At 43.5% G+C, this 57,671-nt stretch carries 42 protein-coding genes and 2 pseudogenes (1 of these 44 only partly in view); 17 read left to right on the top strand and 27 right to left on the bottom strand.

Going from position 1 to position 57,671, the window contains the following annotated elements; genetic code table 11:
* Positions 1-25 precede the first annotated feature (25 nt).
* Positions 26-1,162, top strand: a complete 1,137-nt coding sequence (locus KJS57_RS08160) for a DUF4261 domain-containing protein (RefSeq protein WP_213654368.1) — start codon at positions 26-28, stop codon at positions 1,160-1,162.
* Positions 1,163-1,300: 138 nt separating this feature from the next.
* Here the strand turns inward: KJS57_RS08160 and KJS57_RS08155 are convergent.
* A pseudogene (locus KJS57_RS08155) lies at positions 1,301-1,765 on the bottom strand (two-component sensor histidine kinase); the annotation flags it as partial.
* Positions 1,766-2,018: 253 nt separating this feature from the next.
* Here KJS57_RS08155 and KJS57_RS08150 point away from each other — a divergent pair.
* Positions 2,019-6,443, top strand: a complete 4,425-nt coding sequence (locus tag KJS57_RS08150) for an endo-1,4-beta-xylanase (RefSeq protein ID WP_213654366.1) — start codon at positions 2,019-2,021, stop codon at positions 6,441-6,443.
* Between the two features lie 72 nt (positions 6,444-6,515).
* On the opposite strand, the gene KJS57_RS08145 is transcribed toward KJS57_RS08150, so the two are convergent.
* Both KJS57_RS08145 and hemH read right to left on the bottom strand, forming a co-directional pair.
* Complete coding sequence (locus KJS57_RS08145) at positions 6,516-6,737, bottom strand: hypothetical protein (RefSeq protein WP_213654364.1); 222 nt, start codon at positions 6,735-6,737, stop codon at positions 6,516-6,518.
* A 147-nt stretch (positions 6,738-6,884) separates the two neighbouring features.
* A pseudogene (gene hemH / locus KJS57_RS08140) lies at positions 6,885-7,898 on the bottom strand (ferrochelatase).
* 232 nt (positions 7,899-8,130) lie between these two features.
* Between hemH and KJS57_RS08130 the strand changes: the two are divergent.
* Entirely contained in the window at positions 8,131-8,703 is a 573-nt protein-coding gene (locus KJS57_RS08130) for a TetR/AcrR family transcriptional regulator (protein ID WP_213654361.1), read from the top strand.
* 32 nt (positions 8,704-8,735) lie between these two features.
* Positions 8,736-10,187: a DHA2 family efflux MFS transporter permease subunit gene (locus KJS57_RS08125; protein WP_213654521.1), complete on the top strand. Its 1,452-nt coding sequence runs from the start codon at positions 8,736-8,738 to the stop codon at positions 10,185-10,187.
* Positions 10,188-10,307: 120 nt separating this feature from the next.
* Here the strand turns inward: KJS57_RS08125 and KJS57_RS08120 are convergent, their stop codons facing one another.
* Positions 10,308-13,001 carry a hypothetical protein gene (locus tag KJS57_RS08120; RefSeq protein ID WP_213654359.1) on the bottom strand — a complete coding sequence of 898 codons (2,694 nt, stop codon included), beginning with the start codon at positions 12,999-13,001 and terminating at the stop codon, positions 10,308-10,310.
* 101 nt (positions 13,002-13,102) lie between these two features.
* The gene (locus KJS57_RS08115) at positions 13,103-13,987 is read right to left on the bottom strand and encodes a copper amine oxidase N-terminal domain-containing protein (protein ID WP_213654358.1); all 885 of its coding nucleotides are present in this window, start codon (positions 13,985-13,987) and stop codon (positions 13,103-13,105) included.
* A 205-nt stretch (positions 13,988-14,192) separates the two neighbouring features.
* On the opposite strand from KJS57_RS08115, the gene KJS57_RS08110 reads away from it, so the two are divergent.
* From KJS57_RS08110 to KJS57_RS08090, 5 genes are all read left to right on the top strand, one after another.
* Positions 14,193-16,196: a polymorphic toxin type 30 domain-containing protein gene (locus tag KJS57_RS08110; protein WP_213654356.1), complete on the top strand. Its 2,004-nt coding sequence runs from the start codon at positions 14,193-14,195 to the stop codon at positions 16,194-16,196.
* A gap of 9 nt (positions 16,197-16,205) precedes the next feature.
* Positions 16,206-16,643 carry a hypothetical protein gene (locus KJS57_RS08105; RefSeq protein ID WP_213654355.1) on the top strand — a complete coding sequence of 146 codons (438 nt, stop codon included), beginning with the start codon at positions 16,206-16,208 and terminating at the stop codon, positions 16,641-16,643.
* A 162-nt stretch (positions 16,644-16,805) separates the two neighbouring features.
* Positions 16,806-17,162, top strand: a complete 357-nt coding sequence (locus KJS57_RS08100; protein ID WP_213654353.1) for a hypothetical protein — start codon at positions 16,806-16,808, stop codon at positions 17,160-17,162.
* 235 nt (positions 17,163-17,397) lie between these two features.
* The gene (locus KJS57_RS08095; protein ID WP_213654352.1) at positions 17,398-17,910 is read left to right on the top strand and encodes a DNA polymerase III; all 513 of its coding nucleotides are present in this window, start codon (positions 17,398-17,400) and stop codon (positions 17,908-17,910) included.
* Positions 17,911-17,972: 62 nt separating this feature from the next.
* Positions 17,973-18,353 carry a hypothetical protein gene (locus tag KJS57_RS08090; protein WP_213654351.1) on the top strand — a complete coding sequence of 127 codons (381 nt, stop codon included), beginning with the start codon at positions 17,973-17,975 and terminating at the stop codon, positions 18,351-18,353.
* Positions 18,354-18,620: 267 nt separating this feature from the next.
* Here KJS57_RS08090 and KJS57_RS08085 read toward each other — a convergent pair whose 3' ends face one another.
* The 12 genes from KJS57_RS08085 to KJS57_RS08030 form a co-directional block, all read right to left on the bottom strand.
* On the bottom strand, positions 18,621-22,334 hold the full coding sequence (locus KJS57_RS08085) for a cellulase family glycosylhydrolase (RefSeq protein ID WP_213654350.1): 3,714 nt from the start codon (positions 22,332-22,334) through the stop codon (positions 18,621-18,623).
* Between the two features lie 623 nt (positions 22,335-22,957).
* Entirely contained in the window at positions 22,958-24,085 is a 1,128-nt protein-coding gene (locus KJS57_RS08080; protein WP_213654349.1) for a response regulator, read from the bottom strand.
* Positions 24,086-24,335: 250 nt separating this feature from the next.
* Complete coding sequence (locus KJS57_RS08075) at positions 24,336-24,917, bottom strand: hypothetical protein (protein WP_213654348.1); 582 nt, start codon at positions 24,915-24,917, stop codon at positions 24,336-24,338.
* Between the two features lie 103 nt (positions 24,918-25,020).
* Complete coding sequence (locus KJS57_RS08070) at positions 25,021-25,230, bottom strand: helix-turn-helix domain-containing protein (protein ID WP_213654347.1); 210 nt, start codon at positions 25,228-25,230, stop codon at positions 25,021-25,023.
* Between the two features lie 10 nt (positions 25,231-25,240).
* Complete coding sequence (locus KJS57_RS08065) at positions 25,241-25,759, bottom strand: DUF2975 domain-containing protein (RefSeq protein ID WP_213654346.1); 519 nt, start codon at positions 25,757-25,759, stop codon at positions 25,241-25,243.
* Between the two features lie 134 nt (positions 25,760-25,893).
* On the bottom strand, positions 25,894-26,313 hold the full coding sequence (locus KJS57_RS08060) for a Na+/H+ antiporter subunit G (RefSeq protein WP_211022435.1): 420 nt from the start codon (positions 26,311-26,313) through the stop codon (positions 25,894-25,896).
* Positions 26,297-26,578: a Na(+)/H(+) antiporter subunit F1 gene (locus tag KJS57_RS08055; protein WP_211022436.1), complete on the bottom strand. Its 282-nt coding sequence runs from the start codon at positions 26,576-26,578 to the stop codon at positions 26,297-26,299. Before KJS57_RS08055 ends, KJS57_RS08060 begins: the two co-directional genes overlap by 17 nt.
* Positions 26,575-27,054 carry a Na+/H+ antiporter subunit E gene (locus KJS57_RS08050; RefSeq protein ID WP_213654345.1) on the bottom strand — a complete coding sequence of 160 codons (480 nt, stop codon included), beginning with the start codon at positions 27,052-27,054 and terminating at the stop codon, positions 26,575-26,577. The genes KJS57_RS08055 and KJS57_RS08050 overlap by 4 nt, the downstream gene beginning before the upstream one ends.
* A gap of 14 nt (positions 27,055-27,068) precedes the next feature.
* Positions 27,069-28,544, bottom strand: coding sequence for a Na+/H+ antiporter subunit D (locus tag KJS57_RS08045; RefSeq protein ID WP_213654344.1), 1,476 nt, complete (start codon positions 28,542-28,544; stop codon positions 27,069-27,071).
* The gene (locus KJS57_RS08040) at positions 28,537-28,875 is read right to left on the bottom strand and encodes a Na(+)/H(+) antiporter subunit C (protein ID WP_211022439.1); all 339 of its coding nucleotides are present in this window, start codon (positions 28,873-28,875) and stop codon (positions 28,537-28,539) included. Before KJS57_RS08040 ends, KJS57_RS08045 begins: the two co-directional genes overlap by 8 nt.
* Position 28,876: 1 nt before the next feature.
* Entirely contained in the window at positions 28,877-29,299 is a 423-nt protein-coding gene (locus tag KJS57_RS08035; protein ID WP_211022440.1) for a Na(+)/H(+) antiporter subunit B, read from the bottom strand.
* On the bottom strand, positions 29,286-31,697 hold the full coding sequence (locus tag KJS57_RS08030; protein WP_213654343.1) for a Na+/H+ antiporter subunit A: 2,412 nt from the start codon (positions 31,695-31,697) through the stop codon (positions 29,286-29,288). Before KJS57_RS08030 ends, KJS57_RS08035 begins: the two co-directional genes overlap by 14 nt.
* Positions 31,698-31,821: 124 nt before the next feature.
* On the opposite strand from KJS57_RS08030, the gene KJS57_RS08025 reads away from it, so the two are divergent.
* A complete protein-coding gene (locus tag KJS57_RS08025) occupies positions 31,822-32,505 on the top strand; it encodes a universal stress protein (RefSeq protein WP_211022442.1) in 684 nt (227 codons plus the stop codon).
* A 98-nt stretch (positions 32,506-32,603) separates the two neighbouring features.
* Here the strand turns inward: KJS57_RS08025 and KJS57_RS08020 are convergent, their stop codons facing one another.
* From KJS57_RS08020 to KJS57_RS08010, 3 genes are all read right to left on the bottom strand, one after another.
* Positions 32,604-33,167 (bottom strand): tyrosine-type recombinase/integrase, encoded by a 564-nt coding sequence (locus tag KJS57_RS08020; RefSeq protein WP_211022443.1) that lies wholly within the window; start codon positions 33,165-33,167, stop codon positions 32,604-32,606.
* Between the two features lie 37 nt (positions 33,168-33,204).
* A complete protein-coding gene (locus KJS57_RS08015) occupies positions 33,205-34,437 on the bottom strand; it encodes a response regulator (protein WP_213654342.1) in 1,233 nt (410 codons plus the stop codon).
* A 275-nt stretch (positions 34,438-34,712) separates the two neighbouring features.
* Positions 34,713-37,829 carry an S-layer homology domain-containing protein gene (locus KJS57_RS08010; protein WP_213654341.1) on the bottom strand — a complete coding sequence of 1,039 codons (3,117 nt, stop codon included), beginning with the start codon at positions 37,827-37,829 and terminating at the stop codon, positions 34,713-34,715.
* Between the two features lie 292 nt (positions 37,830-38,121).
* On the opposite strand from KJS57_RS08010, the gene KJS57_RS08005 reads away from it, so the two are divergent.
* Positions 38,122-38,520 (top strand): hypothetical protein, encoded by a 399-nt coding sequence (locus KJS57_RS08005; protein ID WP_213654340.1) that lies wholly within the window; start codon positions 38,122-38,124, stop codon positions 38,518-38,520.
* Positions 38,521-38,595: 75 nt separating this feature from the next.
* Here the strand turns inward: KJS57_RS08005 and KJS57_RS08000 are convergent, their stop codons facing one another.
* Together KJS57_RS08000 and KJS57_RS07995 are read right to left on the bottom strand one after the other, a co-directional pair.
* Complete coding sequence (locus KJS57_RS08000; RefSeq protein ID WP_213654339.1) at positions 38,596-40,404, bottom strand: sugar-binding protein; 1,809 nt, start codon at positions 40,402-40,404, stop codon at positions 38,596-38,598.
* Positions 40,405-40,593: 189 nt separating this feature from the next.
* Positions 40,594-40,881 (bottom strand): DUF6809 family protein, encoded by a 288-nt coding sequence (locus tag KJS57_RS07995; RefSeq protein ID WP_213654338.1) that lies wholly within the window; start codon positions 40,879-40,881, stop codon positions 40,594-40,596.
* Between the two features lie 106 nt (positions 40,882-40,987).
* Here KJS57_RS07995 and KJS57_RS07990 point away from each other — a divergent pair, with 106 nt between their 5' ends.
* The 6 genes from KJS57_RS07990 (at position 40,988) to KJS57_RS07965 (ending at position 47,524) form a co-directional block, all read left to right on the top strand.
* Complete coding sequence (locus tag KJS57_RS07990; protein ID WP_213654337.1) at positions 40,988-41,209, top strand: helix-turn-helix domain-containing protein; 222 nt, start codon at positions 40,988-40,990, stop codon at positions 41,207-41,209.
* Positions 41,210-41,386: 177 nt separating this feature from the next.
* Positions 41,387-42,481 (top strand): DNA sulfur modification protein DndB, encoded by a 1,095-nt coding sequence (gene dndB, locus KJS57_RS07985; protein ID WP_213654336.1) that lies wholly within the window; start codon positions 41,387-41,389, stop codon positions 42,479-42,481.
* Positions 42,471-43,976 carry a DNA phosphorothioation system sulfurtransferase DndC gene (gene dndC, locus KJS57_RS07980; RefSeq protein WP_244861448.1) on the top strand — a complete coding sequence of 502 codons (1,506 nt, stop codon included), beginning with the start codon at positions 42,471-42,473 and terminating at the stop codon, positions 43,974-43,976. Before dndB ends, dndC begins: the two co-directional genes overlap by 11 nt.
* Before the next feature lie 18 nt (positions 43,977-43,994).
* A complete protein-coding gene (gene dndD, locus KJS57_RS07975) occupies positions 43,995-45,998 on the top strand; it encodes a DNA sulfur modification protein DndD (protein ID WP_213654335.1) in 2,004 nt (667 codons plus the stop codon).
* On the top strand, positions 45,995-46,375 hold the full coding sequence (locus KJS57_RS07970; RefSeq protein ID WP_213654334.1) for a DndE family protein: 381 nt from the start codon (positions 45,995-45,997) through the stop codon (positions 46,373-46,375). The genes dndD and KJS57_RS07970 overlap by 4 nt, the downstream gene beginning before the upstream one ends.
* A gap of 15 nt (positions 46,376-46,390) precedes the next feature.
* Positions 46,391-47,524, top strand: a complete 1,134-nt coding sequence (locus KJS57_RS07965; protein WP_213654333.1) for a cysteine desulfurase family protein — start codon at positions 46,391-46,393, stop codon at positions 47,522-47,524.
* A gap of 78 nt (positions 47,525-47,602) precedes the next feature.
* Here KJS57_RS07965 and KJS57_RS07960 read toward each other — a convergent pair whose 3' ends face one another.
* The 5 genes from KJS57_RS07960 to dptF form a co-directional block, all read right to left on the bottom strand.
* A complete protein-coding gene (locus KJS57_RS07960) occupies positions 47,603-48,880 on the bottom strand; it encodes a hypothetical protein (RefSeq protein ID WP_213654332.1) in 1,278 nt (425 codons plus the stop codon).
* 57 nt (positions 48,881-48,937) lie between these two features.
* Positions 48,938-50,290: a DGQHR domain-containing protein gene (locus KJS57_RS07955; RefSeq protein ID WP_213654331.1), complete on the bottom strand. Its 1,353-nt coding sequence runs from the start codon at positions 50,288-50,290 to the stop codon at positions 48,938-48,940.
* Between the two features lie 82 nt (positions 50,291-50,372).
* The gene (gene dptH / locus KJS57_RS07950) at positions 50,373-55,553 is read right to left on the bottom strand and encodes a DNA phosphorothioation-dependent restriction protein DptH (protein WP_213654330.1); all 5,181 of its coding nucleotides are present in this window, start codon (positions 55,551-55,553) and stop codon (positions 50,373-50,375) included.
* Positions 55,534-56,925 (bottom strand): DNA phosphorothioation-dependent restriction protein DptG, encoded by a 1,392-nt coding sequence (dptG, locus tag KJS57_RS07945; protein WP_213654329.1) that lies wholly within the window; start codon positions 56,923-56,925, stop codon positions 55,534-55,536. The genes dptH and dptG overlap by 20 nt, the downstream gene beginning before the upstream one ends.
* A gap of 6 nt (positions 56,926-56,931) precedes the next feature.
* Positions 56,932-57,671, bottom strand: the 3' end of a protein-coding gene (gene dptF / locus KJS57_RS07940) for a DNA phosphorothioation-dependent restriction protein DptF (protein ID WP_213654328.1). It continues 1,054 nt past the right edge of the window; the window shows 740 of its 1,794 coding nt (coding positions 1,055-1,794); the start codon falls outside the window, past its right edge; its stop codon occupies positions 56,932-56,934.

Raw genomic sequence — 57,671 nt, 5'->3', positions numbered from 1 at the left:
ACTTCTATCTAAGGGAGAGAGAACAATGACAGCCCAACGGCAAGCGGCAATGGAGTCCATGATCGACTGGCTGGCGGATGAGCACGAACTCGGCCGGAAGCCCAGCAAGATCGAAATTGCAGGCGAATTTGATTTGCACAACATGCACTATTACATATTCAAGTATAAGAAAAACATGCTGGGAAAATGGCTTCTCGGCGTTTGCGGCGGTTATGAGCAGCCCTCCGACACCGAGCATTGCGGCCATGTGTTCAGCGAGATGCGGCTCTATGATCCGGCAACAGCGGAGCAGCAATCGATTGCGATGGTAGAAATGATCCGTGAATACTGGATGAAGCAGGCGGCGGCCATCGAGGCCGAGCAAAGCCAAAGCGATGAGAGCGAGCCGCAGAGCGAATCGTCCGGTATTTTCAACGGATTCGTGCTGCTGAACTCGGCTGAATGCGATCTGGAACAAATCAAGAATAACCTGCTTCAGGACTGGAACATATCCTATCCGGCAGGAGAGGACGGCCGCGAGTCCAGGGAGCAGGAAGGGATTCTGGTCTTTGACGTAGACGGCTTCACTCTGGCCGTCAGCTTTGTTGATGCGCCCGTCCCGGACGGTGAGGCCGAACATTACGCGCAGGGCAACTATCTCTGGCCCGGAGGCGCGGACGTGGTTAAAACCCATGTCGCCCAAATCATCCTCGCAGTCTTTACCCGCTGGGGTTCCCCGCTCGACAGCGGCAAAATGTACGTCAAGCTGGCCGCCAGCTGCCTGAAGCTTCCTAATGCCATAGGACTCTATTCATCCGGCACTGTGTTTGAACCCGACATGTACTTGAAAATGGCGGATATCATGAAATCCGAGGGCGAAGAAGAGGAAGAGTTCCCTCTCCTCAATCTGGTCCATTTTGGCTTGGTTCGCACGGAATCCGGCACGAACGGATACACGAACGGTCTGAAACCGTTTGGCAAGGAGGAAATCGAAATTGTCGATAGTCAGGCCGATCCGGCCGATCTTCGCGAATTCCTGATTGATATTTCAAATTATGTCATACAATACAACGTCACTTTAAGACATGGGGAAACGATCGGCTTCAGTGAGGAACAGAAACTGCCGATTACGCGTTCGGAAGGCGTGTATGTTGATGGAGAAAGTCTAAAGATAGGTTTTTGACGGAGAAAAAAAGGATAGAGCGCCCATGATCAGGGTCTGCTCTATCCTTTTTCGAATTACTATTTTCCGCCCGCGGCGGTCAAAGCCTCCGCCATTTCATTATAGCCACGGCTTATAGCATGCTGCAGCGGCGTTACGCCCCTTGGCGCCGTCCGAATAGCGGAAGTCGAATTTCGCGTAAGCGTAGAACCGCTCACCGATATTGAAGGTATTGCGAATCTGGTTGTTATTTAAGTCATATGGCGGCAAATGCTGCTCTAATGCCGGTTGGTTAATCGTAAACGACTCGAACACTTGATTGCTTTCCCGACGGACGAAGAGTCCGGCCCGCACCGTCCTGAGCTTGAAATCGTACTCTTTCAGAAGCTCCTTGTCCTGCAGCTGGTCCGGCTCATTTTTGGCGAGATATTTCAGTTCCAGGAAAATGGACTCCTCTTCTTCGGTCAAAGGAATAAGCTGATAATGCACCTTATAGAAATCCTGGATGCCGTGGATGTCGCCCGTTGCCGCGATCGTAAACAGACCTGCGGTCACGACGACTACCAGCAGGCTGATGATAAGCATGCCCGTGTATGACAGCAATAATTTTACCCTGATGGACAAGCCGCTCACCTCACTGCGATCGATAATAAAAAATGTAACCCTAGTATGACACATCCCCTCTTTAAAGGAAATCCGGAAAGGAATATGCCTCATTTCGAGATTTATATAAGAAAAGTACGGAACATTCTTTAATTTCGAGTAAGACGGTGCTTCCCTGCCGATGGTATCATTTGGGACTGAAAGGAGGACTTCACGCAATTAAATGTAAGCGCTTAACCTACTTAACCAAACTTTTACAGGGGGAGTGCAATGAATGCGTAAAATCATCAAACAAGCCATCTCAATTTCCATCGCAGCGGCTCTGCTGATCCCGTCAGGCTGGTTCGCCCAAGGCGGCGGAGCAGCTGCAAACGCAGCAGAAGATACGGTAACGGTTTACCACGAAACCTTTGCGGACGGCGCGGGTATTGCCGGTCAGTCCGGCGGCGCGAAACTTACGCCTGTCACCGGCAAAGTGTTTGAAGGTAATGAAGACGGAACTGCATTATATGTAAGCAATAGATCAAACAACTGGGACGCTGTGGATTTCAAATTCGCCGACATGAACCTGGAAAACGGAAAGACGTACACGATTAAGGTATCCCTGTATGTTGACGAGAACGAGACGGTACCTGCCGGTGCTCAAGCCTATCTTCAAATTCCTACGGAGCCAGACTATCCTTTGCTGGCCAACGTAAATTATGAAGCCGGCAAGGCGATCACGCTAACTAAAGAATTTACGGTGGATACGACCAAATATTCCACTGTGCGCGTACAATCCAACGATGACGGGAAGAAGGTGCCCTTTTATATCGGGGATATCCTCATTACATCAAAATCAACATCGGAAACCGTCGATAAGGAAATCTATCATGAAACCTTTGAAAGTAGCATAGGGAAGGCTGAGCAATCAGGTAACGCTAAGCTTGAAAAGGTCGCAGGTAAGGTCTTTGACGGGAACGCCGATGGAGGAGCCTTATCCGTCACTGAAAGAACTCAAGGGCATGATGCCGCAGATTTCAAATACTCCAATATCGGTCTGGAAAACGGAAAAACTTACACAGTAACCACTGCTGTTTATGTGGATCCTGATGTGGTTGTACCGAACGGAGCACAAGTTTTCCTTCAGACGGCAGATATAAAATATGGCTTTTTGGCGAGCGCAGACTTTGTTCCCGGAAAAGCCGTCACTTTAACAAAGGAATTTACGGTAGATACGAGCACAGATAACCGCCTGCGTATTCAATCCAATGATAAAGGAGCTACGGTTCCGTTCTATATCGGATACGTGCGTATCACCGAGAAAGTAGCCTCCGGCGGTGAAGAAGAACCGCCTAGAGAACCAGCTCTACCTTTTGAAACCGTCACATTTGAGGATCAAACAGCAGGCGGCTTTGTTCCTCGGGGAGGCGTCGAGAAGCTGACCGTTACCGATGAAGCCAACCATACGGAAGGCGGTTTATATGCCCTGAAGGTAGAAGGCAGACAAGAGAATTGGCAAGGGCCGTCGCTCCGCGTGGAGAAATATGTGGACAAGGGCAGCGAATATAAAGTTACGGCCTGGGTTAAGCTGATTAGCCCTGCGAGCTCGGAGATCTCATTGTCTTCCCAGATTGGCGAAAGCAGTCCGAATTACCCTGAACTTGCCAAGAAAACAATCAGTGTCGGCGACGGATGGGTACAGTTGGAAGGAACCTATCGCTATAACAGCGTGGGAGGCGAGTATTTAACGATCTACTTGCAAAGCTCTAATGTACAAACCACCTTCTATATCGACGACATCAGCTTTGAAAAATTAGCATCAGAACCGATCGAAATACAGAAGGATCTGATTCCGATCAAAGATGCCTATCAAAGTGATTTTCTGATCGGCAACGCTATTTCAGGCGAGGATCTGGAAGGATTAAGACTTGACTTGTTGAAAATGCACCACAATGTCGCTACCGCAGGCAACGCCATGAAACCGGATGCGTTGCAGCCGAGGGAGGGTGAATTCTCCTTTACCGGCGCGGATGCCATGGTTAATAAGGTTCTCGCGGAAGGCATGCAAATGCACGGACACGTGCTTGTATGGCATCAACAGTCTCCGGCATGGATGAATACGACCACGGAGCAAGGAAACACGGTGCCTTTAAGCCGTGATGAGGCCCTTACGAATTTACGCACTCATATCAAGACCGTCGTAGAGCATTTTGGCGACCGAGTGATTTCATGGGACGTTGTCAACGAAGCGATGAGCGACAATCCGAGCAATCCCACCGATTGGGAAAACGCGCTGCGGACGGCTCCTTGGAAAACCGCCATCGGACCGGACTACGTAGAGCAAGCGTTCCTGGCAGCCAGAGAAGTTCTCGATGAACACCCCGAGTGGGATATCAAGCTTTACTACAACGACTACAACGAAGACAACCAGAATAAGGCTACGGCCATCTATAGCATGGTTAAAGAAATTAATGATAGATATGCGGAGACGCATCCCGGCAAACTGCTCATCGACGGCGTCGGCATGCAAGCGCATTACAATGTAAACACCAATCCGGAAAACGTCAGACTTTCCCTGGAGAAGTTCATTTCTTTGGGCGTAGAGATTAGTGTTACCGAACTCGACATCATGGCCGGTGAGAAGTATCAGCTTTCCGATAAGCTGGCTAGTGCACAAGGCTATTTGTACGCACAATTATTCAACCTGTATAAAGAAAACGCCGAGCATATCAAACGCGTAACCTTCTGGGGTCTGGACGATGGCTCCAGCTGGAGAGCGGAGAACAATCCACTCTTGTTCGATAAGCAGCTTCAGGCCAAACCGGCTTATTACGGCGTCATCGATCCAGATAAATTCATTGAAGAACATGAGCCGGATTCATCGAATGCTAACCAGTCCACTGCGAATTATGCTACTCCTGTCATTGACGGAACCATCGACACGGTATGGAACCAGGCTCCAGCCATGTCTCTGAACCGGTATCAAACGGCTTGGCAGGGTGCAAACGGCGTAGCTAAAGCCCTGTGGGACGATCAAAACTTGTACGTTCTGATCCAGGTGAATGACGCGCAGCTCGACAAGAGCAATGTAAATGCTTGGGAACAGGATTCCGTCGAGATTTTCCTGGACGAGAATAACGCCAAGAGCACGTTCTATCAGGACGATGACGGACAATTCCGCATTAATTTTGATAACGAGACTTCATTTAGTCCGGAAAAAATCGGCGAGGGCTTTGTTTCAGCCACCCAGGTTTCCGGAACGAACTATACGGTTGAAGTGAAGATTCCGTTCAAAAAGATTACCCCAAGCAACAACGTGAAGGTCGGCTTTGACGCGCAAATTAATGACGCCAAAGACGGCTCCCGTCAAAGCGTTGCCGCCTGGAATGATACCACCGGCAACGGTTATCAGGACACATCCGTATATGGTGTGCTTACCCTTACGGGCAAACCTGGCAAACCGGGCGATAACGGAAACGGCAACACTGGCGGTAACAGCGGCGGCAGCGGGGGAACTAGCGGAGGTTCGGCGACTCAACCGAAACCAGTTGAACCGGCTGGCGGCGTAATCAAACCGGAGGTAAAAGTTACAGGAGGAGTCGCCACGGCGACGGTTTCCGGCGACAACCTGAAGAAGGCCCTTGAGCAAGCAGCTCCAACGGCTAACGGTAAGAAACAAATCTCCATCGAAGTTCCTCAGCAGGCAAACGCGACATCTTACGAAGTGCAATTACCGACTCAAAGCCTGAATGGTCAAGAAAACTTCGTGATTCTATTGAAAACGGAGCACGGCACAATCGAGATTCCGAGCAACATGCTGTCCAATGTGACAGAGAATGCAGGGCAAGTCTCCATCCGCATCGCGAAGGCTTCGTTGGATGAGTTGGATGCAGCTTCCCGGGAAGCAATCGGCAACCGTCCGGCGCTTGATCTGAGCATTGCTGTTGATGGCAAGGCCATTGCCTGGAACAACCCGAAGGCGCCTATCACGGTAGCTATTCCTTACAAGCCAACCGCCATGGAACTTAGCAATCCGAATTCCATCGTAGTTTGGTACATTGAGGATAACGGCAGCGTGACCCCGGTTCCAAACGGCCGATATGATGCTGTAAGCGGAAGTGTCGTTTTCCAAACGACCCACTTCAGCAACTATGCTGTTGCTTACGTGTCCAAAACTTTCGGCGACCTGCAGAACGTGCCATGGGCGAAGCAAGCCATTGACGCCATGGCCGCGCGCGACGTGATTCGCGGAACGGCGGAGAATGCCTTCTCCCCTGCCTCTTCCATTAAACGTGCCGACTTCATTGCTCTTCTTGTCAACGGCCTTGAATTGAAAGGCTCCGGCAAGGGTCAACCAGCGGCATTCAGCGATGTTCAGCCAAACGCTTCCTATAGCGATGCGCTGGCGATCGCGAAGGAGCTTGGGATCGTGACCGGGTACGCGGACAACACGTTCAAACCGAACAGCCCGATCTCCCGTCAGGAGATGATGGTGCTGACATCCCGCGCATTGACGGCCGCGGGCAAGCAAGCCGCAGGCAGCGCTACTTTAGATGCTTATACGGATGCGGCGCAAATTGCCGACTTCGCTAAAGCCAGCGCAGCTACCCTTGTGCAAGCCGGCATTGTCAACGGCAAAGACGGCAAGATCGCACCGGCCGAAGCGCTCACCCGCGCCGAGGCGGCGGTGATTTTGTACCGGATTTGGAAGCTGTAGTTGACGACAAAGAACTAAGCTATGAACAAAGAACCCGCTCAAATGAGCGGGTTCTTACTTTTTTTCAAATGATCAGGATTCTACTTCTTCATTAAGGCTCTCAACTGCCGTAAAGAATACGTCCAGAAGCTCCATGGAGAAGTTGTCTTTTACATAACCGGCCATTTGATTCAGTTCTTCCTTGCTCTTATATTCCAGGCAGGCGCGGCCTTCGCACCATAACACCGAACAATTAAATTTTTGTCTCAAATGCTCGATGACGTAATCCTGATCCACCCATTCACGAACACCCATTATGCTTCTTGCCGTCTCCTCTCTTCTACTCTATTTCCTGTTCTTTTATCCGAAGCCTATCTTATCTCTATTATTCAAATTTTAATTATTTTTTCGGTGAGATTTATCACACATAAACTTCGTGGAAGTCTATCCGCAAACAGATTATCACCAGCCTCCGACATTCCGCTCAACCAACCCCGTTAGGAAATCAAGCCACTCCGGCTGGTCATTCAAGCATGGTGCATATTGATATTGATCGGCTTTTCCGCCGGAGGCACCAAAGTGGCCCCGTCCTTCAATATCCAGCTCATACAGTGTCTCCAGGCAATCTGTCACGAAGCCGGGGGCAAATACCAGGGGATTTGCGATTCCTCGTTCCGGCAGGCTCCCGATCACTTTTTCCGTGGAAGGCCCAATCCATTCCTCCGGTCCAAAACGGGACTGGAATGCAATCTGCCAACTGTCTTGACGCCAGCCCATCGCCTCAGCGAGCAGCCGCCCCGTTTCTTTGCACTGTTCCGGATAAGGGTCCCCTGTATCCGCATATCGCTTGGGAATGCCGTGAAAAGACAACACGATCTGATCCGGCTCCCTGTCCAGCTGTTTCATGTAGCGGTGCAAATGCGCCTTCATTACGGAAATGTACCCCTGATCGCAATAATAAGGCTCAACGAACCGCAGCGCCGGAACATACCGCTTGAGCGCCGGACTTCTGGAGCTGTTGCGGCCCAGCGCCGCAAAACAAGCTTGATCATATACGGAAGCCGTTGTCGTTGAAGAGTACTGAGGGAATAACGGAACGATGAGAACACGGCCGATTCCCGCTTGTTCAAACTGCCGCATGGCCCGCATGATGCTATTTTCACTGTACGCAAGTCCCAGTTCTACTTGGAACTTCGGCCCCAACCTCTCCTGCTACCCGGATTGTTGACGCTGACTGTTTACCAAGAGTGGAGAGCCCTCCTGGCTCCAGATTTGCCTGTATAATTGGGCCGACTTCCGGGGCCTCGTCCGGAGGATGATCCCCCGAAGTACCGGCTGCCAGACCAATGGATTCGTATCCACGATCCGCCGGTCGGACAAGAACCGCCGCAAATAAGAGCGCACCGGCTTCGCCTCCGGTCGTTCCGGCGTTCCGATCTGGGCCAGAATGACACCGATTTTGGAATTGGATCTCAAAGGCAACAACTCCGTTTCAATGGTTTTCGGTATAAGTAAACTACTGGAGATATAGGCGATTGATGCTGTATTTATAGCAATTTTACGGCAATCCTTCTCCTTTTTCAGCGACATAATCCGCTTCGCTCAAGTGGGCAAATCTTATAAGTGCCTAACTTCACAATTGACACCCATTAAAATTTAAAATAATATACTCTAGACCGGTCGTTATAATTTTAAGGGGATCATCTGTATGAAGAAGAAACAGGATACCAAGGAGATCATTTTGCAGTGCGCAACCCGCTTGTTTCAACGGCAAGGCTATAACGGAACAGGGCTTAATCAGATTATTGAAGAAAGCGGTGCTCCTAAAGGTTCCATCTATTATCACTTTCCAAACGGGAAGGAAGAGATTGCGGTCGAGTCCATCGCGATGATGAGAAAGATGTTGATGGAAGGAGCCGAAAAGGATTTAGCGGAAAAAAATTCGGCGCTCGAAGCATTCCGGTATTATATCCATAATATTGCCGCCGTTTTTGATAATCAGGGGAGTTGTGCGGAGGGGCTGTCCGTCGGACTGATCGCATTCGAAACTGCCTCGACGCATGAGAAGCTACGCAATGCCTGCGAAATGGTGTTTAAAGATTGTCAGTCTTTATACGCTCATAGGCTTGAACAGTGGGGATTCAAACAAGAAAGAGCCGAAGAATTAGGGGTTACGATTACGGCCATGATCGAAGGGGCTTGTCTTCTGTCGATCACCTATAAATGTGGAGATCCGCTGCGAATGATCGCAAAGCAGCTGGAATTTTTATTAGACAAATAAACAGAGAGAACGTGGGAGGAACCAGAATGGATATGAGCAGTACGCAAGCGAAGACGGGAGAAGTGGCAATCGGCAATTTACGTACCGTTCCGATCATCATTTCCTTCGTTGTTGCGGGATTTATCGGCTTGTTTAGTGAAACGGCTTTAAATATGGCATTGACAAATTTGATCGAAAATTTCGGTATTCATGAAACGACAGCACAGTGGTTGACCACCGGATACTTACTTACACTCGGCATTTTGGTCCCGGTATCAGGGCTGATTATGCAGTGGTTTACGACAAGACAATTATTTATTACGTCGATTATGGCTTCCATCATCGGCACGCTCATCGCAGCGGTCGCTCCAGGCTTCGCAGTATTAATGATCGCACGCGTCGTCCAGGCTATAGGGACAGCGTTATTGCTTCCGTTGATGTTCAACACGATTTTGTTAATCATTCCGCCGCATAAACGCGGAAGCATTATGGGGATCATCGGTCTGGTCATTATGTTTGCGCCTGCCGTGGGACCGACCATTTCAGGACTTATTCTGAACAATTTGACCTGGCACTGGATTTTCTGGATTTCGTTGCCGTTGCTGGTCGGGGCACTTATTTTCGGCTGGTTCTTTATGCAAAATGTAACGACTCCAACAAAACCAAAAATCGACGTACTTTCCATTTCCTTATCCACTGTCGGATTTGGCGGAATTGTATTTGGATTCAGCAGTGCCGGAGAGGGAGGCGGCTGGGGAAGCCCTACCGTTATTGCTTCTATCATCATCGGTGCCGTTGCGCTGGTCCTCTTTTCAATCCGGCAAGTCAAGATGCAGCAACCCATGCTTAACTTGCGTGCATTGAAGTATCCGATGTTTACAATCGGTCTGCTTTTGATTCTGGTCTGCATGATGGTCTTGCTCTCCACGATGATTCTTTTGCCGCTTTATATGCAAACATCGCTGGCTCTGACGACTTTTGCCGCAGGACTTCTTCTCTTGCCAGGCGGAGTCATCAATGGTGTTCTTTCGCCGGTCATGGGAAGATTGTTCGATAAGTTCGGACCTAAATGGCTGGTGTTGATCGGAACCGTGATCGTCCTAGGGGCTATGGTCGGGTTCTCGACGATTTCGATCGAAACGAGCTCGGCGTTTATCATTGCCCTGCACATCGTTACGATGGTGGGTATATCTATGGTGATGATGCCGGCGCAAACCAATGGTCTGAATCAGTTGCCGCGTGAGCTGTACCCGGATGGAACAGCCATTATGAACACATTGCAGCAAGTGGCCGGTGCAATCGGAACGGCAATCGCCATTTCCATTATGTCCTCCGGTTCTGAAAAATTCATGACTACCGTTAAAGATATTTCAAATCCGTTAAACCCGCTTCTTGCCTTTACGGCGGGAGTTCAGGACGCATTTTTATTTGCGATTATCATGGCCATTATCGGCTTTGTGATCTCGTTGTTCATTAAACGGGTCAAAGTCGAGCATCAAATATAAGTTCCCAAACCAGCCTTGCTATCTAGAATAGTGAGGCTGGTTTTTTGATATACAGATAAATCGAACTATGAAACAAAAAAAACGCCGATAGATATCGGCGTCAGCGTGTTATGTCCTCCCCTAGTTGTTCAAGTCATCGAACATGGAGCCTACTACAGTTACTTTTAGGGAATCCATGGTCTCAATCCCTTTTAAATTACCTAAAATAGAATAAGTATGATCGATATCTTGCAAGTTGACATCCTCGAACCAGACCTTGATGTTGTACTCACCGTCCGGCATGTTTGCATGCGTGTAAAGCGGAATATTATCCGGATTAACCACGATCGTGATTTTCGAAGTCTCGGTAATCTTGTAAATATGTTGTCCGGCTTCTACATACTCCCTGTATTTATACGACTTATGGCTTGTTTCGGTTTTGGATTCGCTGTAGCCCTCAAGTACCTTCTTCCAGAATACATGGGAGTCTTCGCCGCGCACATCGGTATGTTCAATTTCTTCTACCTTCTGATCAAAGCGGGACTTATCCTCACTCCGGTCCAGGACGCGGATGAGCTTCTCCCCATTTACTCCTTTACTATCTTGTACGGACAGTACGCCTGTCTTTCGCTCAAAGCCTCCGCCTTTGGGTGCCAATCCTTCATTATGAATATTGACTGCTTGTTTCTTGTTGTTAATATACATTAAATCCGATTCATAACGGAACGAGTTAACCAAGGCGTCCAGTAAGTCCTTATGATCATTAGTCATCATGCCCTCCGCCGGTTCTTTATCCTTAAAAACAACCGTATTCAGGGTAAAGGTATAGCTGCCCGCCGGATTAAAATAATAGCCGGACTTGACCGGATAATCATATTTCTGAAGATCCTTGTCCGTGGCAAAAACAGCTTTGTCATAGAGGGACTTCTTGTTCGTTCTGCTCGCTGCCGCCTTCCTGGACTGACTGTACTCCTCTTCCATCGTCCTAGTTTTCGTCGATTTCACAAAGCCGCTGGCCTGCTGAATAAACTCTCTTTCGTACTGGCCGGGAACCTTGGTCCACCCATATTCCTCACCAGCTTCATCTTGATGGTGCATCCAACGAATGACGGAGTAATAATAAGGTTCATTGGTCCAAAATAGATTTTTGGTCAAAGAATCCGGCTGATTCTCCTCGATCTCATCCCTGTACTTGAACTTGGGTACGACCTCCCGGCCATTGTACACGTACATCTCATAAGGCTTGGTGACGGTGTCGCTGTTGAAACTTTCGGTTACGGTTCCTGAGCTTTTCTTCGGGACACTCTCACACTTTTGAGCCTCACCTTCGCCGGTACATTTATTTTCATATGTCGTATACGTATACTTTCTACTTACGGAGCCATCGTAAAAGATCTGTCCCGTTCTCCGCAATGGACTCCCTGGGGATTCAAGATTTACGTACTTCCGGTTTTCCGGATCGTCATTCTTGCCGTCGATGCCGAAATCCTTTCTCAAGGTCGTATAAGTCACCACGGGCGAACGGGTTATCGTTTCGCTGTCCTCATTGACTGACGGATTATTCAAAATCTTAAAGTCTCTCAACAAATCCTCCGTTTTGTTGTAGACGTTTAATGATCCGGTAGCATTCCCGTCCCACGCCGCATCTTCCAAATCCGGTAGTTGTAAGGTTACCGTATTCTCGGGAAGAGGAAGCCTTACTTTTTTGGTTAGCATATCGTACGGATAAGACTGCGGTTCAGCCACTTTGATCGCCTGGGGATAGGAATCCAGAACATTGTTGCTGAGAATCGTTTCTTTCGGAACGTCCCCCTTCTCGTTGACTTTAAACTGGATACGGACAGCGCTCTCCGGCATAGTGAACGTAGCACCCAACCTTCGTTTACCGCCGGGGTCTATGCTGATCGTACCCGATGCCGAAGCTGCCCCCGCATTTCCGCTAAACTCCAGTTGGTCTGTTTCTTTCGTTAACGATCTGTCGTCGCTTACCCGAGTCAAAACCCAGGAATAAGCGGGACTGACCTCCTTCGGGAATGTAGAGTCCACCAGTACCGACACCTCCACCCGATCCCCGGCTGCCGCCGACGTCGGCAGATCGTCAAACTCTGCGGAGATATCGCTCCCCTTCGTTGTCGCGAATGAGGCTATGGGAACATCCATGTAAGTGTTGGATTCCAAATAGACTCTCCCGAAACCCTGCGACAGGTAAGTCGGAGGCTGAATGACGTGGACGTACTTAATCCACCCACCGGCGGGAGCACCGTTTTTATAGTAAACCTTTCTATCTTTATTATGGAAATTCTGTTTGTTATACATAAGATAGTCGCCATATCTAACCCCAGCATACTTCTTATTTAGAGCCGTGAGGATCTGTTGTTCGAAGTGAAGCTTGGGATTGAGTTCTTTATACTTGTCCGTGAGTTGGCCTTTAAAATTATTAGGAAAATCATCGAACTTATAATTAAGGTCTTTATCTTTCCATGGAGACGGAACTAAACTGAAATTATGAATCTGTACACCACTCCAACCCGCGTCCCAGGGAAACCCATCCGTGGATACCGGATCACCAAACTTATTGTATCCGGAATACCTGGTCATGTGCTGCCCATGATGAACGATAGGAGTTCCATGACTGGTTCCATAGACAATATCAAACCCAGAGAAATTTTCCGGATTTTTAATAGCCTCGTTTATTTGTTTCTGTACTAGGGCAGCATTAAAAGAGCCGTTATCCGTCTTGACAGGATAATAATTTTTCAATCCGTACAGTTCTTTCATCTCTTCGTTTGCTCGTTGTAACACAAGATCAGGGGTAAGCGTTTTAAGATAATCCAACAAAGTGTTCTCCTCTTGGGAGTACACTCTTCCTTGTGGTAAGAAGCCGAATAAGAATATCACTATAAAAAATAGAAGGCTAGACCTCTTCACGATTTCACCTACTTATACCAAACATAAATAATAATATCATCGTAAGTTTTTGATATTACTACTACCTTAAAAGTATCATCTTGAAATATCTTTTCTGCCAGTTTATCCTCCTCTTTTTTCTTTTGTTTAACATAACTCATAATAGAGTCGACAGTTTTCGAGTTTATTCTTTGCCCAATAACCTCTTCAACATCTTTAATCTGCTGGTCCAAATCATCATCTTCGAATCCAAAACTCACTAAAATTCGTAGTATAGCTGTCTCTTTTGCTTTCGAATCATAACGATCACCAAATACGGTTAACCCGGATTTATAGAAATTATTAAAACTAAACCCTTCTACCTTCAGTTTCTCGCTCTTTCCCTCCACATTTCTGTTAGCTTCAAATTCCTCCCATGTTGTTGGTTTCTCTGCATTACCAGTATCTTCACCTGTTGTCGAGCCTGTTGATCCGCTTCCCGTATGTATTTCCACGATGTAATTCAAGGAGTCCCATTTGACCTCCGCTCCTAGCGCCTCACTCACAAACCGCAGCGGCACGAATGTTCTGCTCGATTTCCGGAGCGCCACGGTATCCATTTGCTTGGTTTTACCGTTGACCGTGTAACTTTTTTTGCCCAAAGTGAGTACAATCTGGTTACCCTCCAGGCTTACCGTTACTTTCTGGGCCTTGCTATTCCAGTCCACTTTTGCGCCAAGTGCCTCACTCACAAACCGCACGGGCACTTGTACCCGGCTATTCTTGTCCGCAAAAGGCTGTGCATCCGGGAAAACAATCTTCTCCCCATCCACCTCCACGCGTAAGGGCAACTGGGCTGCCGAAGACAGAGCTGGAAGTACGGTCAACATAAGAATAAGAGACATAAGAATGAATCCTGCTTTTTTCATTTTCATGAATAGACATCCCCTTTAAAGGTAATATTTTCCTAACCCAACTCTAGCTATTATACAAATAACTCAATCCACAGACAATCAAATTTGGGTAAATAACCCTTCTAATGATATTGATTCCAATTCCTTATATTGCTAAAATACCCACATAGATACTCTTGTCGGATTGGACGGTGAACCCAGTGTGAAAGTAGATCTTGACCGGATTATGAATCTGGCCGATCAAATGAAGCGGATGAATCTCAACATAGAGGATCGGGTGCCGGGACTAGTACGGGAATTAAAAATAATGATAGAGAATCTGAGGCGCGACTACTCTGAATCAAGAAGCGTACAGTCAACTATAGATGAAACAGAACGTCTCCTCGAAGAGGTATTTAATCTATCCAGGAGTATAAGCAACCAACTAGATCAGAAGGAGAAATCACTTCGTAAAGTATCAGCCCAATATGCCGAAATAGAGAAAAAGACGGCCTTGATGTTAAAGAGAACAGTCAAATTCACGATAACCGGCTGGGAGACTGGGTTGTTGAAATCAGGCAAAAGCAATGTTATCCGGAGTAGGCCATTAATGGGAAACGCTGGGACAGAGACGCTTAACTGGAAGGATACATTCAAGCGGTTTGTTCAACAGCCCCTGATGTTAGTAACAGGAGCACCTCTCTTGCAAAGACTAGAGCATGTAAAAGAAGACGAGCGGATATCTCACCTTCTACGGCAGATGGAGTCAGGAGATTGGACCGAAAAGGAACGCGCTTGGCTGGAACTGATACAGATTGCTGAAGCCTTTGAGAACATCGCACGCAGCCAACGGGCATATGCCATTTACAAAACCTACGGCAATGGACCCTATATGGAATCAGCAAGACTGTACGCCAGGGAGCAAAGAGAGAAGCTAAAACAACTGGGCGTCTCCGAAAAATGGTTTGGAGCTAACGTCAATCTGAGCGGCCATTATTCGGGCTCACCGCTAACGGCATGCCAATATAATCCGCTGAAGCATGATACTTCACCCATGCCGGAAGAACCCGAACTGCGATTCATGATTGCAGCCGGGCTTTTGAACAATACATACCGCACATGGGTCCAGCTTACCTATGGGCCTGCCGAGTCCGCTATCAAAAGAATGGAAGCGGAAAGAAAAGATCCGGACAGGATCCTGGAAAAGGCCGTAGAATATTATAACCAGAAGCGACAGGAAAGCCCGGGGGACTTCCAGCTCTATTATGTCTCTTTGACCCTAGCCCTTGGAATCGAGCACGGAGCTGATCAAATCGGAAATCTCGATTATTGGCTCGGCCAGCAACTCACGAATGAACGAAAGATTGAAATCGCCAAAGCGCTCCGGGATGCTGGGACCGAAGAGGTTGCGGCAAACAGCCTGTATGTACTCACCCCGACCCATGAACAGGCCCAATCGGACCTGGCGGGCGGTTATGGCGCCGGCGCACCAAGCGTAGTTCCGCGAAGAAGCCCAGGGATGCCAAAAGTGAAGACACCGGGCATGGCGTCTGAAACCCTCCCTAGCAACAAATTAAAGGTAAAGCTGCCAGCTCTGCCTGCGGCCGATCTACGTAAGTTTTTCCAAGACATGCGTAAAGATCTCTGGAACTGGGGTTCGAGAACGAATCTTGCCACCACGGGGCCTTCTGTTGACGGTATTCCCAACAATAGCTCTAAGCAGCAGTCCTCCAAGCCTACGGAAAACCAACTCCAGTATCGGCAGATATTTATGGATGGAGACGGAAATAGCTCCGGGGGGAGCCCGAAGAAGCCTGGGGATTTGACTGGGAAAGCGGCGGGGACGGTTAAAGCTCCTGATATAGACCTTAATAGAATTAGTACGGGAGCGGTTGGCAACTTTCGTAATATTAAAGATGTAAATGACCTTATATCCAGGATACCTGCAGATGCTAAACAAATTCCTTGGCGGGAGGTGCCAGGAGGGGCAAAGGAAGGAATAAAATTCAGATGGGTTGATGAAGCAGGGAAGACATGGGATGTTCGCGCGCACAGTATCGATCCTTCCGCCCCACCCGGAAGCAATGCTGCAAATGGTTGGATTTATAGAGTAGAGGTCAAACAAGTAAACCCAAAATGGAAGTGGACAATGGATTCAAACGGGAACTTCCATAAAGAGAATGTGCTTAAAGAGAATAGTCCATATTATGATGAGTCAATTGCCAATGAGACACATATCCCATTTAAGTGAGGTGAAAAAATGAAGGTAGAAGAAATAAGGGCGACACTCTCTGGATCAGATGTTGAGGAAAAAACAGAAGTTTTAAGCCACCTTTCTGATATATTTGAATCATATAACAATTCAATTGATAATTTTAAAGAAATAATTGTAGCATTGCTTGATTTCGGTTTAAAAGAAGACAATTTGGAGATAAAGGAGGAAATATTCAACTCAATACTTACCGCAGCAACGTATAAGAAGATTGATGAGATTAACTTTGATATTTTAGCGTACAATCTTGATACTCTGCCCGAAGAGTGTTTCCACTCCGCATTGACGATATTAGGGTTCACTTTTAAAAAGGATTACTTATTCTATCTGACCAAATATTTGGATCATGAGAATGGGAGTATTAGAGCAGATGCAATAAACGCAATAAATGAAATTGAAGGGTATTGGGCTAAAAAACAAGAATAGTATTTTTACATTTACACCCTAGTAACGAGACAATACAAACAACAAACCAAATACTATACAATTCATACACTTGATTAATTTTCAATAGCTCTTTCCCACTCTTTTTATGAGCAGGAATAAGCCTTTTTTTTGCGTGTTCACAATAAAGGGAGGATGAAACGAATGCAGCTTATCCGACCGATGTCCCTGCCAATCCACCAAATTAATATAAAGAGAGGGAAAGCAGTGATTGAAGAGAAACAAATATTAGAAGATTTCATAAATAAGTCGAAGAATATTATATCTTTGGATGGGCTAGAAGGTGTGGAACATTATCTGGAACATGGTGAGTATGAAATGTCATATGAGGGCTTAGTTATAGAACTTTATACAACCGAACTATATCCAACTAACTTTAACTTTACCGAGTGGAAAGAACTTGGCTTGACATTCGGATTAGACAAGGAGTCTGTGTTCGACGAAGAATTTTGGGATAAGTTTAATAAATGGGGAAAGGCATACACTCCCAAAAGTCGATAAATTTCACAAACCTGTTATTGGCTTCTTGCTTTTCAAGGTTTCTGTTTTGGAGAGGGTGGGTGACCAAAAGAATCCACCCCTTATAAAAATTTCGCCATTCGGTTGTACGCAGATTAACTCTTGAATTTCATTTACTAAATAATGCATTTGCGTTAAACAGGTTAATTATGGTCGGATACCACCATAATTAACCTGTTTTTGTGCCAAGAAATAAAGAATGAGTGGGTGAGAGAAAGTGAGTTTATTTTTGTATCATGCTTATTTACCTGAAAATCATGAGCATTTTATTTCGAAAGAACAAGTCATGCAAGAAGGAATACTTTTTTCTACCAAATCTAATAATCGTTACAGTAACGGCGGTAGAGTAAAAATTGAAAAGACTGAAAGTTTAAGACCTTTTTATACACCTGATTGGGTTAATTTTAAAGAAGCTATAGGTGTTGATATTTCTAATCGTTTTTCTAAGTCCTTTTGTTTCCCTGTGTTTACAAATAAAATTCTGGTTTTTGATGGTGAGGTTTCTCTTTCTATCTATGACCAAGCGTTTTACGATGATTTCAAGGATTTTGATGAAGAAGCCTTGAACTTTGACACAGGAGAAAGTATTGAACATTGGATTAAGTTGTATTGGGATAGCATGGTGACACTTCAAGAATATTTGTTAAAAAGACCTTATCCAAAACCGGAGGTATTTGTTTTTGAGTCAATACCTAAAGAGATTATTCGAGTGTGCGATGAGAACTCGTAAAGGAGTAAAAAAATTCGAGAAGTAAATGAATAATACTTTTCAAGGTAGGAGGTTGGAGAAAATTGCTTAGTGTCCATGATAATGAGATTGTATCTTACGAGGTTAATCTCCAAAAATGCGGAATTAAATTACATACAATAGATGGTAGCAACGATTCCGTTACCACAACTATCGAGTTTATTGACGTCTTGGCGCACATGTTTGAAGCACAGCTACAGGGAAGTATTATTTTTGATATTAGCTCATTTGAAGTAAGCCGATTTCTAAAAAGTAACAAGGCACTGTTAGAGAAACAGAAGAACTACGGATGGCCGATACATTATGAAAAGATAGAGGATTTGATTGAACATTTACAAAATGAAAAGTATAACTATTATGTAATTTCAGCATCATATGGTCTTAATGGGTGGGTAATCGCTAAAGGATATAAAGTTTATAATTGACTGTACTGTTTTACTCGGCCTTGGAGACGGCAAATCCATTCAGGTGGACTAAAGCAGGCGGCTAAAGAAGATGCAGAGGAAATCGGTTGTCCTTAAGTCGTCTCTTTTTGTCATAATTGATAGAGTTATAGTGAATAAGATTGGATTCAAACAGGTTCTAGATTTAGAGTCTTATTATTGAAGGCAGCATACCAAGAACCCCTGGCCTCCTAGGCCAAGGGTTCTTCCTGCTCTGCACCATTCTCCGCTGGTCGTTACTTTAATTCTTTAGAAGTTCACCTGAAAGTTCGTAATGTTCAACGTTCCGGCAGTCACGCTCTCCCCGGTTCCGGCATATACCTTGAATTCGATGGCCCGGATGTCGGTTGGGTCCGAGAGCGGTGTATTATTTACCCAGTTCGTGGTTTTTGATTTCCATATGGGAGCATTGAACGCGTATTCGACGTCGACGGATTCCCCGGCCCCGATGACCCGTTCGACGGAAGGATCGGTTGCGGTTTGGCCCCCCGTCTCTTCCCAAATCCAATCGGTGCCGGTCCGCAATACCAGCGAAACATGGATCGGCTTGGTTCCTGTGTTCGTCAGGGTGCAGGACACGCTTCCATAGCTGGACCAGTCATCTCCTTTTCCAAGGCCGGGCTTAGTTTCCGTAGCGACTCCGGCTGAGATGCTGTCGCTTAAGGTAGCAGCATAATTCACAGAGATGGTTTCGCCATTTAACCCGCTTGAAATGGTTCCCGTAAAAGCCGAATCCACAAAGTTCCATGGATAGTAGCTTGCCGTCTTGGGGCGGTTCATTTCCGCAATCTCAGGTGCATAGGCACCGGCCGGCAAATCAAAGCTTACGGAATGCAGTTGAAGACTCCCCACCAGATTGCCGCCTCCCCCTTGTACTCTAAAAATAATCCGGTTCACCTCCTTATTCGTCAGCGCCGTTAAAGGAACCGTGGCCATCATGGTCGTTTTTGCAGGGATTTTGATATACTGGCCAAGTTCCACCCACTTCCAGGCCCCGTCTTTTACGATTGGCTGAAGCTGAATTTCAACCGGGTTGGGATTGGTCAGGATGAGGTTCATATTGCTGTACGAACTCCAATTCGCCGCCGGGCTTGGATCCAGTTGAATGCTCGGGTAGTTCTCGGCCTGAAGGTTGAAGCTCATGTTTAACCCGCCGTTCTCAAGCGGAGCAAGCTGTGCTACGGTCGGAGTTGTCGGCTCATCCTCCCCGTTGATTCCTACATACCAGTCTGTATAGTCGTCGATGATTCCCGGATCCATAGGCTGAAGCTGTCCCGGGTCGCCGGTGGTCACCGTCACCGCGTTACTTGCTGACGATACATTCCCTGCGTCGTCAAAAGCTTTTACCGTGAACGTATAAGCTGTGTTCCCTTCCAACCCGGAAGCTGTATAACTAGTTGCGGTAGCCGTACCGATGAGAGAGGTTCCATTGTTGTATACATAATAACCTGCTACGCCAATGTCATCCGTCGATGCCGTCCACGACAGGCGGGCGGTTGTGATGCCGGGAACTACGGATAGGCCGGACGGCGCGGTGGGAGCAGTTTGGTCGTTGCTGTTCATCGTCGTTACACTTGCCTGGTTGCTGGCCGCGGATAAATTACCTGCGGCATCGACCGCTTTTACGGTGAAGGCATAGTTCGTATTGGCTTTCAGCCCTGTAACCGTATAGGTCGTCGAAGTGGTGATGTCCACTAATGCTCCATCCTTGTACACGTTATAACCGGTGACTCCTACATTATCTGTCGATGCCGTCCAGGTGAGCGCTACGGTAGAATAGGTTGGCGATGTGCCCGACAAGTTCTTAGGCTGTGATGGTGCCTGGTTGTCGGAGGTTCCGCCACCAAAAACCGAGCTGATCTCCGACGTGGCCTTTATGCCGTTAGGGCCGTTGATGATGGCATTTCCTTGCTCGGTGTAGCTGGTACCCGCCCAATCATTCGACATGTCGAGATACTCCAGCCCTGAGCCATTTCCTTTCCATGACCATCCGAGATAACCCACATTCTTCTCCTCGCTGTAGCTCATAATCGTCGCTTCATCCACGTCACCGTTCGTATGCTTGATTCCGAATTCGCCGATGACAAGCGCGAGGTTCTTGTTCAAGACATTATCGATATTGTTCTTAACGGTGGTTGCGTTTCCTCCCGCATATTCGTACATATGGATTGAGAACATGGTGTTTTTGAGCGGATCCGAGTTAAATACCTGGGTCCCGTAATCGAATACCGATTGCGGATATTGCCCCCACCCTGCGCTGTCTACCATAATAGTGTTCTTAATGCCGGCATTGCGAAGCTTCGGAATTACGGATGTGTAGCCTTGGGCCCATCCTGCGCCATCCCAGGTGCCAAACCATTCGTTGGCTATATTCAGGATGACCGTCTTTTCTTTTCCGATCAATGCGCTTTTCATTTCAATCCAATAATTCGCGATGTTATCCAGTACCGCCTGGCTGTCCGAACCCGTTCCGTCATGGACTTCAAGCACCGCGACTAACTTGTTTTGTTCACATAAAGTAATGATGCTCTGGATCGCGGAAAGACTATCCTTGGTCCACTGCTGTCCGTCCGAAAGAACGATTCTTACCGTGTTGGCTCCGGTTGCAGCTATAGCGGGAATAGCTACGGAGAGCTGATCCTTGTACCATGTATGCGCATGATTTACGCCTCTCATCACAAAAGGATTCCCGTTAGCGTCATAAAGCGTCGTGCCTTCAATATAAAATCCTGTGTGGTTTGACGAGGCAGGATTCGTTGTAATCGTTAGCGGGTTGCTTGCGTCGGATGCATTTCCGGCGGCATCCCTGGATTTTACCGTAAAACTATATACCGTGTTCGCCGTCAGTCCTGTTACTGTAAAACTTGTGGTCGTACTCGTGCCTGCCAAAGCCGTTCCACGATAGATATCATAACCAGCCACACCTACATCGTCGGTAGAAGCCGTCCATGACAGGCTCACTGTCGTATCGGTTTTTGCGGTGCTCGAAAGATTAGAAGGCGCGGTAGGTGCCGTGGTATCCGGCGTCGTTGTCGTAACCGGCGTAAACTTCCACTTCTGCTGGGGATTCCCGTTGTCGGTCCATTGCTGGACATTTGCCCCATCTTGCGTATAGCCACCGACTACATCCAAAGCCTTGCCGCTGGACTGAACGATCAGCTTATAATATCCGCCGCCCACGTCCGTAATTTTCCACTTCTGATTTGACTGGCCGCTGGCGCTCCATTGCTGAACATTCGCTCCGTCATTGCTCTGCGATCCCGCTACTTCCAACACCTTGCCGCTGGCTTGGGAGATCAACTGGTAGTATCCGTTTCCGACATCGATGACTTTCCACTGTTGCCGGGGCAGGCCGTTATCGGTCCATTGATGCACATTGGCCCCCTCTGCCGCAGCACCTTCGGCTACCTCCAGGTTTTTTCCGCTATGCTGGGCTGTAAGTTTATATATCGTACCGGATACAATAGTATTCTGCGGTATTTCCGGCTCCCCGCCTCCCGCAAGCACTTGGAAATCCCAAAGGGAATATCCCCATTGCGTTCCTCTTTCTGTCCCGTACACTCTTACATATCTGGCGGATTTCGCATCAAAAGAAATGGAGTCGATGCCGCCGTCTCCCGAGGTTGTAGCGTACACCGTGTCCCATTGATTATTATCCATGGACGTTTGAATCTGATACGATTTGCCATAGGCCGTCTCCCAGTTCAGTAAAACACCGTTAATCTCCGTAACTGCGCCGAGATCAACGCTGATCCATTGCGGATCGGAATAATTGGACGACCATCGGGTTGAAGTATTTCCGTCAAACGCCCTGTCCGGGGTTTTATCGTTGTCCTCTACCGAACTTGCGGTTGCGGCTTTATTCAGAGCCACATTGGTTGCAGCCTTAACGCTCAAACTCATGGACGGCATCATGCTAAATATCATTCCAAAGATGAGCATGCAAGCTAAAATCTTTTTCATGAATAGACCTCCTATTCGGATATATAAAAATTCAAATCGAAGCCTCGCTAATTTCCCCCTAGCTATAAGGTTTACAACAGAAAGCGCTTTCTTATTTAAAAGAAGCAATTGACGATGGTGGAGTGTAGGTTGCATTAGGTCATTGTAAACGTGATGGAAAATCTGCAATACTTCTGCTGAAATCACAGTTGCAGACGGAAGGTTCAAGCTGGAGTTCATTCATGCTGAGAGAATGGGAATGTTGTAGGACGAAGAATTAATGCTTTTGAGGATTAACGGCGTGTAATAAGTTTCGTCGTCGGAAACCACCCCCTTCATAACAAATTTTCATATCCATACACATAAAACGGTTACAAAAAACGAGGCGTTTTACTAAAATTATTCATTTTAGTATCCACACTTTATTATTTGTTATCATAATTGTCAATGTACTGAAATAACAAAGTGATAAAAATTATTGAAAACGAATGTTGCAAAGCACTCAAATAAAAAAGCACCGGCCTTTGGCCGATGCTTTTTTTGCTGCCTGGAGCAGCTTATTTCATTTTTTCGAAACTCTTAGATAAGACCGGATTTCTCTAACAGCCGCTTTAGGATCGAGGCGCAGATCGAGATCGAAATCCTTAATATAGACGCATATTTATATATAGCTGCTTTAATGTTGCCGGAGGCTCCACACCCAGCTCTTCTATGAAATTCGCCTTCATCCTCTCGTAATGTAGCAAAAAGGCAGTTCGATCCTGCAAGCCGATATAGGCTCTCAGGAGAATCTCATGGGCTTCCTCATCAAAGGGTACGTCGTAGAGCACCGACAGCAGAAGTTCAATCGTCTCATGATAATGGCCCTGATCAAAATGCCATCTGGCGACTCTTTTTGCAAGACCCGCATAGTATCGGGACATCCTCTCCCGCTCCGCCTCACACCACGGGTAATCGCGGCTTCCGAAGAGCGGTCCCCTGTACAGTTGAATTGCTTTTGTTGCCACCTCAACATGGCGAGGATTTAACTCATTCATATCCACAGCGGCTTGCTCAAACATCACGTAATCGCACGGAGCGTCACATTCCATCCGGTAGAACCCGCGCTGGGAAGAGATGCGCACTCCAATTCCGCCATCTCTCAACGTCTTCTTCATCCGGTACACGGCCATATGCAGATTTTGATTCAGCTTCTCCGAAGATATAATTCCCGGCCACAGACTGTCGCAAAGAGTCCACTTTGAAATATTCGTGTTTCGATGGACCAGTAAATAGGCAAATAGCTCTTCCGCCTTGGCGGTAGGAAAGCGGATGGGTTCCGTTTGCTCTGCCGGGTACACCTCGAAGCCTCCGAGGCATACGATGCGGGAAGGAGCTTGTCCTGATTCTGACACTGCAGCGACGTTACCCTTCTTTCTTTTTACTACTCTATCTATGGTCCGATACAGTAACTCCAGCTCCACCGGCTTAAGCAAATAGTCCAACGCATGGACGCGAAACGCCTCCAAAGCATACTGATGATAAGCCGTAATAAATACGATCTCCACGTCTTCCAGCAGCTCCAATATGCGCGACGCTATCTCCAGCCCGTTCATCCCGGGCATCTCGATATCCAGAAACACGATATCCGGTCCAAGCTCCTTTGCATCCCTAAGCATCTCGGAAGGATCCGTGTAGGCACCGACCACTTGCACATCGCTTCTTTCCCTGACCAGTTTGTTCAGTATATTTAATGAGGGTCTCTCATCATCAAGCAATACGGCCCTTAACATCGCACGTCACTGATTTCCTGAAAAAACTGAAACGCCCTGCTTAGAAGACTTGGCCCGAAGTTGGACACTTGTCCACTCCCCTTCCGAATATGAATGTACTCATCTTTCCATACCGTACCCTGATTCAGGTTAAAACAATCATCAGGTCAGGTCCCTGGATCGGAAAATTATTATATCAAATTTTAAATAAAAATGGCGAGTCATCGACAAAACTCCTTGACCCATCAGCGGTGGCTGACAGACCAAGGAGTTACCGGTGCAAGACTTCTCGGTTGTTTAAGTCAAAGGCGCTTTCGCCGCCCGAATGCCTCGCGAAGAAATGCTTCCTTCTCCCCGGAGATTCATGCACGCGATCGCTGATGAGACTTGCTTGATAGTCTTTCACCCTGCCTTCAAAGATTAGTTGAAAATTTCCGGCATACGGCAGCTCGCTTGGTTCAAGCAAGGACGGATCTTTGTCAAAATAAAGGACCCTTCCCCTCTTCAGAACAGAAGCCACAAACTGTGAACAGAAGAAAGCATGCTTTCGCACGACCGGTTTCTGAACCATCACGCCAAATAATCCTATGAAATTATAACGGTAGCGTTCCCTCTGCACGTAGATCTCTTGAACAAACCGACGCATGATTTGATATTCTTCCTTGGTTACGGTTAAAGAATAGACAGCACAATCCGCTTGCATAAACAGAACGGAGCGAAGATCCTCCCGTACGAACCCTCCTATAAAAGGATTTCTCTCCGTCTTTCTCCCAAAACTATATACCTCTGTTAATGCTGCATCAAAAGCGATAGAGGCATGATTATAGCGCTGTCCGGTATAAGACTTAATCATCCGGTTTAATACCGTTCCCGTATCCGTCAAAAGGAGATATATCTTTCGTTCCCCGGTCAACATCCTCACTTCAACTTACATCCTTTCACCCCTATGGGCCTTTCTATTCCTCGCTCTGGTATTCCAAAATATCTCCGGGCTGACAGTCCAAAGCCTGACAAATTGCTTCCAGCGTTGAAAAGCGAATTGCCTTGGCCTTGCCGTTCTTCAAAATAGAAAGGTTCGCCATTGTAATTCCGACTTTCTCCGAAAGCTCCGTTACGCTCATTTTCCGCTTAGCCAGCATCACGTCAACATTGATTATAATCGCCATTATATTCACCTCAGACCGTTAAATCATTTTCCGATTTGATGTCGATCGCATTCTTTAACAGCTTTTGAAGCACCGCCGCGAAGACCGCAATCACGAAGGATGCAAAAATAATGACCAAGCCGATGACAATGATCCCCGGAGCGTCGTCTTTCTCGGCCATCAAATAGAGGAAAGGCTCGCTTGCCGCAAACAGGATACTGATGGCGAAGGCGCAGTATTTAATTTTCTTTAAAGTTCCGACGGCCAATTCGGAGAAAGCCTGATTCTTGTCGATATAGCTTAACAGCTTAAATGCCTGAACCAAGGCAAAGAAGAACGGGATTACCGAGACGTAAATCACGATAAATACCGGATACACCCAATAGGGAGAAAAGTATTCTGCCGCTTCTTTAACGATCTGTGGCAATCCAAAGATGCACAAGGCAAGCACCGGGAGCCCGACCAGAACAACAACGGCCTTCAAAAAGAGTGTTTCTCGCTTCACAAAAAAGCACCTCGCTTCATTTATCGATATTTTGATTATACACATTATTTATCGATAATCAATAAATAATTGTTAATTATCATGATATTATTATCGATTAATCAGCGAGTCATAATGAAATAAAAGGGCATCGAATTCATCATTATGGCTGATGAACCCGATGCCCTCATGCCGGTGCTTCAGTTTGTGGGTAGTGGTTTACTTCCTTGCTCCACTTCGTCCGTCAGATCTTCCGAATCTAACTCCATATTCTCATTCTCCATATAATAGTCCTTCAACTCGTCTTGAACCGTACTCTCGGTCATCGGCACGTGGTGCCGGTAGGCCGACCGACAGATCATATGCGCAGCCACCGGAGCCGTCAGGAATACAAAGAAGATTCCCAGAATGAGGCGGATGCTGAAATAACCGTCGGAGATTAAAAAGTACAGCAAGGTTCCAAGCAGCGCGCACAGCACGCCGAGCGTAGAACTTTTAGATGCAGCATGAGATCTTGTATATACATCCGGCAACCGGACATTCCCGATCGCGCTGATCAGACTGAAGATCGCCCCGATCAGGATCAGGACAGCTCCGATGACTTCACCGCTTCCGCTCAATGACAACACCCCTCTCCAGGAATTTGGCAAAGGCGGTCGTCCCTATAAAGGATAAAATTCCGATGAGCAGAATTAGGTCAAAGAAAGCATGCGTGTGAAAAAGGACGGAGAATACCGCGATACTGGCAATGATATTGATGCCGACCGAATCCAGCGCCTGCACGCGATCCGCACTGGACGGCCCTTTCACGATCCGGTACAGATTAGCCATGATCGCCAGCACCAGCAAGCATAAAGCAATAACCAAGATTGTCTCGAATATCATTTTCTTGTCACATCCTTTATTGCTTTTTCGAAAATCGATTTGGACTTGATGACAGATTCCTTAGAGTCAGGCATATTCAGGCCATGAATATACAACATCTTCGAATCGGAGGATACCTCCATGACGACCGAGCCGGGAGTTAAGCAAATCAGCAAGGACAGCAGTGTAATCTCCAGGTCCCCTTCCAAATCGGTCTCCACCTTAAAAATCCCCGGCTTTACATCCAGCTTGGGCTGAAGCACATGCTTCATGACCATAATGGAGGAAGTAAACAATTCGTGGATGAAAATCACGAACAGCTTGCCGACAGCCGCTAACGTAAATAAATAATACGGCTTCTTAAAAAACCGTCGCATGAAGAATAAAATAATCAAGCCGACAAAATAGCCGCTGATGAAGTTGAGAACACTCGTCTCATCCTGGAGAAACATCCATAAATACGCGATGAATATATTGAGCAAAACCTGAATGGGCATAGCCTTCTCCCCCTTTAGTCAAACACGGCTTGAATATAGAGACTCGGATTCAACAACTCCTCGGCAGCCTGGGTCACATAGCACGCAATGCCTTCCGCTCCGATCCCGAGGGCGAGGCTGACGACGGTGAGCAGAACAATCGGAAGAATCAAGCCTTTCGTCGTCCCCAGCTCCTCCTCTTCGCTCAGCTTCATTTCACCCCAGAAAGCATTCATGAACAGCTTCATCATAGAGTAGAGGATGAACAAGCTGGCAACGAGCCCGATGGCCCCAAGCCAAAAGTAACCTCCCTCAAACGTACCGCGGGTAATGAAGACTTTACCGAGGAATCCGCTAAGCGGCGGAATGCCTACCATCGATAGTGCGGCAAGGAAGAACATCCAGCCCAGCCCGGGGTGCCGCCGGATCAAACCGCTGATTTCCTTCAAGTCGCTGGTTCCGGTCAAATGAATCACCGTACCGCCGATCAAGAAGATGAGCGCCTTGATGATCATGTCGTGAATCAAATAATAAATCGATCCTGTAATACCGGCCGAGGTTAAGGAGACCAGACCTGCCACAATAAATCCGACGCTGATGACGACATTGTAGGTCAGTATCTTTTTTAAATCCCAGAAGCCTATCGCCCCAAGCCCGCCTAAGATCATCGTGAGCGCAGCCAATATTCCTATGAACCAATGGGTAATCTGCGGTTCGTGATAGAAGATCAGCGTAAACATGCGGAAGATCGCATAAATCCCTACCTTGGTCAGCAATGCGGCAAAGATTGCGGCAATCGCGGTCGGAGGCACACTATAGGAGCCCGGAAGCCAGAAGAATAACAGCAACCCCGCCTTTAGCGCGAAAACGATCAAGAATAAAAAGGCAACGGTAGTGATAAGTCCGTCCTGACCCACCTCGGCAATCTTGAGAGACAAGTCGGCAAGGTTCAAGGTGCCCGTGATCGAGTATAAATAAGCTACCCCCATCAGGAAGAAGGCCGATGAAATAATGTTCGTGAAGATATATTTTAGAGACTCCCGAAGCTGTCTCTTCTCGCCGCCAAAGGTAATCAACACGTAAGAAGACACCAAGAACAGTTCAAAGAAGACGTACAGATTAAATAAATCCCCGGTTAAGAACGAGCCATTGACCCCCGTCACCAGGAACAGGAACAACGGATAAAAGTAAAGCTTCTGCTGCTTCCTGCCCATCGTCGTGAAGGCATAGATCAGACAGCATACGGCAACAATGGACGTGGCGAGCAGCAGCAATGCGCTGAACATGTCTCCGACAAAACTGATGCCATACGGGGCTTCCCAGCCGCCCAGCTGCAAGGTTTGAATCCCTTGTTGGTGGATCTGATTGATTAATAGAACAGAAACGGCACTCGTAGCGAGCAAGGCAATTAAGCTTAGTACCCGCTGAAGCTTGATATTGGTATGAAAAATTATGAGCACCATGCCTATGATTAACGGGAGAACAACCGGCGCGATTAATAAGTTATTCATGCTCCTCCCCCCTTAGCTGTTCCAAATCATCGGTCCCGAAGCCCTGATAAGCGCGATAGCACAGAACCAGTACCAATGCGGTCACGGCAAAGTTGATGACGATAGCCGTCAGCACCAAGGCTTGGGGAAGAGCATCCGTGAAGTCCGTAATTTTTTCCCCAAGCAGCGGAGCAGCCCCTGTCTTCAACCCGCCGGAAGTTATGATTAACAGATTGACGGCATGGCCGATGATGGATGTCCCCAACACAATCCGCAAGAGATGTCTCGATAAGATCAAATAAGTGCCGATAGTGACTAAGATCCCGACCAGGATGACGATTAAGGTATCCATATTAGCGGTCCTCACTTATGCTCAGAATAATATTGACCGCAGTGCCTATAACCGCCAAGGCAACCCCTGTATCAAAGATCAAGGCGGACGCAAGCTCGGTTTTTCCGAAAATCGGCAAATTGAAATAGTCGAACGCCTGAGTTAAGAAAGGCTTGCCGAAGATGACGGACGTCATCCCCGTCCCGATGGCAATCAAAACACCGATGGCAGCGAGTTTCTTGAAATCCATGCGGATATTCTCCCTGACCTTATCGATGCCAAAAGAAAGATATAGAAGAACAATCGCTGCCGCCGTGCTTAGCCCGCCAATGAAACCCCCGCCGGGATGATGATGGCCGTTCATGAATAGATAGAACGAGAAGGTCAAAATGATCACAACGGCTACCCGGGTTACACTTTGCAAGATGACATCATTCTGCTTCATGTTCTTTCCCCCTTTTAGAACGTTGACGAATCAGTACGTATACACCTAGTCCGGCAATCGTTAATACGGATATTTCCAGCATCGTATCGAAGCCGCGGAAATCGACCAGGATTGCGTTTACAATATTTTTGGCGCCGGCCAGCTTGTATGAATTCTCAAAAAACGAGGTGATCGGCTCGAATAACTTATGACCATTCGCGGACAATCCCAGAACGGTTACCGTCAGGCCGACCGCGATCGAGATGAATAAATTCGTCCATTTAAACGAAAGGCGTTCCATGCTTTTCTTCAGCTTCGGCAAGTGATAGAAGCACAGCAAGAACAGTACCGTGGTCACCGTCTCTACAACCATCTGGGTCAGAGCCAGATCCGGAGCCCGGAAGATCACAAAGAACATGGAAACCATATAGCCTAACGCCCCAAGGGCAACAATGGCTACGATTCGATTACCTGCTAATAGCACCGTTAATGCGGAGATGATCATACAGATCACCAGCCCGGCATCAAACACACTAATCATCGCGTTATTGGAGAAATCAAAGCGGAGCCCATAGAACCATAAGAGCGAGCCCATCAATAACAGGACGAAGAATACGAAAATATAGAGCAAGTAGTGTCGCAGCGAACCCGTCATATACCGGTTGGTCAACGAAGCCGACCATCGCTCGGCGCCCGATAAGCCTTCATTAAAAAAGTGATTGAGCGTCAGGTTCTGCGGGAATTTACGGGCCGCAGGGAGCCAACGCTTCTTGGCCATATAGAGCAGGCCCCCGAGGAGAATCACGCCGATCGTCATGAGCAGCTCATAGTTCACGCCATGCCAAGCGCTGATCTTCAGATCGTAAGAAGAGACGGTCATCATAGGCAGAACTGCGCTTAATGCCGGGGTAAGGATATATTTGCCCAGCACATTCGGGAAGAAGAAGATCAGCAAGACAAGCAGGCCAAGCACCATCGGAGCGATCAGCATGCCGATCGGCGCCTCATGCACCTTGCGGTTCAGGCGTTCAGGGTGATATTTTCCCCCGAAGGTTTTAAACACGAAGATCATGCAATACACAAAGGTAAGAATGCTGGCAACCCAGGCAATGATCGGGAAGAGCGTACCTATGCTATTCAGGCCGAATACGCCTGCTTTGGATACATCGAGCACTGCCGCAAAGAACATTTCCTTACTGAGAAAGCCGTTGAACGGCGGTAACCCGGCCATGGACAGGCCTCCGACCAGCGCAATCGTGAACGTGATCGGCATCACATGCATCAATCCGCCTAAATAGCGGATATCCCGCCGGCCTGTCTCATGGTCGATGATGCCGACCACCATAAACAGACTTCCTTTAAAGGTAGAATGATTAAACAAATGGAAGAGAGCCGCAAACGTAGCTACGGTAAACACGGTCCCGCTCTCGCCGGGGCCGAAATAGACGGCCAGGGAACCGATCCCGAGCAGGCTCATGATCAAGCCTAACTGGCTTATGGTCGAGTAAGCCAAGAGCGGCTTCAAATCGGTCTGCCGCAAAGCGGTCAATGAACCGTATAGCAGCGTAATGATCCCGACGCCGGATACAAGCCAGAACCAGACCGGGCTGCCGCCGAAGACGGGCGTCATTCTTGCCACCAAATAAATGCCGGCTTTAACCATTGTGGCCGAATGGAGATAACTGCTTACAGGGGTAGGCGCCTCCATCGCATCTGGCAGCCAAATGCTGAATGGAAATTGCGCCGACTTTGTAAAGGCCCCTAACAGGATGCATAGCATGGCAGGAATAAACAGCGAATGTCCCTGGATGACCTCCATATTCGCAATCAATTCCCGAATGCTATACGTGTCCGCCATCATCATCAGCATGATGAAACCGGCCAGCAGGCCGAAACCGCCAAACACCGTAATCAGCATAGATTTCATGGCGCCTTGCCTGGAGCTTTTCCGCTCATACCAATAGGAAATCAATAAGAAGGAAGATACGCTCGTCAGTTCCCAGAACCCGTAGAAAGCCAACATGTGATCTGAGAACACTAATCCCAGCATGGCTCCCATGAACATCAGCAGGTAAATATAGAAGTTATGGAGCGCTTCCCGTACCTTGGACATATAAAAAATAGAATAAAGAATGACCAGAGCTCCGACGCCGGAAATCAGCAGACCGAACAGCAGGCCAAGACCGTCGACATAGGACGTGATATGAATACCGAAAGACGGAATCCAGGAGAACGTATATTCAAAAGTCTCTCCGGATGAAACAGCGGGTATAAATCGCAGCAAATAGATCAGGATAGATAATGGGACGACTAGCACGAACCAGCCTGTATGAACCTGACGGTTCAAATGCTTATACAAAAAGGGAACTATACACGCAAAGATAAACGGCAGAAAAATAAAGAGATATATTGTATTCACCGCACTCCTCCTCGCTAACCAATCAAATCCTCTTAAATACCGTTTGACTCTTGAGGTGACTTCTACTATAGTCTTACATAGTTTAAATAAGCTCCATTATTAACCTTGAGGTGAATGATTTAAAATGGATAATCTGTTCAATGAGAGCATACTTGTCTGCGTTTATTATGGGCCGAACGGAGAAAGATTACTCAAGCGCGGCTGCAAAATCGCCAATATGCTCCAGGCTCCGCTCTATGTCTTGACCATTGATCCGAAGCCGTTTGATGAATTGGATGCCGAGAAAACTTTTTATATCGAGAAATGGAAAGAGTTTGCCCATTCCCACCCTACGGCTCAATTCATAATGAAGGATAACGAACACCGTCCCGTGTCCAAGGTTATTGCCGAAGTAGCCAGAGAACATCAGGTTACTCAAATCATTTTGGGCCAGACGGCGCATAGCCGATGGGAACAAATTACGAAGGGGTCGATTATCAATTCGTTGGTGCGCGACATCCCCTTTGTCGACTTGCACATCGTTTCCGTCGCCCGTCATATCCGGGATGAAGAAGGACTGTATGAAAAGGGTGTTCGCGCCTATTTAGTTCAGGACGGAGACCAGTATCAGATCAGCTTTAACCATGATAAAGATACTCTATATGAAGGTATTTTCTTCAAAGAAGCCGATACGGACTTCGATAATGGTATCTTTCGCTTTATGAAAGACGCGGAAACGCTGCAGGTTCTTGTTATAGATGGGGTTGTTACGGAATTGAAGAATGTAGATATTCAAACAACAATGAACCTGAACGACGCAGATAATTAATTTAAAATTAGAGGTCTATTCCGTACCTGTTATCCAATGCTCTCTACATATTGATGTGGGGAGTTTCTTATTTTTATTGGCGGATGATGACATTCGATTTATAAGTCCACATCTACTTTGATAGGCAAGCCTTCGCTTTTATTCACGCCTAAGTACTTCAGCGTCTCTGCCGTAGAATGATGATTCAAAATCGATTTGATGATGGAAATGGCAATACCCCTATGGTACGCATGGTAACCGAACGTCTTCCTCAGCGTATGCGTCCCGATATTCTCCGAAATCCCAATCTCCCTTGCGGAATGATTAATAATCCGGTAGGCCTGCTGGCGGGTAATCGGGCCTCCATCCTTCTTGGATTTAAACAAATAATCATCCTCGTTCCAATCCTTACCGGACAAGTACTCATTTAAAACATCCCCGATCTTGCTGTTTAAGTAATAGGCCTTCTCCTCCCCTGTCTTCTCGTCCTTAATAAACAAAAACTGTCTCGGGCTCTGACCATCCCATACTTCCTGTACCGTAAGATTCAGCATATCCACAAGATTTAAACCCGTATTAATACCAAGTACAAACAGCAGCAAGTCCCTGATGGAGTGCTTTCTCAGCTCCTCCTTCATCGCTTGAATGGTCTGCATGTCTCGAATCGGATTCACATATTGCACCGATAACCCCTCCGAATTGATGTTACTTAATTGTAGCTTAACATATATTAAGTAACATCACAAATGAGAATTGAATGAAAATGAGCAGGAAATATCCCTGAAAAAAATAAAAACGGCACCCTTTGGGTGCCTTAATTAAGGAAGATACGACTATGAATATATTATCGGCGTGCATCTGCTTTAAAAATTCCGGAGGCTCTGCCCCCAGCTCCTCCATAAATGCTTTCTCCATCTTTTCATAATGGAATAGGAACGCTGTTCGATCTTGTAAAATCTTATATGTCCGTAAAAGGAGTTCATGAGCCTCTTCATCCAAAGGGACATGGCTGAGCAAAGTAAGAAGGACTTCGGCCGACTGCCGGTGTTGATCGTTTTCCAAATGCCGTTTGGCTATTTCCTTGGCGAGGCCGGCAAAATATCGGGACATTCTCTCACGTTCCGCCTCGCACCAGGCGTAGTCCCTATTTGCGAAGAGCTGTCCTTTATACAGATCAAACGCTGTGGTTAAGGCTATGGTAGTCTCTTTTTTTACATCCGCCATATTGGTCACTGCTTGCTCAAACAATACGTAATCGCAAATCTCGCCGCAATCCATTCGGTAGAAACCCTTCTGGGAGGACATCCGCACTTTGATTCCGCTGTCTCGCAGTGTTTTCTTCATCCGATGCATGTTCACATGCAATTTATGTTCGACTTTATCCGTAGATGCAACCTCCGGCCATAGACTGTCGCACAGCGTCCATTTGGAAATCATCGTATTCCGGTGGATCAGGAAATAGGCAAACAGCTCTTCCGCCTTAACGGTAGGAAAACGAACGGGCTCCGTCTGTTCCCCTTCGTATATTTCAAACCCTCCAAAGCAAACAATCCGGGGTTCCGTTTCAATCGCTGCAGGAGGTGTTGATGTTCCTTTTCTCTTCAATACTCTCTCTAGCGTACGATGCAGCATATCCGGCTCCACCGGCTTTACCAAGTAGTCAATCGCGCTTACGCGGAAAGCATCCAAGGCATACTGAGGATAGGCGGTAACAAAAATAATCTCGATGTCCTCGCGCAGCTCCCGCAATCGGGCAGCCATTTGTAACCCGTTCATCTCCGGCATCTCAATATCCAGAAAGACGAGATCGGGCATCAGCCTGCTTACCTCGTTAAACATTTCCAATGGGTCTGTGTATGTTCCGACCACCTGTACAGCATGATGTTCCTCGATTAATTTACTCAGCACCTTCAACGCGGGTCTTTCATCATCCAGCAATATAACCCTCAGCATGTTGCATCACGTAGCTCCTGATGAAATTGAATCGCTGTGCCTGGAAGCCTTAAATCAAAATAGGACACTCGTTCATTCCTCCCTGCTACTCTCTATGTTCGAACCGGTTCCCATTTTACTCACACAAATCACAATCTATTCAACTAAAATCGACAAAATATTACAATTTCAATTATAACATGACATGTCTCCGCTAAGGTATAGTGAAACTCGGAAAGAACCTTATACAGTAAGAAAAGCCCGCTCCAGGAGCGGGCTTTTCGTTTAAATCGGTCTTACTTCTTCCAGTCTTCGACCCCAGTCTCAAATTGCTCGAATGCATGCGGAATTGAAGCTTCCATGATATCCGAATAGTTACTGTGATTCACCGAAACATCGGACCATTTCGGATCTACTTTGATAAGCCATGGTTTACGACCCAGCAGCTCGTTAAAGATCCGTACAACTTCCAATCTCGTAATCGGTTGGTTCGGATTAAACTTTTGGCCCGTGAAGTCGAACAGCAGACCTTGTTTCTCGGCCGATGCAATAGCTTGTTCAGCCCAATGTCCCTTGATGTCGGAGTAGGTGCTTTCACTTGCAGCATCCCATTTGTACAAATTCATAAGAATTTGCGCGAATTCCGCCCGGGTAATCTGTTGCTTCGGCTTGAACGTATTCTTGCCGGAACCGACCATCCATTTGTTGCTGGTTGCCGTCGTGATCGCATTTACGGCCCAATAATTTGCGCTTACATCCGAATAAGAAACCTTAGTGGATTTCGCTTCAGGAGTATACAACCGGGACAAGATCGCCGCGACCTCTGCCCGGACAATACCACGATCCGCTTTGAAAGTGCCGTCAGGATATCCGACCATATACGCACTATGATCGCCTGCCGCTTTCACTTTCGGTTGTGCGGAGAAGCTGAATTTCACGATCGTATCGCCGACATGGATGATGCCGTCTTTTACATAACTGTCGTCCCCAAAGCTCTCTTCACGCTTATCGTTACGGCTGTCGAATACAATGTATCCGTTCTTCTCGCCTAAGAAGTAATAGTCGCCGTCCGCGTAAACCATCCAGCCGTATTGGCCTTCGTCTGTGCTAGCTTGCGGATTGTGGTTCTTGTTCGGCGAGAAATCCGGGAGCTCCGGCAAATTAACAACAGTTCCAGGCTTTCTGCCCTTGGCCCGGTTCAGTTCCGTATCGGCCCAATACAATTGCATGTTCACACCCGATACCGGCTGATTCGTTACAGAATCGAGAATCGTTCCATAAGGATCGACCAAATCGACCTTCAAGCTGGCATTACCTTTGCTATCAACCACCAGCGTGCCCGCAGGCCCAGCCAGCTTCTCCCCGTTAGGCGCGATCACGTTCAGCGACAATTTATATTCGCCAGGCGCCACTTTCGGAAGCGTAAAGCTTCCATCTTGATTCATTACAATATTCGGCAGATTCAGTTCTTTACCGTTTGCCGATTTAATTTTCCCCGTTACCTTAAGACTGTCCCCAATTAACTTCGTAATTTTGTCTTGAACGACTTTGCCCCCATTGGCTTGGTCGGAAACAACGACATCCGTCTTCATCGTCGGCTGCGCTGCCGGAGGCGTCGAAGGTGCAGGAGCCGAAGGAGTTGTTACAGGAGGCGTAGTTACCGGTGGTGCAGTTGGCGTAGCGGTAGCCACGTTGGATTCCCCAAGATAAAATCCGGATTTAACATTTAAACGGAAATGATAGGTCTTCCCATTCGTCAAGCCTGTTACTGTAGCGCTTGTGGAGCTTGCATTTAATGTCTCCTTCGGAGTGACCGGAGCGAATTCTTTTCCGTCCGTAGACATCTCAACCACAATATCTCCGTCCGCTGCACCCTTCAATGGAGGGAATTTCAGAGTAACTTCTCCATTTCCTGGCGTAGCCGAGAGGCTGGTTAATTTGCCGGGATCAGCCGCAAGAACGTACACCGTAAAGGTCTTCTCGCTGGTAAGCCCGCCTTTTGTGATCTTGGCTGTCAAGTTCACGTATTTCCCCTTTTGATCGATAACAGGTCTCGTCACGGTTCCGTCAGGAGCAATGGTCGATGTATCATCGGAATACCACACGACATCTTCATCGTCTGGCAACAGAGTAAGATTATCTTTAACCCCATTTTTCGAATCGTTAGGACCGTACTCGATAACCGTCTCTTCCTCTGTTCGCTCAATCTCCTCAATGGCATCTTTCTTTGAGATGATTTCATCAGCTACGCGCTTAGCAATTTCTTCAATAATTTCATCCTCGGATTTATCGGAATCGAGGTGCAGTCCGCCATGCGGAAGGCCTTGGATAAACTCATCCTCAATATCCTTATAAGTCACATCCGTTACCCCAACATATTGAACGTTGTCCCTAATGAGTACGTCCTTCAAACCGGGGCCATTCGTGTCTTCACCCAAATCCTCACGAGGGTCGTCATTGATATTCACGACATAGCGATAAGGGGAATAGGGATCCCATACGATATCCTCTACCGCTTTATTTACATCTTTAGGCGAAGTTGAGAACAGCTTCATATTGTCATAGGCAAAAATAGAAATGATCTCACAGCCATGGCCTTTGTGGCTGACGATCGGGCCGAATTCGTTACCGCCAAATTCGCTGGTAAGAGCCAAATCCTTGATGATTTGATCGCCATTATCCCACATATTTAATTGCGTATCTGTGGCTACAATTTTAATACTGTGCTGAGACGACTCTCCCTTTGAAAAATTTTGGACCAGGGTAATGTCGTTCATCCCGCTTAATTCATTATAAGCCTCATTGTGCAGGGCATTTGCGTCGATGCCATTAATCTTATAGACATTGACGTTACCCGCAACATATAGAATTGCGTAACCGCTCAGTTTCCCATCACTATCAATCTTTGAATTGAAAAGAAAGCCGCCGCCTTCCATGCTGTGATAGTTCACCTTGGATTCGTCCATATCAAACGTAATGATCTTCTTGCCTTCAGGACTTCCTTCTGTCAACATGAAATCCTTATATCCAGGTTCGGTATAACCATAGAAAGTTAATGCTTTACCGTTATTGGAAATTTGAACATGATTGTAATCGACAGTCTCAACCTCTGGAGTAATGTTATACATTCCCCCATACCAGCTGTCATAACCGGCATGGACATAAGTCGTATCCGTTACCGTTGCCGGATTTGCACTGGCATCCATGATCGTTGCATATTTAGGATTAATCCCTGCCGCTTGCAATTTAGCTTTAATAGCATCATTCAATTTGCTTTCAAAATCGCTATTCGCGTGAACGCTCGTTCCGACATTATAATAAACCTCTGCTACCGACGATAAAGCATTCGCCATCGGCAAATTCGTGACTGTTAACATAAGAGCCACAGCCAATGATAAGATTTTTTTCTTCATCTGACTCTCCCATCTTGTTCAGTAAATTACTAGTTACTAACTAACGACCCATTCCTTTATCTCTTAAGAAGTAACGATCTATGCGGACAACACCCTCCAATTAACTGTATTTTAAAAGTCTCAATTTTAATGCTATCAAAGAAATCTCTCAAAAAACTCTCAAACGCAGCTTGTTAGCGATCGATGAAGAATCCGGCCGATCTTACACTCTCGTTGTTAAATAATAGAAGAGAATTTATAGTATAATCTGATGTGATTTTTTATACCGTTCAATGAATGAGGGGAAGAATACATGAAGCGCATACTATCAAAAGTGGTAAACACCAAACCGGATATAAGCACGATAAAAGAACATAAGTGGGTTCTGAATACGGTGATGATTATTGGGGGAATTCTCATCGGGGCCGGGGTTGCCGATTGCCTGATGTCACTCAACCAGTTGAATGTAGATCAGCTAGCCAGAGGCCTTACGATTTTCAGTGCCGGCGTTACCATTTGCGTACTGGTGGACAACACCAAAGCCCAAAAAGCAACGAATAAAACCCACCAGGAAACGCAGATTCAATTAAAGAACGTAGAGAAACAGCTTGAAGCGATCCTGCATTCTCAGCAGCTAACGGAGCAGCAAATTCAGGAGATAAAAGAAAGAGCATTGAAAGATAACGAAAAAACGTCTGCGCTTAAATTATGATTACGTGCAAACAGGCCCCTTGTCCCGTTAGAGACAAGAGGCCTTTGGTTTGCTATCACAACTTGTCGGTTAAGCCTATTGGAACAGGTCCGGCAAGATGTCGTAAATATACTGGTTCACCCAGTTCCAAGCATGCGTCCCGCCTTCGCCCACGATGAAGTAGAAGTTCCCTTTCTTCGTATCCGACGAATAAATGAAGGAATCCGTCAGCTGCTTCATGGCCTCGATCTGCGGCTTCAGGTTTGGATACGCAATATCTAGGTTACCAGTAGCGCTGAAAATGTAGTAATCCTGCGGCTTATAACCCGCATCTTTAGCGACTTTCGCAAGATATTCCGCCGTTTCCTTAGCCTTGCTTGCTCCGCCGCCCTGACCTAATACCCAGCTGTCACCGCTTAATGGCATGTAGTACTTGAAATAGTCGAGGTTATGGATGAAAGTATACCAGGTCGTGACAGAACCCATGGAGAATCCGCCGAACGCCCGATGCGCCCGGGAAGCCTTTAAATCATCCAAGCTAGCGGATTTCGCATAGGTGTGATATTTGGTTTCTACCAACGGAACAATATTATTGATCAATTCCTCATGGAACAAGGCGGGATCATTTTTCCCTCCATAGGTGGTTGGTGTGACCACGATGAGCGGCTCAATGTCACCTTTGGCAATCATATTGTCCAGGATTTTCTTCAGTTCTTTGCTCTGGCCGGGTCCCCCGAAGATAAGATCTTCATTTTCCCCGCCGCCATGCATTAAGTAAAGCACGTTATATTTCTTATTCGTATCGGATGGATCATATCCATTCGGGAGATAAACATGCAGCTTCTTATCGTCCATCCCGTTCGTTAAATTAGGTGCTTTGTAGGTTAAAGTCTCGATGGTCCCCGGCCGGTTGCTCTCCATCCGATATTCGTCAGGAACCGCCTTGAAATACTTCTCATTGGCCGCTTCTTCCGTCATTTCCAATTTGCCTATCGCATTCTTAATCACCGCAACTTGTTCATCAATTTGTTGTTGGGTGGCTTGTTTGTCGTTAAGCACATTGGAAGCAATCACGTTCATCAGGGCGTCCGTAACTACGCCTGGATTCTTATAGAGCGTGAAATCCATCTTGAGCGTGCTCTTGATCAAAATCAGGAGGTCATAGGGACTTACTCCGTTGACGGATCCCTTGCTTTTACCCGAAAGCACGATTTCTCCGAATTTCCTCGTATCGTTCCACGCGCTGCCCGTCGAATCAAACAGATTCAGGGTACCGATCCGTTCCGATTCCTTTGCATCATTGATCTGTAATTCGATGCCGAGCACCTTTCCGTCTTCCGGCTTTGTCTTGAAGGCAATTCTGGACTCGATGACATAACCTCCATCCACCTTCTTGGCGGCCGTGTAAAACCGTTCGCTTTGTCCGTTGTCTACGGATTGGGCATTCTCGTAGTTTACGCGAAAGTGCAAATCGTCAAGACCATATTCCTGTGTCTTGTCATTGTTCTCGTCAAGAAACAGCTCCACAGAGTCCTGCATATAGGGAGTCCCGGATTTAACGGATAAGTGCTTATCCTTAACTTCCGCCAAAATGTACAGGGCACGATCATCCCATAAAGCTTTAAAAGTAGCTGTGGCCTCAACCTTCTCCGAACCATGTGGAGGTGAAACCGCTTGGGCTTTGCTCCATACCTTATCCACATTGCCGTCAATCACGGGCGATCCGAAATTCGCCACCATTCTGCCTTGGGAATCCAGACCATTCTTACCCGGCGGCACAGGCTTCCCAGGACCTCCAGCTGCAGAAGCTTCGGCCCCCGCGCCGGAAACATTCGTAAAAACCATGGATACAAAAACCAACAACATCAACATCGATTGCAGGAACAGTCTTTTTCTTTTCTTCATCAAAATATCTCCTCCCAATGCCAGTCTTGTTTACCCCTGTTTCTTACGACACTTCCGCCAGCGCCCCTATAGAAGCGCTTTCATAATTAACCTCCTTAAAGTAAATTATTAATTCATCCCATATTTTAGGCGGGCGCCTGAAATTATTACATTCAAAATACGCGCATTTCCTTTTAAAATTCGAACATTTTAACGGGAGGCTTGATTAGAACCTTCTGAATATACTTCAAAGATCAGCCCCGCCCCTAACCGGAACCCTTGCGCAAAGGAAGCCGCCAGTTCCATTCCTTGAAGCTGCTGGTATAAATCGAACAAAGACTCAAGCTCTTCGAAATCCCTTTCGGAGAGCTTACTTTTCCATGAGTCCATAGATTCGGATATTTGTCTGCTTAGTTGGTGATATTCCGGATCTTGGGGGACGGTCGTTTCACTAGGAATTAGCTTGCCGTAGTATAGGGATTCTAGAAGGGTGGGCATGGGGGGCACCTCCATTGTTACGTATATAAGTACCACTACAACTTACATTTTACGGTACGCTTAAACGTATAGTCAAGCTGTAAATGAACTTTAAAGAGGTGCCGGTATGGGAAAAAAAGTAGTCGTTAAAATAGCGGAGTTGACCAAAGCACATCAAATTTCTCTTAGGGAATTGTCCCGAAGAGCCGATGTGCGGCACGCTGCACTGAGCGAGCTGTCTAATGGTAAACGTGAAAGCATTAATTTTAGCCATATTGAGAGAATTGCAGAGGCTTTAAATATAAAAGATATTCGGGAGATTATTGATTTGGTGGAAGAGTCCACCTAATCACATTAATTCTCGCAAAAATCTACATTTATTAAATAAATGTTCTTGATAACCGTTTCTAATGTGTACTTTCATAATCTATTCACTAAAAATTATTGAACATTCGTTCGTATTAAAGTAAAATCAAATTACAAATACGAAAATTACGTACGTAATTCGACGAAAAGGAGGAGCTTTATGAATTTTAGTTATAGCTTTCCTGCACTTCGAGGCATTCAAGCGGGAAGAGAATTCTACACTGTAATGTGCCCGCTCAGGCTAATCCCAAAAATCTTTCTTTTTGATGAAGAAGAAATACCTGCCGAACATCGGGCACAACGCGTAATGAACAGATCAAGAATTCCTGACATCACCAACTATATTCTTGAGAATCCAAAAGACTACATATTCTCTTCCCTCACTGCATCGGTAGACGGGGAAATGATCTTTCAGGAACATTCAGAAGAACTTAAAGACATTGGCTACTTAACAATCTCTTTAGACTCCAAATTTTTAATCAACGATGGTCAACATCGCAGAGCAGCAATTGAAGAAGCCCTGAAGGTTTTTCCCGAACTTGGTGAGGAAACCATTTCTGTGGTCTTTTTTCATGACTTAGGGTTAGTCAGATCCCAACAGATGTTCTCAGATTTAAACCGTCATGCTGTAAATACTACATCTTCAATTGGTATTCTCTATGATCACAGAGATCAATTATCGCTTATAACTAAGGCTCTTATTTCAGATATTCCATTATTAAATAGATATACAGACCGAGAAAAAGTAAACCTTTCAAAGAATTCCCCAAAATTATTTGCCTTAAATCATATTTTTAATACAAATTGTCGTCTACTAGGCAAGCGTAAAGGCGAAATCATTTCAGAACAAGAAAAAGAATTCGCAAATCAATTCTGGGTCCTACTATGCAATACTATAACAGAGTGGCAGGAAGTCCTTAATAAAAAAACATCCCCTAGAGATTTACGTGTAAATTCGATAGTAGCTCATGGGGTCTTTTTAGAAGCTATAGGTATAATAGGATACTACCTCTATTTCTATCATCCTGATGAATGGGAGAAATACGTAAAGAAATTGAAGCATATTGACTGGCAGCGAGATAATAAAGAAGATTGGCAGGGCCGCGCTTATAGTCATACGGGACGGATTAACAAAAACAACGAGACAGTCCAGCTAACTGCCAACCTTATAAAGAAAAAAATTGGACTTCCTCTTACAGAACATGAGCAGAAAATCGAGGATAAACTGAAGGAGGCCTCCCCTCTTGGAACTTAACATATTTAATACGGGCGGTAAGTTCACTGAAGCCAAGGAATTAATAAAAGAAGTATATCAATCAGACAATCGACCTTGGGTTGTTGGATTTAGTGGCGGTAAGGATTCTACGGCTGTGGTCCAATTGGTATTTCAAGCATTATCTGAGCTGGATTCATCCCTTTTAAAGAAAAAGGTGTATGTGATTTCCTCAGATACTCTAGTAGAGACACCATTAATTATTGATAAAATTACTCGGACATTGGGAAGAATCCAACAGAAGGCAATAGAGCTTGGTCTACCATTCGAAACTCAAAAAGTACGTCCTAAAGTAGAGCAAACCTTTTGGGCCTCTATTATAGGAAAAGGGTATCCAACGCCTCGTCAGAAGTTCAGATGGTGCACGGATCGACTTAAAATCGACCCTGCAAACCGATTTATCTTGGATAAAGTCGATCAATTCGGGGAGGTTGTCATGCTGCTCGGCGTAAGAGATTCCGAAAGTTCAACTCGCGCTGCAGTTATGCAATCACATACCATTGAAGGCAAAACCTTAATGCGCCATTCAACCTTGAGCAATGCTTTTGTATTTGCCCCTATTCGTTCCTTTAATGTCGATGATGTTTGGGAATTCCTGCTTCAATTTGAATCCCCTTGGGGTGACGATAACAATGAATTACTACAGTTATATCAAGATTCTAGTAGTGAGTGTCCACTTGTCGTCGATAAAGAAGTTAAAGAGAGTGCTGGCTCCTGTGGAAACAGCCGTTTTGGCTGCTGGACATGCACTGTCGTGAACGAAGACAAGGCATTAAGCGGTTTTATTAATAACGGTGTAGACTGGCTGCGGCCACTATATGATTTTAGAAATTTTTTAGTTGAGATAAGAGAGGATCGTTCCAAAAGACAGAAACATCGCATGAATGGAGAGGTTTATCTTACTACTAATTTAGGCGGTGTTACGAAAGAAGAAATCGAAGCTGAGAAATATCCTTATATCGAAAAATCCAATATTAAACAATTTATTAAAGATAATAACATTAATCTGGCTACAATCGAGGATCTCGATATATATGTTAAAGATGACGATGGCAACTTCAAACGATTTGGTGTCGGACCTTTTACACTCAGCGCTCGCGAAGAAATCTTAAGAAATTTACTACGCACTCAAACAGCGATACGGGAACTACACGATCCAACCATTGAACTCATTACATTTGAAGAACTAAAAGTTATTCGGAAGTACTGGCATGATGACCTTCAATGGGAAGATCGTTTGCCAAAGATTGTTGAAGAAGAAACGGGCCAAGTTCATGATTGGCATCACGACGATCGTCCTGTGTTTAAAGAGGATCAAATAACCGATTTGGAAACACTTTGTCAAGAAGAAGGCATTAACCTTAACCTCCTCAAGCAGCTCATTTCTGTCGAAAAAGACTACTCGGGCGTCAAAGTAAGAAGAGGTTTATTTCAAGCATTTGATAAAACATTAAAACAAGATTTCTTACATCTATAGAAGGTGGATTTATAATCAATGCAAATAAATAAGCTGATTCTCCGAAATATTGGCGCTTATCATGGAGATATGAATAAGTTTGATTTTAAGACAAACGGTCAGCAAAATGTAATCCTGCTCGGAGGAAAAAATGGCGCAGGTAAAACTACAATTTTAGAATCTTTACGAATTGTATTGTTCGGGTCCATGGCATACGGTTTTGTAACGGAGAATGAACCTTATTACCGAAAAATTCGTTCATTATTAAATCGTCATGCCCTTCACGAAGGCGAAATAAACTATCAAATTTCACTTGATTACACTTCAACTGAAGAATTCGAACCTAATCAGTATTTACTCGTACGTAGCTGGACAATAAAAAATCAAAAAATCAGAGAATACTTTTCGGTTCAAAGAAACGGAAAACATCTTGGCGCTCAGGAGATCTCCGACTATCAGAATAAGTTGCGAGAAGAAATGCCTCCCCGCTTATTCGAACTGTGTCTCTTCGACGGAGAGGATATTTCTAGAATAGTATCAGAGGAAAAGATTCCTGAGTATCTTAGTGAGTCAGGAAAAATTCTTTTTAATCTGGATTTATTTGCGAATTTAGAAAAGGATTTACAAACCTACCGCCTTCAATATACCCAAAAAAATGCTGATGCAGCACTAGAGATTGAAGAGCTAAATAAAGTAGAGTTCGAGATTGCTACACTTAAGCAAAGTCTAGAGGAATTAACATTGTTACAATCCCACGACGAAGAGGAAATCACAACCTTAACTGACCTTATTCGCAAAGATAAAAAGGACTTTGAAATTCATGGAGGTCTAATTCAAGAAAAGCGACAAGAACTGATCACTAAAGTTAATCAATTTGAAAATCAGCGGAGGATGAATACCGATAAAGTTAAAACCTTTATCAATTCGACTTTGCCATTCTATATCGCTCGTAATCAGCTAGAGGAAGTGGACCGTCAGCTTCAGATTGAAAAACAATATGAATCATTCGAGTTTGTCGCCTCAGCTCTAGAGAAAAGTAAACTCAACCAACTGGTAAATAACCTACAATCAGACATCCATTCAGTGGAGACTAGATTAGACGTTAATCAGCTATATGACGGAATTCTTGAGATGCTTCAACCTGAGGAAACTCAATTAATCCACCGCGCTTCCTTCGAGCAACAAAGTGAAATTCATAGTCTATCCAAACAGGTTAAATCTCTAGAAGTTTCAGACTATATTGCTCTTTTTGATGAAAATGCAAAACTATTAGGAGAGACTCACGAACTCAGAAAAGCAATTGAGAAAAATGATCAATCCAGCGAATTCAAAGACCTTCTTAAAAACATAGAAGTAAAAACCCAAAGGGTTGAACAGTTAAAGTTATTAAGCGAGCAGTACCAAAACGAAATCCAAATGATGATTGAAAACATTCAAACCAAAGAAGCCTTCGCTAACAAACTTGAAGAAAAAATTAACGAGTATCATAAAGGCGAGAACTCTTTCCTAATGACTGAAAAACTGCTGAAAATAAGCCGACGTTTCAGAGAACGACAATGGCGCAAGAAATTAGATGATGTTGCTAATGAGGCTATAAAAATGATCAACATCATCTTTAGAAAAAAGGCATACATTGACCGGATGCATATCGATCATACTTCATTTGAGCTACGCCTTTTTAATAAGAACAAGCAAGAGATCATAAAAGAGCGCCTTTCTGCGGGCGAAAAAGAAATGCTTATGTTGACAGTCATTTGGGCAATGTTCAAAGTATCCGGTTGGAAGCTCCCTTTTGTTTTCGATACTCTTTTGGGACGACTGGATTTGGACCATAAAAATGCATTAATACAACACTTTATTCCCAAATGTGGTGAGCAGGTTCTTATTTTCACAACGGACTCTGAAATTGGCTTAGAGCAATATGAGCTCATTAGAAACATTACTTCACGGTGCTACACGCTTGAATTTAATGAAGGCCAAGAAAAAACGGAAATTGTTAAAGGTCACTATTTTGATATGGCCAGGGAGAATTGCTGCCAATGAATTTTACTTTAAAAACATCTAAATACGCCAAAGAGATACTTTTACAGCTTCAAGCTTCTACCGGAATTACCCCTAATATTCTTATTCGTTATGCTGTGGTACTTTCATTACGAAATAACAATTCAGGGGTAGAAATAGATCCAATTACAAAAGACTTTTCTGACGGACTAGTCCTTAACCGAAGTACAGTAACTGGCGAGTATGACTATGTATTTCGAGCATTAATTACTCAGGCAGCTGGAAGAGAACTTTCGGACGAAGAGTATTTTCCTGGATTTTTTAATGCTCATCTAGAACGCGGAATTAGAACACTAGCTGCAGAATATAAAAGTGCAGGTAACTATGAAAAATTCATACGCGCCTTTCTACTTCAATAGAAAGTAGGTGACTTCATGCTCTATTTAGACAATAGTGCAACCACAAGAATTCATCCTGAAGTTCTTGATGCCATGCTTCCCTATCTTAAAGAGGAGTATGGTAATCCATCCAGTAAGTTTTATTCATTGGCAGAGAATGCAAAAAAAGCGGTAACCCATGCACGTGAACAAGTAGCTGAATTATTAGGTTGCGATTCTGACGAGGTTGTTTTTACAAGCGGAGCAACCGAAAGTAATAATATGATTATCAAGGGTATAGCTGACTATTATGGTAAGCAAGCTCCTAACAACAAATTCTTGCTAACCTCCAAAGTTGAGCACCCTTCTGTAATCGAAACCTTTAAGTATTTAGAAGAGCGTGATTTCAGTGTTAATTTCTTAGATGTAGATCAGTTTGCAAGAGTTAACGCAGATCAGGTAAAAGAAACAGTAAACCAAAACAAACCATTATTCACTTCAATCATGTGGGGAAACAACGAAATTGGTTCTTTAAATCCGATTGAAGAGATTGCATCTATATTTGAAGGAAATAGTTTATTCTTTCATACGGATGCAACACAGGTTATAGGTAAAATTCCTATTAATCTAAATAAGCACAACGGTATTCGTTTCCTATCTTTGTCTGGTCATAAAATAGGCGGCCCTAAAGGAGTAGGAGCTTCGATCATTCGAAAACAATCCAAGGAAATTTATACGAGATTAACTCCTCTTTTTCATGGTGGCGGGCAAGAAAATAATTATCGTAGCGGAACTTTAGCGGTTCATAATATTGTAGGGTTAGGTAAAGCTGCTGAATTAGCTCGTAAGAATCTCGATAGTAATGTGAAGAGACTCAATGAACTAGAACAATACCTTACAGAAATACTGAAGACAAATTTAGGGGACAAGATAAGGTTTAATAGTGATGAGAAGAACAAGATTCCGGGGTTAATTAGCGTTCAATTTGTTGGAGTCAATAATGAACTTCTTCTGAAGAAACTCTCGACGTATGCAGCTCTTTCCTCCGGATCCGCATGTAGTTCAAGCAAGCCTAGTCATGTATTAAATGCGGCTGGTAAGTCACTTGAAGAAGTGCGGCAGACGATTAGGATTACGTTGAGTTCTGAAATCAATGAAAACCAACTGGATTTATTCAAACAGATTAAATAAGTGTTAGTATTTTAATTATTTCATTATTAAACATCCTAAATAACAAAAAGACTCGAACTACGCGAGTCTTTTTGTTATTTAGGAAAATATTTTTTTTAAGAATTTATGATGGTCTTCATTTACTGTAACAAGCCCTTCACTAGGTTGATTTGCAGTCTTAACACTAAATTTATATTCTTCAGTTAGAGATTTTACTATTTCCTGAATTTCTTCCTCCGTAATCTGTTCTAACCATTCAGTGAACAACTCATTTTGGGTAAAAAATATGTTGGATAAATACGGGTTTTTAAAATAGGTACTATTTATTTTCTCAATAAAACTCTGTTGTTTTTTAAACAATACGCAAAAAAAGTAATAAATATCTAAGTAATCAGATTCTAACTTAGACACATAAAAATATTTACCCAAACAACAAAACTTTATCTTAATTTCACATTGAACAACTTCATTTTCATATTTACTAATTGTTAATCTGACTACACCATCGTACTCTTTAAAATTTAGGGAATCAAGTAAAGTATCAATTGTCAATTCAACTGTGATCTTTTTGTTAATTCTTTGGCTTAGACGATGATACTCGCTATATTCTGTTTCTGTCATTAAAAAAATATTATGTGCCCAAAAATTCCTGTAATCATATACTCTATTCCATTCTTCTACAAGATCAGGTTTGATGTGGGTATAAATATCTTCTGAAAATAAGTCATTTGTATTACTTAACGAAACTTTTAGATGATTTAATTCCCCAACAATATCTTCAGTAACCTCTAGTAACTCTCCTCCATTTCTAATTTTTTTAATGTTATCTAACTTCTTATCTATAATCTCCAACTTTTCTAAAATATCATTTCTATTCTTTCTTATATTCTCTTTAACAAAACTACTTAGATTTTTAAAATTATAATCGTCTAGTGGATTGGCTAAATATTTAAATATATCATCTTTACGACCAGTACGGCGATCAAAGGTATTTTCGCCTGTTGATAAATATTGATTTTTCCACATAGGTCCAACTTCTCTTAACATCTTTATTTCAATTAAATTCCTAAAATTTCTTTCAAGTTCATAGATTGAAGAAGATATACTTTCCAGATACTCTGCGGTTTGAGAGTCATATAACACAGATAAATATGTTCCCTCAATAATTCCTATTGTTCTGATAACTACTTTTTTGCTTTTTTCATACTTTCTAGAATTGTTATCAATATCATAAATCGAAAAAAATATCAAATCACCGACTATATTGAATTGGTGATTTATGTTAATTAATTCCTCTGAATTTAATACTTCCTTTAAGGTTTCAATTCCATACATTTGTGGGAATTTTAAAACAAAGTGTGTATGATGATGATTCATCGTTTTTGCCTCCAGCAAAGTTAATAACATCTCATTTACTTTTCTTTTAATATTCTCTTAAGAGTTATCGGTTACAGTATCTTCGCTTCTGGATTCTGATAAAAAGTATTCTTCTTTAGTTTCACTTAAATTTGCATCTGCCGCCGCTTGCTCATCGGCATAGTAAAAATGATTACCTTCATCTTCATTAATCATTCTTATTATCTCCCTTTCTTTTTTATTTTGAGCAAGTAAATCGGTAATCTGTTTATCTATAGTTTCTATGAAAATTTTAAAATGCTCATAGTTATCAGAAGTAACAGAAAAATACCCTCCTGTGTCCAGGAAAATTTTAGGAATAATTTTCGAAAATACTCTATTGATAGTTGACTTGTTTTTTAGTGAAACTCCGCCGTTTAATAACCACTTGTTACAATTCAAGAAGTTACTCAGAGATTCGTTACAGTCAGATGATTTATTTATTCTAAATACATAATCAAAAAGCAACTCTTTTGGCAGTAAATCATCAAGTATATCGTTGACTTTGTCTTTCAATCCTTTAAGAGAGTTATTATCATCAGTTAGTGCTTCATTATTAAGCGTGTCTATCATTTTTTTTGTTATGTAACTCAACGCAATTTCTTTTACATAAAAAGACTTATCTTGCGGCTTTTCATTTAGCTTGTTAAATATATAGTCCCAAAATTCACTGAAAAAAATATAATAATCTTCATTGTTATAAAAATGTTTTGTATTTTCTACTAAAATACCCTCGAATTCATTCAGAGTATTTTTAAATTTTGATTCTAGAAATTCCTCCATCAACTCAATACAATTTAACATATGTGAATAGACTATTTTTTCTTTTGATTGTTTTCCTTCCCACTCAATAAGATCTTTAATCTCAAGATTCTCTGAAACATACTTTAAGCCAATAAGGTTATATGTTGTAGTTGAAAACCTGTCTGAAACATTATTTTGTACTTTTGTGCTTTTATCATTAATTGTATGAAATAACTTTCTATGTATTTCTGGACTAAGTTCTTCAATTATTAAAAATGGAATTTTCTTGGGACCAAAGTCTGGAAGGTAATCAGGTTCAGACAATATTTCATTTATTGCTTTGATTCTGTGCTGTCCATCTATTATTGTAAGGCTTCCTTCCTCTAACTCAATTTTACTTGCGCTCGAATCATATTTAATCTTAGTTGAAGAATTCATTATTACAGGCGGAAAAAAGATTTCCTCTCCCTCACTCTTCATATATTTAACAATCAGATCTACACTCGCATCATTAATTACACGATTCATAGATTGGTCTCTGACAATATTCACATATTTCTTCACCTCATTATATGTCATAAAGCCAGTGTAACAATTTTTCGTATTCCAATAATATACAACTGCTTTTATCTTATCTTTTTTAGACATCTTAAGCCTCCATAAACAATAAATTTAGATAGAAAACAGCTGTATAAATTCAGGAAATTTATACAGCTTAAATAAATATTATTTACTTGCACAATTCCCAGAACGCCCGATCTCTCATCCATACTAGCTGCTCAGATCCAATCTTCACAATACTATAATGTTTCTGCAGCGATTTAATACGATTCATAATATTTTCTTCCTCAACTTTGTTTTGTGCGCTAAATACCATGCGAATTTCTTTCGCAGACATCTCAGAAACATTGTGAACGATCCATGTCAGAATATAATTAGCATAATCATTATCTGAAGTTGAGAAGTGACTCAAGAATTGCGTAGACAAAATGGTCCCTACTCCATACTCTCTACCTTCTTTTAGAATCTTCTTAATTGAAGTAAAGTTTTTGCTTAGGAAATTATCCGCCTCATCCACAAGGATCATTCTAGTAATCTCACGATATGTTCCTTCAATAGCGCTATGCCCTTGCATTTGCATTTGATTGTAAAATACATCTAATGTAATCGATACTACAAGATTCTGAATACTTTCATTAAAGCCAGAAAGGTTGATTACCGTTATTCCATCAATCATTTCGAATAAAGGGATTGTTTGACTAGCATCAGGTTCAAAGACCTCGGTATCACTTAATTCTTTAAGCGCAGCATAGAGACTATCAATTTTGACATCATCACGACTCGCATACAAATTGTAAACATCATTTAGAGTTGGTGCAGGCTTCTCCCAAGTTGATGAATCTGCCTTGTGAATACCCTTATTAGAGTATGCCTCCATAATCAAGTCTTTTAAAGTAATCGATTGAACTTGCCCTAAATTGTATGCTCTTGCAATTGTATCCGTTAGTGAGTTACTTGTATGCATTGGTAATAGGGGCCTAATTGGTTGAGTAATGTACAAAGACAATGGATTATACGGCAGATGATACAGATCATAGACCTTAGCATTTGTAGCATCTACAAACTCAGGCTTGATATAGTCGCCTTTATAATCAAAAATCAATATACTAATAGGAGTGCTATGCACATTATCTCTACTATTTCGGCTTAATTGGGTAATTAAGGACTTTGTAAATTGCGTTTTTCCTGTTCCCATTGTCCCAATAATTCCCGTATTCGTATGCATCACTTTATCCGTTGTCGTCGGAAGCCACTTAACTTCTTGCCCATTTTGCGCATTATGTCCAAACAAAATTTCCAAAGGTTTTGTCGGGGCTTGTTCTTTGACTAGACGTTCAACTTTTGTAACAGCAACTTCGTCATACCCCTCCTCTTGGTAGGACTTTTTTTCTTCCTCGACTAAAGGAAGAGGAGTATCCCCTTCCTCTTCAGACTTGCCATACGAACGCTCTTGCTTATACAAATTTGAAAGCAACTGGTCCGCAGGTAAATCTCCTTCATTACTCTGTACATGACCTTTTATGTCTTCTACAGATTTAATAATCAAGTCAAAACCACTCTTCTCTGGATAATCAAATACTAGAACGCTATCGGTTTTCTTAATATTCGTAAACACGATATCTTTTTTAAACGAAATAACTGCCCCTTGGCCTATATATTCTTCTAAGGAGTTACTAATTAAATAATCATCATTTACTAACTTTTCCCGAAAAAAACTATCAGTTATTTTATCCCAAGACTGCTCAGACCATATAGAGTAAAGCTTCATTTTCTCAGCACTAGCAATGGCTAATTGAATAAAGAAGTTCCGATACAGCTTGGATTTAAAGTTGTTTTCGGTTAAGAAATTCATCAACAGGCTTTTGGTTTCTTTAACTTGTAAGATGGCCTTTTCATATACGCCTGTAGGATTGTTTCCAATTTTAACTTCAATCGGATAGAAATGAACTTTCAGTTGATTTTCTTTTTCTTCAATACCAATCATTAATAAATCATCACTGTAGGAGCCAAATCGGCCAAGATTTCTTGCTGAGAATAGGCCTTCTGCTTGCTTCAATCCTGTTCCGCCCGAGATCCTCAAAATTTCCTCCATGGAAATCGGTATCCAAATAATTTTCTCATGAAATAAAGAAGCTAAAGCCAACTTAACCGCAGATAAGATGCTGATTTTTTCTCTCGGAAATTGATTTTTTTGTGCTAGTAAGCGCAGTAGCCAATTACCATTAATTGCATTAAAGAAATTAATGATGCGCGGTAAATCTTCTTTTTTGCAAGTTATATTCTGGTACGCTAGAAACTCTTCAATGAGTCGTTCATATTGTTTGGAACGTCTCGTGACGGTAATGGCGTCAAAACCGCTAGACGAAGTATATTGATCGCTATAATGGATCACTAGTAAATCCTTTTGGGTATCATTATTTTTAAAGAAGCTCAAGTCTACTTTAGGTTCAACGAAGGTAACCCAGTGCGATGAATCATACACTGCATCTAGTTTTTGTTTATGGTCTGCAGAAATTGCAGTGACAATATTCATATTATCTTGGTAATTATCCAATGTACGGGCAACCCGTAGTAATGAATTCAGTTTAGGAACAATTGATAGCAGTGGAAGATCAGATTTTGGATAGTATTTCGTACCAAATCCGGTTTTGTAGTCTTCATTGATAAAGATTGAAGGCACACCCGAAACAAGACCAAAAAGTGAGACTCCCGTAATCATTTCAGATGAATTGCTCGTAGCTACTTGCTCGATCTTGCTCATCTGATAAAAAGAAATATGGCAGTACTCGTATGCATTAGATTCAATATCTTGCGAATAAAACTTAACTTGATTCCGGAATATGTTTAAAACTTCTTCAGGATGATAGCCATCTAACTCTAATTTCAAATTAAAAATTGCTGCGATTTCCTCGGCATCTGAATACTGGGACATTTCCTCAAATACATTATCAATCCCTTTGTCAGCATAAATATGAAGTTCGATGGGCAACAAATCTGTCTTTTCTACATTGCCTTTTAGTTGTTTCTTGTAGTATTCGAATAGGCCATGAAGAATCTCTCTGCAATCGCCCATATTAATAGTATTGATTTTCAATGGAGCTCTATAGTCTAATTCAAATAAATAGGAGAAGTGTTCTGTAAACTCTTCGATTTTCTCCTGGACCAATTTACTAATAAATAACTTAGATGATTCCAACCTTGGAAGGTTTTGGTCAACATAAGACGTCCACTCAAATGAATCATTTTGCTCGATCGCTTTGTACAACGTTGAATTAAAAGTAACATAGGGTAGTAAATTCGTTGGTTTGAGCGAGCGAAGCAACTCATCATTGATTACCTCTGCACCAAGTAACTCATTTAATTGTAATTGATACGCTAGGTTTAAAGGATGTAATGGTGTAAACAACCATTCAGGGTCCTTCAATCCTTTACGAATCGTTCCAATTAAAGCAAGATCTCGTTGAGTTTGGTCTAACGACTGCCCATTTGTAAGCTTGCTTAATTCCTCTAAATAAATGTTTACATATTTCTTTGCTAATTCAGTGTATTCCTCATCATAAAAGGCCAAACTTGGTAGTAATTGGTTTGCCCTGAAGAATCTAAGGAGATCTGTGTAGGCTTCCTTAATTGGTTCAGAAATTGTAATCCCTTCAGGTAATATATCTCCTGATTCTTCAATAAAATACAAATGATTGGATTCAATCATTTTCAGTTCACGTTCTAAGTTTCTTTTGAATTCCCCTTGCGCATATGTTTCACGCGTTCCTTGAATGATTTTCATTTTTTCGTTTTCAATGCGGTACACAAAATGCTCTTGCTTTTCGCGTTTTAATTTCCAAATCGAGAAGCCGCCAATAGGTATTGGACGTTCCACCACATCTTGAACAGCAAACGGAATGTTTGTATCTGGTAATTGAACGTGGAAGAAAAGCAAGTCTTCTTCATTCGAATTGTCCATGCTTTTTAGAATCACCAATTCATTTTCGTCCGTCATTTCAAATTGGTTTTCCTGTACGTTGTCGCCTAATTGAACCTTTTTAACTTCTAGGCCACCTTTATTTATTATCCATTGTTCATCATCAGAATTAATCAAAATGCATGAGCCTTTAGACTTCGATAAATTTATGGTGTAAGAGGTTTGAATGGAATGGAGCAATTTTTCTGATGTTTCCACTACAGCTATTCTAAACTCATACGCAGGGGAAACCTCAGTTTTATACTTAACTCCATAGAAACTTGTCTCGCCGGGTTCATGATTCAGTTTAACTTTTATTTTTTTGCCCGATTGCTCCGCCTCTATTTTATGTTTGAATACACAATCAATGTAATCATTTTTTATGAAGTCATTGAAGGGTAATTCAAGGGTAATAGTTCGAAGTTGATCCGGATTAAACACGATAATATTTCTTTTCCTCTGCTTACTTTTGGTTTCACCATCGGCTTTTTCCCAATAAGACATACCTTCGAGGGTAACTTTCTTATTCGGCTCGATATACTCTAATCCTTTGCCCTCGAGTTTTTTCTGATTAGAACGTCTTACAACTCCAAAATCAACATTTTGCCAATCCACATCATTTAGTATCTTTACTCCATGATCGTCAAAGTGTCGCTCTAACCCGATATCAACTGGACCATACTGATGGATCATATCAACATCGGAAAAAAGAACCTGGTTATCTTTTAATCGTTCATTAATTTTTTTTTCGGACATAGGAGTGTTAAATAGTTCCGAATCATAAAATAAACCGAACTTCTTATAGTCCGTAGCTTCGAGCTTCTCCTCATTCAAAGCAGTGAGTATATGTTCATAATCAAACAAAGTAATTTGTTCATGGAGCCCTTTTTGATCTTTATTCGATCTCATAGAAAATTTTAGAATTAACTTTTCTACGTTTGATAGACGAGAATTGTCCATCATTTCTTGCAAGTTTGATTCAATAGATTGAATATGAAATGGCATTCCTTCCTTCGAAAAAGAAGTCATCCCTTGAACTAAGCTATCCAAGTTCGAGTTATGGATAAGCAACATGGCCTTATCTTTAAAAATTGCTTCGTCTGTCCCCACTTTATTTCGAAGCGTAGTTAAAAAGTCAGGTGTTATTTCTTTAATATTTGAGGCAATCAATACCTTAGCTGTAGGACAAACAATACAGAAAGATTGGTAATCACCATCTTCTGTATCCATATAAAACGTTTCGATGTTATCAAGTTTACTAACTTGATTAACGAGGTCATGAACTTGCTCTGTACGTTCAAATTGTATATGGTACTTTTCTCCCGGCTTAATATTTATACGATTAAAAAAGTCGTGGATTCGTCCCGCTAGATAATCATAAAAATGCTTTGACATATATGGCATCCCCGCTATCACTTTTTTTCTCTAAAAGATTTAGTTTCTCAAAATATTCAATGATTGCAGTTTGAGTATCCCTATCAAAAATAATGCCTCTAACCTCAAATTCTTCAAAAAGCTTTTTCAATCGTATTTTGGGTTCATCTTTAATCATTATTTTGGTTAAGAATAATAAATAGTCCGTGTCTAAAATTAGCATCTTACCTGATCTACCCCGCGATTTCAGAAAACTTCTCTGGCAGAAATGAACAAACCAATGTTTATATTCGTTATATGGCTTAGATCGACTGGTTTGATTGAATTGATGATCAATCATTTGTAATAATAAATACAGCTTATTCAACGCTGAAATTTGATAAGGCTGTTTAAAGCTGCCCAAAAGGTCCCATTTACTATCCCCTGACAACTTTTTCTTGTATTCATCAATTAAAGTGTCAACATCCTGCTCAAGTATTTTTTGTTCATCTTCACTCATAACGCCGACCCGATCTGCAATCTCTCGATATGTCAGAAACTCATTGATTGAGTCAGACGGTAGATTTAACATTTTCAATAAATTCACATGAGAAAACAATCGATTTACTGACCTTTCTAGACTCCGCCAACCAAATTCATAACTGACTCGTGTTTTTGATAGCTTCTCTTCTTCTTCGAAAGTAAAATATACAGGTTTAATTCCTTTTTCAAAATGGTTAAACATCATCTCATTGCGCAAAGCAAGTTGTGTAACGTAAAAGAAATAGTAATAAGAGATCAACTTCTCGACCTGCAATGTAAATAATTCACTTTTAGTTGCCAGCCATCTGAAATCCTTTACAAATAAATCTGAAATGCCGGGTATCATATCCGTATAACTTTTTGCAGTTTTAGGAGCTACCTCAAGTTCAGGAAGTGATTTGAAAAGCAAGTCACTCATCAGATCAATGGATTCTCCTGGAATAGACTCAACTGTCCAGGACTCTTCTTGTTTCCATAAAACATCGTAAAGGAATGAGGCCAGCTTTTTATTTTCACTCTCAACGGTATTTATATAGTACAAGGTTTGTGGATGAAATAAATATAGCTGTCCATGGTCATCTAAGAACAATGTTTTGACCATTTGTTTAAATTCGCTTCGTTGGCTCACATTTTCGAAATCGATTTTATTTAAGACGGTACTTATTAAATCATCAGTATCCACGACTTCAGGCGACTTTTTTTGGCCCACTAGTCGTATAAATTCACCAACGACTTCTCTAAAATTGTACTGGGTGTCTTTAAATTTTGTGTTATAAGGTAAAATTTCGATTCCCATTTTGGGATTATGTCTTAGTGAAGAATCGAATTTAAACTTTTCTCGAATAAGATCAAGATTTATAGAGTAGCTCATTGTCTTCTACATCTCCATGAATGAATATTGGTCGAACGTTTCGTCATACTTTAATCGGTAACGGGTTGTTTTTCCAAACTGTTTACTTTCAAAAACGATTTCTTCCTTGTTGTTTCCGAATTCGCTAAGCATTTCAATGAATTCTACAAATTTAATAAATTGAAACTTATCTTTCTTATTTGGCCGATAACCTTTGTTGATCCGAACAAGGAATGAGTAAAGCGTATAATCAATATCGATTGCTGCAATATCGTTGGAATTTTTGGTTTTAAACTGTAGATGCATCATTGTTAAAAATTTTAATAATATTTCGTTAGGTAAGGAGAGGGTTCGGACCACATATGGCTCAATCTCGAGCTTTTGCAAAGCGTAATACTGAGTTTGCGGTTGCCCAATTTGAACATAGATCAAGTCTCCGTTGCCTTCACCGTTCCATTTATAAATGGCCTCTCTAACATCATCACGATACAGCTTAGCAAGTTTACTCCATTCGCGTTTGTTCCAATAGTACAGATATTTCATAAATTGCTGGTATGTCGAATCCGTAAAAGAGCTGTGCTCTGTCTTTGGAATCAAATAGTATAGGTAAACAAATAATTTAATGAGCGATTTTCTATAGATTTGCTGTTCTTTGCCTTCTGGATTTCTCCATGGCGAATTATTCAAGAATGATTTTGCAAAATAGGGCAGCCTGTTAATATCTATATACTTTGAAAATAAATACGCCCCGTCCTTACGGGATTTAA

This window comes from Paenibacillus vini, from assembly GCF_018403325.1.
Classification (GTDB): Bacteria; Bacillota; Bacilli; order Paenibacillales; family Paenibacillaceae; genus Fontibacillus; species Fontibacillus vini.
Note: the sequence above shows the minus strand (reverse complement) of the source record. Positions and strands in the feature narration are given on the sequence as shown.

Bases quoted from the DNA above. Each gene is read 5' to 3' on its own strand.
- KJS57_RS08040 (WP_211022439.1), bottom strand. From the start codon at position 28,875: ATGGATACCTTAATCGTCATCCTGGTCGGGATCTTAGTCACTATCGGC.
- KJS57_RS08125 (WP_213654521.1), top strand. From the start codon at position 8,736: ATGAGCAGTACGCAAGCGAAGACGGGAGAAGTGGCAATCGGCAATTTA.
- KJS57_RS08080 (WP_213654349.1), bottom strand. From the start codon at position 24,085: ATGTTAAGGGCCGTATTGCTTGATGATGAGAGACCCTCATTAAATATA.
- KJS57_RS08025 (WP_211022442.1), top strand. From the start codon at position 31,822: ATGGATAATCTGTTCAATGAGAGCATACTTGTCTGCGTTTATTATGGG.
- KJS57_RS08085 (WP_213654350.1), bottom strand. From the start codon at position 22,334: ATGAAAAAGATTTTAGCTTGCATGCTCATCTTTGGAATGATATTTAGC.
- KJS57_RS08160 (WP_213654368.1), top strand. From the start codon at position 26: ATGACAGCCCAACGGCAAGCGGCAATGGAGTCCATGATCGACTGGCTG.
- KJS57_RS07970 (WP_213654334.1), top strand. From the start codon at position 45,995: ATGAATTTTACTTTAAAAACATCTAAATACGCCAAAGAGATACTTTTA.
- dndD (WP_213654335.1), top strand. From the start codon at position 43,995: ATGCAAATAAATAAGCTGATTCTCCGAAATATTGGCGCTTATCATGGA.
- KJS57_RS07960 (WP_213654332.1), bottom strand. From the start codon at position 48,880: ATGAATCATCATCATACACACTTTGTTTTAAAATTCCCACAAATGTAT.
- KJS57_RS07965 (WP_213654333.1), top strand. From the start codon at position 46,391: ATGCTCTATTTAGACAATAGTGCAACCACAAGAATTCATCCTGAAGTT.
- KJS57_RS08105 (WP_213654355.1), top strand. From the start codon at position 16,206: ATGAAGGTAGAAGAAATAAGGGCGACACTCTCTGGATCAGATGTTGAG.
- KJS57_RS08045 (WP_213654344.1), bottom strand. From the start codon at position 28,544: ATGAATAACTTATTAATCGCGCCGGTTGTTCTCCCGTTAATCATAGGC.
- KJS57_RS07995 (WP_213654338.1), bottom strand. From the start codon at position 40,881: ATGCCCACCCTTCTAGAATCCCTATACTACGGCAAGCTAATTCCTAGT.
- KJS57_RS08055 (WP_211022436.1), bottom strand. From the start codon at position 26,578: ATGATATTCGAGACAATCTTGGTTATTGCTTTATGCTTGCTGGTGCTG.
- KJS57_RS08010 (WP_213654341.1), bottom strand. From the start codon at position 37,829: ATGAAGAAAAAAATCTTATCATTGGCTGTGGCTCTTATGTTAACAGTC.
- KJS57_RS07955 (WP_213654331.1), bottom strand. From the start codon at position 50,290: ATGTCTAAAAAAGATAAGATAAAAGCAGTTGTATATTATTGGAATACG.
- KJS57_RS08145 (WP_213654364.1), bottom strand. From the start codon at position 6,737: ATGGGTGTTCGTGAATGGGTGGATCAGGATTACGTCATCGAGCATTTG.
- dndB (WP_213654336.1), top strand. From the start codon at position 41,387: ATGAATTTTAGTTATAGCTTTCCTGCACTTCGAGGCATTCAAGCGGGA.
- KJS57_RS08015 (WP_213654342.1), bottom strand. From the start codon at position 34,437: ATGCTGAGGGTTATATTGCTGGATGATGAAAGACCCGCGTTGAAGGTG.
- KJS57_RS08070 (WP_213654347.1), bottom strand. From the start codon at position 25,230: ATGGCGATTATAATCAATGTTGACGTGATGCTGGCTAAGCGGAAAATG.
- KJS57_RS08150 (WP_213654366.1), top strand. From the start codon at position 2,019: ATGCGTAAAATCATCAAACAAGCCATCTCAATTTCCATCGCAGCGGCT.
- KJS57_RS07990 (WP_213654337.1), top strand. From the start codon at position 40,988: ATGGGAAAAAAAGTAGTCGTTAAAATAGCGGAGTTGACCAAAGCACAT.
- KJS57_RS08050 (WP_213654345.1), bottom strand. From the start codon at position 27,054: ATGCCCATTCAGGTTTTGCTCAATATATTCATCGCGTATTTATGGATG.
- KJS57_RS08035 (WP_211022440.1), bottom strand. From the start codon at position 29,299: ATGAAGCAGAATGATGTCATCTTGCAAAGTGTAACCCGGGTAGCCGTT.
- dptH (WP_213654330.1), bottom strand. From the start codon at position 55,553: ATGTCAAAGCATTTTTATGATTATCTAGCGGGACGAATCCACGACTTT.
- KJS57_RS08130 (WP_213654361.1), top strand. From the start codon at position 8,131: ATGAAGAAGAAACAGGATACCAAGGAGATCATTTTGCAGTGCGCAACC.
- KJS57_RS08000 (WP_213654339.1), bottom strand. From the start codon at position 40,404: ATGAAGAAAAGAAAAAGACTGTTCCTGCAATCGATGTTGATGTTGTTG.
- KJS57_RS08075 (WP_213654348.1), bottom strand. From the start codon at position 24,917: ATGATTAAGTCTTATACCGGACAGCGCTATAATCATGCCTCTATCGCT.
- KJS57_RS08110 (WP_213654356.1), top strand. From the start codon at position 14,193: ATGAATCTGGCCGATCAAATGAAGCGGATGAATCTCAACATAGAGGAT.
- KJS57_RS08115 (WP_213654358.1), bottom strand. From the start codon at position 13,987: ATGAAAATGAAAAAAGCAGGATTCATTCTTATGTCTCTTATTCTTATG.
- KJS57_RS08005 (WP_213654340.1), top strand. From the start codon at position 38,122: ATGAAGCGCATACTATCAAAAGTGGTAAACACCAAACCGGATATAAGC.
- KJS57_RS08100 (WP_213654353.1), top strand. From the start codon at position 16,806: ATGCAGCTTATCCGACCGATGTCCCTGCCAATCCACCAAATTAATATA.
- KJS57_RS08065 (WP_213654346.1), bottom strand. From the start codon at position 25,759: ATGTGTATAATCAAAATATCGATAAATGAAGCGAGGTGCTTTTTTGTG.
- dptG (WP_213654329.1), bottom strand. From the start codon at position 56,925: ATGAGCTACTCTATAAATCTTGATCTTATTCGAGAAAAGTTTAAATTC.